This window comes from Prochlorococcus marinus str. MIT 9401, assembly GCF_000760095.1.
Lineage (GTDB): Bacteria > Cyanobacteriota > Cyanobacteriia > PCC-6307 > Cyanobiaceae > Prochlorococcus_A > Prochlorococcus_A marinus_I.
Genome location: NZ_JNAR01000006.1, coordinates 1 through 57671, shown reverse-complemented (window position 1 = coordinate 57671; position 57671 = coordinate 1). Strand labels below are relative to the sequence as shown.

The window sequence follows — 57671 nt, the reverse complement described above, 5'->3', positions numbered from 1 at the left end:
CTTTCATTTTCAATTTTGCTCAAAAAACTAATTAGTGTCTAGTAGTCGTTGTTACCAATTTTATAGTTGCATCCTAAAAATATATCTGTTAAATTAAAAAATTTTTTTTTTGGGAGTTTTAAAATTTCAAGATTATATTTATTTCAAAGGTTTTATCCCTTTCCATGATACGTGGTCTTTATGAAATTCGAAGGAACATGGGATAGTTATCAATCCTGCACTTAAAGATTCTCTAAAAAGATTGCCGTATAAGGGATCTGCATCATCTCCAGGTGCAAAAAAACAAGCATCTTTTCTCGTAATACAAAGTACCAAAACACTTTTACTTTCAGGAATTAATTCCTTTAATTCAATGAGGTGTTTTTGACCTCTTTTCGTTACTGTATCTGGGAATAGAGCTACATTTTCTTTAATCCAAGTCGTATTTTTAACCTCTATGTAAATGTTACGTTTATCAGGATTTGAAGATTTTGGGGTTAAAAAAAAGTCAATTCTGCTTTTTTTATCTTTTCCGTAGGGCACTTCAGATTTGATTGTCTCTATTTCACCTATTGTTTCTATTAAAAGATTTTTCTCAATAACCTTTTTGATTAACTTGTTTGCGAATAGAGTATTAATACCTACCCAAACTTCCTCATTTTTTGCATTAAGAACACATATCTGTTCCCAAGTAAAAGGTAATTTTCTTTTTAAAGAAGAAGAAACACTTATTCTTACTTTTGCTCCCTCACTCAAAAGTCCCTTCATTGGGCCCGTGTTAGCACAATGAGCAGTTACTACCTCTCCACTCTCTAATTCAATATCTGCGAGAAACCTTTTATACCTTTTAATTAAAACCCCTTCAATTAATGGATCAAAATCAATTAACCGATCATTCATAAATATGTCGTTGGTTAGAAATCAAATATAATTGAAACTTAAACTTATTGAAAAATTTAGACCATTCCAAATGCATTCATTTTTAAAAAATAATGTTTTTTCAATTTCGTTTGGTACTAGTCTAAGTAAATTAGCTGGATGTATAAGACAAATATTTATAGCTGCTGCTTTTGGGGTTGGTGTAACGTACGACGCGTTTAATTATGCATATATAATTCCTGGTTTTTTGCTAATAATCATTGGGGGTATTAATGGTCCCTTGCATAACGCAGTGGTTGCAGTTTTAACTCCGCTTAACAAAAAAAATGGAGGGATTATTTTAACTCAAGTAAGCATAAAACTCTCAATATTATTAATAATTTTAGCCATATTGATTTACTCAAATTCCAGTTTACTAATTGATTTATTGGCCCCGAATTTAAGTTATGAAGCAAAATCTATTGCCACTTACCAATTACAAATACTTACACCTTGCATCCCTTTATCCGGCTTCATAGGTTTAAGTTTTGGCGCCTTAAATTCCCAAAGAAAATTCTTTTTATCAAGTATAAGTCCTGCAATAACAAGCGTAACTATTATTTTTTTTATTTTATTTAGTTGGATTTTCAACCAAGAAAATACATCTTCTAATTTCTTTGCTTATACGGGATTACTGGCATTTGCAACTTTGACAGGAACTTTAATTCAGTTTGTTGTTCAAATTTGGGAAATAAAAAAAATTGGTCTCTTGAGATTAGAGTCAACCTTCAATTTATATAAAGATGAAGAGAGGAGAATTTTTAAACTAATTATTCCAGCATCTATCTCATCAGGTTTAAGTCAAATTAATGTTTTTATCGATATGTTTTTCGCTTCAAGTTTTCAAGGCGCAGCATCTGGACTAGCTTACGGAAACTTTCTTATACAAGCCCCCTTAGGCATATTATCTAACTCCTTGATTCTGCCATTACTTCCAAAATTTTCTAAATTAAGAAGCGAAAAAGACAAAAGAGGTCTCCAAAAAAAATTGATATCTGGGATAGAGTACTGTTTCTTAACAGCTATTTTTTTAACAGGATTTTTCATAACATTCAATAATCAAATCGTACAATTAGTTTTTCAAAGAGGATCTTTTGATTATTCAGCAACTTTAAAAGTAAAAAATATATTAATTGCTTATGCAGTTGGCATACCATTTTATCTTTATAGAGATTTATTAGTAAGAACTTACTATTCAATAGAAAAAACAAAATTCCCTTTTAAGTCTTCATTTGCAGGGATAATTTTTAATATTTTTTTTGATTGGTTTTTAATTGGTGCCCCAATTAAGAATTTTGGGAATCTTTCTCCATATAATTTCGGAGTTGTGGGAATAATCTTTTCTTCAGTAATAGTCAACCTTATAGTCTGTATTTTGCTTTCTTTTAATCTACGAAATGAAGATATCGATTTACCTAACTTGGATTTATTGAGGAAAATTAGCCTCATGTCATTAGCAGCATTTATAGACAGCACGCTTTGTTTTACTATCCTCCAAACTACTAATAACTTCAATTCAAATCTTTCAGAATTTTTAATATTAATATTTGGAACTCTAACTTTTTTTGTGATTTATTTTTTACTTACAAAATTATTTAAAGTAAATAAATTCAAAGTTTCAAAAAAAGAGATTTAGTTTTTAAAAAAAGCTTTCCAAAATCTCTTCTAATTCTAGAATTTGTGATTTAGTGATTAAATTAATCAGTGGAATACTATTAACACCATCACCTACTTTTACATTTATTGCTTTCAGACTTAATTTTGCAGCCTCCAATGGACTTTGATCTTTATTGCTGATACATTCAATAGCAAGATGCCTAGCTAGTCCAGCGTCTCCAAGATACAAATTCCACTTTTCTATTTTTATAAAAACCTTTTCGGAAATAACATTTTCTAGATCACTTATACTTATCTGAGAGTCCATAAATAGAAATTAATTTAAGTTGATTGTTTTGAAGTATCTTTAGGTTTTTTTATAATTACGAAAAGTAAATGGGAGACCAAAAGAACTGACCAGACAATTGCAAAATTACTAAAGTAGCTGATTTCATATTTAATCTCCTTTAAAAGCCACGTACCACTTACAATCGCAGTAAATATCATGCAGTGAATAACAAAATTTACTATTCGAGAAAAATGTTTATAGATAGGATCTTCTGAGTCACCATTTCCGTACCACTTTATAGGCATATTAATAATTAGATTGTTAATAATAGATATTTTACCCGAAATCTAGTTGACTAAGAGACCCTGAAACAGAGATATTACATAATTATGCGCCTGTAGCTCAGTGGATTAGAGCACCTGACTACGGATCAGGGTGTCGGGAGTTCGAATCTCTCCAGGCGCGTTTAAAATTCTGAAATATTCTTTTTATATTTTTCTAAAAAATATCGTCTATATTATGGTTATTACTTATCAAATTCAATGAATATCCTTCAAAATCTAAAAGATAGAGATCCAGTAATATCAAATTTTATTAACTCTGAAAAAAATAGGCAGGAAACTCATCTTGAGTTAATCGCAAGCGAAAATTTCGCATCAATTGCCGTTATGCAGGCTCAAGGTTCCGTACTTACAAATAAATATGCCGAGGGATTACCACAAAAAAGATATTACGGGGGATGTGAATTTGTTGATGAAATCGAAGAATTAGCTATTCAAAGAGCGAAAAAATTATTTAATGCAAATTGGGCTAATGTTCAACCCCATAGTGGAGCGCAAGCAAATGCTGCTGTTTTCCTAAGTCTACTTAAACCTGGCGACACAATCATGGGGATGGATTTATCTCATGGTGGACACCTAACTCATGGGTCTCCAGTAAATATGAGTGGTAAATGGTTCAATGCAGTTCACTATGGTGTAAATAAAGAAACTAGTGAATTAAATTTTGATGAGATAAGAGAGATAGCACTTGAAACAAAACCAAAATTAATCATATGTGGATATTCTGCTTATCCAAGAACAATCGATTTTGAGTCATTTAGAAATATTGCAGATGAAGTTGGTGCATTCTTAATGGCTGATATTGCACACATCGCCGGTCTTGTAGCAAGTAAACTTCACCCAAATCCGATACCATATTGTGATGTAGTAACCACAACTACTCATAAAACATTAAGAGGTCCTAGAGGCGGACTTATCTTGTGTAAAGATGCAGAATTTGGAAAGAAATTTGATAAATCTGTTTTCCCTGGAACTCAGGGTGGGCCCCTCGAACATATAATTGCAGCTAAAGCAGTTGCATTTGGAGAAGCCTTGCAGCCAGATTTCGTTAATTATTCCCAACAAGTAATAAAAAATGCAAAAGTTCTAGCTTCAACTTTAATAAATAGAGGTATTAATATCGTTAGTGGAGGCACTGATAATCATATTGTTTTACTCGATTTAAGAAGTATCAATATGACTGGTAAGATTGCTGATTTACTTGTAAGTGAAGTGAATATCACTGCAAATAAAAATACTGTTCCATTTGACCCTGAATCACCTTTTGTAACCAGCGGACTAAGGTTGGGAACTGCTGCTTTAACTACTAGAGGCTTTAATGAGGATGCTTTTGCTGAAGTTGGCGAAATTATTGCTGATAGATTACTTAACCCAGACGATTCACTGATTGAAAGTCAATGTAAAGAGAGAGTATTAACCTTATGTAATCGTTTTCCTCTTTATGAAGGCAAACTTGAAGCATCAATTAAATGAGTCCTAACTCCAAGGGAGTTGAAATTCTTTCTATCGGAACAGAGCTACTCTTAGGAAATATTATCAATACAAATGCTCAATGGATTTCTGAACAGTTATCTCAATTAGGCTTAAATCACTTTAGGCAATCAACTGTCGGTGATAATTGTGATCGAATTATAAAAGTAATTCAAGAAATATCGAAAAGAAGTAATCTTTTAATTACAACTGGTGGCTTGGGACCCACCCCAGATGACTTAACTACTGAAGCAATAGCCAAATCTTTTAATGTATCTCTTTTTGAAAGACCGCTTTTATGGGATGAAATTAAACAAAAACTTTCTAACTCAAAGCTCAAGGACGATTCCTCCAGCTTAAGGAAACAATGTTTCTTCCCAGAAAATGCTCAAATTATTAATAACCCTAGGGGCACGGCCCCAGGAATGATTTGGGAACCAGTAAAAGATTTTACTATCCTTACTTTCCCAGGAGTACCCAGTGAAATGAAAACTATGTGGGAAGAGACTGCGTATGATTTCATTAAAACCAAATTCTCAGATAATTATTCCTTTTTTTCAAATACTCTTAAATTTGCGGGTATTGGAGAATCAAACGTTGCTGAAAAAATTAATGATCTATTAAATCTTAAAAACCCTACCGTTGCTCCATACGCAAACTTAGGAGAGGTTAAACTCAGAATCACCGCGCGAGCTAAGAACGACCTAGAAGCAAAAAATATAATTAAACCTATTAAAGAAAAATTAAAAAAAGATTTTTCAAAATATATTTTTGGAGAGGATAACGATACTCTTCCTAGCGTTTTAATAAAAGAATTAACCAAGAGGAACGAAACTATTGTTTTTGCTGAATCCTGCACCGGAGGCCTTCTATCTTCATCACTAACCTCAATATCAGGCTCATCTCAAGTTTTTAAAGGTAGTATTGTTTCCTATAGTAATGAACTAAAAAATTCATTATTAAATATTTCTAAAGAAAAGCTTACAAAATATGGAGCTGTTTCTGAAGAAGTTTGTGAGGCCATGGCAATTAATGTAAAAGAGAAATTAAGAGCAGATTGGGCAATAGCAATTAGTGGAATAGCTGGTCCTAACGGAGGCAGTCAAGATAAACCGGTTGGACTTGTCTATATGTCAATTTCAGGACCGAATAATCATATAACTAATATAAAAAAACTATTTAACTCAACACGAAATCGAATAGAAATTCAAAGACTAAGTGTAAATGTGTGTTTGAACAGCCTCCGATTAATCCTATTATCGAATAGTAAGTAACTATTTTTACAAATTGAGTCAAGATACCCTATTTGATAAAGTTTGGGATTTACATAAGGTTTCAAGTCTTCCTGGAGGATCTGATCAAGTATTTATTGGTCTTCACCTTATCCATGAAGTAACGAGTCCTCAAGCATTTGGTGCTTTAAAGGACAAAAAATTAAAAGTAAAATTCCCTGATAGAACTGTTGCCACTGTTGATCATATTGTGCCAACAGATAATCAAAGCAGGCCCTTCAAAGATAATCTCGCTGAACAGATGATTGAAACACTTGAGAAGAATTGCTTAGAACATAAAATAAGATTTTTTAATATTGGTAGTGGTAATCAAGGAATAGTTCATGTAGTAGCACCGGAATTAGGCCTAACTCAGCCAGGAATGACAATTGCTTGCGGAGATTCTCATACTTCAACTCATGGAGCTTTTGGGTCAATTGCTTTTGGTATAGGTACAAGTCAAGTGAGAGATGTTCTTGCTACCCAAACCTTAGCCATGAACAAATTGAAAGTGAGGCAGATTTGGTGTGACAATAAATTATCTAAGGGTGTTTATGCTAAGGATTTAGTCCTTCATATAATTAATAAACTTGGTGTAAAGGCAGGAGTAGGTTTTGCATATGAATTCGCAGGACCTGCGATACATGAATTATCAATGGAAGAAAGGATGACGATATGCAATATGTCTATTGAAGGAGGAGCAAGATGCGGCTACATCAACCCTGATGAAAAGACCTTTAGTTACATTAAAGATAAATTATATGCTCCAAAAAATGAGCATTGGGATATAGCGCTTAGATGGTGGGAATCGTTAAAAAGCGATCAAAATTCAATTTATGATGACGTAATTAAATTAGATGCTTCTAAGGTAGAGCCAACTGTAACCTGGGGGATTACTCCCGGTCAAAGTATAAGCATTAATCAACAAATCCCTCTTTTAGATGAATTATCCCCAAATGATAAATTAGTTGCAGAAGAGGCTTATGAATATATGAGTTTCAAGCCTGGACAATTAATAAAAGATACTCCTGTAGACGTTTGTTTCATAGGTAGTTGCACAAATGGAAGAATCAGTGACTTAAGAGTTGCAGCTAAAGTATTAAAAGGCAAAAAAGTATCCAAGAATGTCAAAGCATTTGCAGTTCCCGGTTCAGAAAAAGTAGCCACTGAAGCAAAACAAGAAGGTCTTGATCAGATATTTAAGGATTCTGGATTTCAATGGAGAGAGCCTGGCTGCTCAATGTGTTTAGCAATGAATTCAGATAAGCTAATAGGTAATCAAGTTAGTGCTAGTTCTAGTAATAGAAATTTTAAGGGTAGGCAAGGATCTCCCAGTGGAAGAACACTGCTCATGAGTCCAGCAATGGTTGCTGCTGCTGCAATTAATGGCAAAGTCAGTGATGTTAGAGAATTTATTAACTGATGAAATCAGAGTTCACCCCACCAATCGGAAAAATTTCAAATATGAACGGGAAATGTATCTCCTTGATTGGTAACGACATTGATACAGATCGGATAATTCCAGCGCGTTTTTTGAAATGTGTTAACTTTGATTCATTGGGTGAATCTGTTTTTGAGGATGATAGAAAAACTTTAAAAGGAAATCATCCTTTTGATCTAGAGGAAAACAAATATGCCTCAATACTAGTTGTTAATAGCAATTTTGGATGTGGTTCCAGCAGAGAACATGCCCCCCAAGCCCTTATGAGATGGGGTATAAAAGCAATCATAGGCGAGAGTTTCGCTGACATTTTTTACAGTAACTGTATTGCTATAGGAATTCCATGTTTTACGCTACCTAAAAAATCCATAGAAGAAATACAAAACTATTGTGATAATCAATCTTTATTCTTAGAAATCGATCTTAAAAATTTATCAGCACAATCAAAAGATTTAAATTTCAATCTTGAGATCAAGGAAAGCTCAAGAAAAATGTTTTTATCTGGAGAATGGGATGCTACATCAACACTACTTGATAATAAAATTTTAATAGAAAATAAATTTAATCAATTACCCTATATAAAATTCAATACTAATATTTCATAGCTATTTAAATCCATAGAGACTAAAAGAAATACCTCCTGATTGATTATGAGGCTGATAAAAAATACCAAATTCATAGGATCTTTTTTTCCAATTAACAGAAATTTTAGAATCTATAAATTCTCCGTAATCATCTGAATTACCATCTAAGTTTAATGTTCCATTACTCTTAAGAATAATTGGTCCAAAAATTTGTTGATCAAAACCAATATTTAGGGTAAATTTGTCAGAAATTTGATCAAATTTAAATACACTTTCTCCGCTTTTAAATTTATAAAATGGGAAAATACTAATCCTTGTATAGTCAAAAGTTTTAGCTTTGAAATCCCCTAAAATTAACTCAGGACCTAAACCAAAGCCAATATATTCTTGATGTTTTCCATTATCATAAAAAGAATATAATGATGCAATTCTTGTATTTAGACTAAGTCCTTTATTAATTGGCTCATAGATATACTCATAGGAAGTATCAATAATTTTATTTTTCGGTTTATCAATACTTAATGGAGTGTTTTTATCCAAGGAGTAAAACAAATTACCTTTAAAACTATCAACTAAGTTTTTACTGCTCAACTGCTCTCCTTTCAAATGCGCTAGACCAAAAGAGAAAACTTCAGTATTAGTAGTGCCATTTACTTCCCAAGTATGTTTTTTTTCTAATTGCGAACCATACCCTAAATAAATTTCAGCTTCCCCTAATGAACCATTCCATACTCTATCTCGATAAACCCCGTAAAAACTTTTATCCCATTTAGCATTCAAAAAATTAATTTCTTTATTCAAAATAGATTTAAATCTAAGCGCATCAGAAAATTTATTTGTATCTAGAGAGTTTATTTGATTATCTATTTCAATATTCCAAGAATTTATTTTACCTTTTAATTTAGATTCAAAACCAAAATAATCAGACATATGAGTATCTCTTTTTACCTTTTCACTGGTTATTAAATCTCCTTTCTTTACGAAACTTTTTGTATGTCCCTTTAGTGAACGTTGAATGAAAAATTGTGGTTCAAAATCTATAATAAAATCATCTCCTAAATTCATAGATTTAAATTTTCTACCAATAAACAAACCATCTTTATCTAGATTGTCATAACTAATTGTCCAACTACTTTTTGAATCAAAATTTTGTCCTGATTTAGTTAACGCTCTATTGCCAAGCCAAAATGGGATGGAAACATTTTCATCTAAAACTAAATAATTCAAAGATGATCTAAATCTTAATTCTTTTTTCAAAGAGAAAGCTTCTAATGAATTAATAACTATTTTTACTTGTTTAAACTGTAGAAGATCATTAGAAAATATTGCCTTTTTACTTTTCCATTTATTTCCATCAATAATAATTTTTTTCGTAGAAAAAATCCAGTTATTTACTTTGTTTGGGGTATTTAAAACTTCTTTTTTTTGTAAATTTAGTAAGTGATTAATCTTTTCAATATCTGAGTCATTAAAATTTTTGGATATATCGGTAATTAAATTATCAGAATTAATAGTGCCTTTCACATCTAACAAATACCCTGTTTCATCTTTGAGATTGTACTCAAGTTGAGACATTTTAAAAATTTGGTCACCAAAAACCAAAGTTATATTTCCAAATGCGCTGATAATTTTTTGTGATTTATCGTATGTTAATTTGTCAGCCCTAAGAATTTTACCTTTATAAGAGACTGAGACATTTCTTTCTGCGAACAAAATATTATTTTCTTCTGATTGAATTTCCGATTCAATCACAAATTCCCCTTTATTATTAGATAAATTGGCTAATACTAATCGAACATCTGCATCTTGAAATTTTTGATTTGTAAAGTAGCCAAACTTATCTTTATTAATAGTAGAAATTACTTTTGAATTATTATTAGTAGATTTAGAAAAATTTGACCAATTTATATCAACATTAGAAGGATATCTTTTATCACTAAGTTTTGTAAAAACACCAGCTTCACTTGATGAACCTAAGTTAATTAAAAGAAAAAAATAAAGTATCGCTTTTTGAAAATCGCCTGAATTCAAAGTAGTGAAAATTTAGTAAAAATTAATCTTGTGGACTCTCTAAATCTTTTCTATTGGGAGTTCTAGTTGGATCACTCGCTAAGAAACCAAAGAGGAAGATCCCAACAAAGAAAAATACGATAGTGTAGACAGAGATTTTTAAAGCAAGCATGAGATAACGTGTGCTAACAGATTTATATCTTATTAAATTTATATTTAATTTATGGGAAAAGGTTTACTTTTTGTATTTTTGGAAAATTTTGAAATACTTTAATTTATAATTTTTTTAAGAGTTAATCATCATGATCATCCCAAGGATCTGTTAGCTTTGCAGCTTTTGGTCCAAATGCAGTCCAAAGCCCAAATCCGGTTAAAGCTAGAAGTAATGCCAGAATGGTAACTGCTATGGAAACTGCAGGATCAGGCGCGGATGATAAAGTTTGCATCAATTTTGCTAAGTTTGTAAACAATTTATGTATAAGTTCTTATACAATAGCGAAATAATATTCGATTTTGTGAATTCAACATGGGTCAAAAAACAGCGTTAGGAACTCTTTTAAAAGCAATTGGCAATTCAGGTCAAGGAAAAGTTGTGCCTGGTTGGGGAGCAGTTCCTGTGATGACAGTCATAGGGTTACTACTTCTTGTTTTTCTAGTTATTCTCCTACAAATTTATAACCAGTCATTACTATTACAAGGTTTCTCAGTAGATTGGAACGGAAACTAAATTTATAAAAACTTTCAAAGGGTTATCTTATTCATCTGAATACTGATATGTAGACTTCTTTTAGAGTTTTCGTATTAATTTACTTAGTTATAGTTTATATGAATATATATAATTCTCTATGAAAAGAGATTTAGTAATACATTATGAATGAAATATATCTAGTAGGGTTGGGTAATCCTGGTAAAAAATATTCTGAAAATAGGCATAATGTAGGTTTTTTGCTTCTTGAAAACCTCTCCTTGAAATATAATTCAAATTTTTTATTAAAGGAGAAACTTAAAAGTTACTATTCAGAATTCAAAATCGATAATTACACTTACAGATTATTTTTACCAAATACGTTCATGAATAATAGTGGTGATGCTGTCAGAGCAATAGTAGATTGGTACAAAATTACTTTAGATCAAATTTTTATAATTGTAGATGATAAAGATCTTCCCCTTGGAAAAATAAGATTTAGAAAAAAAGGAAGCTCAGGAGGACATAATGGGCTGAAAAGCATCATTGAAAAATTGCAAACTCAAAATTTTAATAGAATAAGAATTGGTATTGGATCCCCTTTATCATTTAATGGAAAAAATAAATTTAATACTATTTCACACGTACTAGGAAATATTTCTTTAGATGAGAAAACAATATTGGATAAAGTTTATCAGAGAGTAATAGAATCCCTCGAACAATTAAATACTAAAAAAGAAGAATTTATAATAAACGAATTAAATTCTTTTCATAAAAATCAAATTTAAAAATTGCGATCAAAACCAGAAACGACAGTCAATCTTAGTATTAAAGAATATAGCTTCTCAAAAAAGCACATTAAAGGGGTTGTAGAAGCTAGTCAATTTAGGTGGACTTTTACATGGTCTTTCAATAAAGGTTTATTATTAGTTGATCCTCCTTTGGGAAGAGCATTAATTGAAGATGCCTTATTAAGATTTTTATTAAAAAAAGATTATGCACTAGAGGCAGGTAATGAATATAAGTTCACTATTTCAGCCAAGTTTTAAAATCTAGATTTTGATTCAAAGTAAATTTCATATTGCAATAATCTTCTAGGATTATTAGTGCTGATATGGCATCAAGATTTTTATTAAGAATAAAAACCTCTCGAGGAATTAAAAACTTAAAACCACTTATAGGAAATAGTTCAAAATATCTTGCTTTAGCTCTAAAAGTAGTATTTTTTTCTTCGAAAATTATTATTTCTTTTTTAAAAAAATCCAGTTTTTCTCTTACCTCTTTACTGGTTGTACCATTACCAATAATAATTTTTGATATATCTTCAACAGTATTTAAATTTCTGACATAGTCTTCAACGATTTCACTTTTAAGAATAATTGCTTTATAAACTATTTTTTCACTTATTTCAGCTAAAACTAAACCACATTTACTTTTACCAGGATCGATAGATACTAATTTAAACATAGAAAACTATAATTTAATAATATTCAATGCAACTATTATTGGGTCTGCAGTTTTACTATCTTTTAAAGAAACAATCTCTAATCTATATTCATTATTTTGATTCAACTCCAACGAATCTCTAAGTTTTTTTATGAAGTCACCTCTTGTAGTAATTTCGTTGACAATTGAGCCCCTTAACTGAATTTTATCTCTGGTTTTTCTCATCAAAGTTTTTATTTTTGAATTGATATTTTTATAATCAAGATCTTTTTTTTCAAGAATTTCACTTGTGATAACTTCCCCTCTTTTTACAATGATTTTATTTTGCAGCAATTCTGGGTATACAAAAACAAAATTATCTCCTTTCAAAACATTAGTCGCTGATTTAATCAATAAGATCCAATTCCCGCCTTTTGATGTTATGCCTTCAATTTCAGAAATATCACTAGGTCTCCACAAAAGAATATTTTTTACCTCTTTTTTACTAGGGATTACAATTTTTTGAACAAATTTATCTGCACTTTTATAAATTTTCCCAAGATCTAATTTTATATTTGGATTAGAAGATAACTCTGCAATAAATAAAGTTTGGCCTCTTTTAAGAACTACATTTCCACTTCTAAAGTCTTTAATATCGCCTTTAAGTTTATTTAATTCCCTTTCCTTTTTATTAATCTTATTTTCAAGCTTTTGCCTTTCTTCTTGCAAAGGAACAAGCGCTTTTTTACTTTCATCCAATGTTTTTTGTAAAAAAGGAATATCTACAAAAAGTCTCTGCCTAAATTCTTCACTAACTAAAAGCAATAGTCCTATAGATGTTGCACTAATAAAGCCTCCAGTTATTATCGTTACTATTGTGGCTGTTTTCTTTGGTCTTAATTTTAAGATACTAAATCTTGCTTTACCAATCTTTGTGCCAAGTAAATCCCCAAATGGTGCAATTAATCCTCCAAGTAATATTAAGAAAATAATTAGAACCCAGGCCACACTATTACATATACTCAATACATCATAATGAATGATGAATCAATTAAATCTTTTTGCAAGAGCTATTGGGTCAAATACTGTAATCTTTTTTCTTTCAATAGTAAGAAGCCCAGAATCCTTTAAATCGCCCAACAATCTTGTAATCGTTACTCTTGTTGAACCAATAGCTTCAGCTATTGCTTGATGTGAAAGCCTCAAATCTATTGTGATTCCTTTTTCACTAGCCACTCCAAAGTCTCTACAAAGAACCATTAAAAAGCTTACTAAACGAGAAGACATATCTCTATGAGTCAAAGTTTCAATCATGGTTTCTGTTTGAAGAATCCTACTTGAAAGACCTTGCAACAATAATAAGCCAACTGATGCATCTTCTTCTATTGCTTTTAAGACAGAGTTGGCAGGTGCTGTTATCATTTCAACTCTTGTGAAAGCTATGGAATGATAAAAACGATCAGATCTATGACCAGTTAAAAGAGATAAAACACCAAAGAGACTATTCTCTCTCAAAAGAGCAACGGTTATTTCTTCACCTGACTCATAAACTCTTGATAACCTTACTGCTCCTCTCCTTATCAAATAGACCCTCTCTGCAGGATCTCCAGGGAAAAATATTGTTTTAGATCTCTCAACCATTTCTGTACTCGCGCCCTCTAAACCCTTAATGACTTCCATTAAGGTCCTATTTATTGGGAAACGTTCTCCAACGGAGTTAATTTTAGTTTGTCTGGACTGTTGCGCAGTAAAGCGGTTGAATCCCCGAGAAGAAGGTATCATAAATATCTTGATTATTAAAAAAATTTAAGAAGACGGCTTAAAATATCTTGTATCAACAGTAACAATTTCCAATACTTCTTAATTTATTCCCATGCTTCTTTCGTATAGTTTCAACTTTTTCAACACTTTTTTAAGTAAAATTACACTATATGCAGCGTAATTGAATTCTATTTATACTGCATATAGAAAAGAAATCTAAGATAATGCTAATTAGTTCAACTAATAGTTTTTCAGAAACAAATTATGACGTTGTCAATATTAGTACTGCTAACAAAATAAGTTCAAAAAAGTTTACACAAAATGGGCAAATTCAAATTTATCAATCTTCTTATCGAGGAAGTTATTCCCCTATTATTAGAGACTCTCTAAGAAATGCTGCTCTTGGAAGGAAAGTGCTTTTAGTGCAATTCATGAAAGGAGGAGTTAAACAAGGAATTTCTAATGCAGTAAAGCTTTGTGGTAATTTAACTTGGCTAAGATCATCAAATTCCTTTGATCAATATAATTCTGAAGAAATTGATAATGATGAAAATTTAAAAAAATCTATTCATGAATCTACATATGAATTGTGGAATTTTTGCAAAAAAGAATTACTTTCTGGTGAAAACGATCAGATCATACTTGATGAAATTTTTCTTGCTGTAGAGATGAAGATAATCGATAAAGATGATTTGATTTCAACACTTGAAAACCGATTTATATCAGGAGATGTAATCCTTACTGGTACAGATATTCCTAAAGATTTATTATTAATGGCTAACCAAATTACCGAACTCCGCTCATAAAACAATGCTTAAAAATGATCTCTGGATAAATCAAAAAGCATCTGAGGGAATGATAAACCCCTTCCAATCAAATTTGGTGAGACATCTCGATCCTAATAACCAAAAAAAGCCAGTTTTAAGTTATGGATGTTCATCTTATGGCTATGATTTAAGACTTTCATCAAAAGAATTCCTAATTTTTAGACATATACCAGGAACTGTAATGAATCCCAAAAAGTTTAATTCTAATAATTTAGAAAAAACTGCACTTCACCATGATGAAGATGGGGACTTTTTTATTCTTCCTGCTCACTCCTATGGTTTAGGTGTTGCTCTAGAAAAAATGAAAGTACCTGAAAATATAACTGTGATTTGCATAGGAAAAAGTACTTACGCCAGACTAGGAATAATAGTTAATACAACTCCTGCAGAAGCGGGTTGGGAAGGTCATTTAACATTAGAGTTTAGTAACAGTTCAGGCGCAGATTGCAGAATCTATGCAAATGAGGGTATATGTCAACTTCTCTTTTTTGAAGGTGATCCTTGCTCTACAACTTACGAAGACAGAAGAGGTAAATATCAAAATCAACCAGAAAGAGTGACTCTAGCAAAGATTTGAAATGAGTAAAGTTGAACTGATTTCACTAACTCCTGAAGCAGAAAAAACAATGGCTTACATTGCAAGAGTTAGCAATCCAAAAAATCAGAAAAATGAAGATTATTCAAAACTATTGAGTTATTGCATTAAAAATGAACATTGGAGTGTATTTGAACAATCATTTATGACATTACAAATAGAAACCAACAGAGGAATTGCAGCGCAAATACTAAGACATAGATCATTTACTTTCCAAGAATTTTCACAAAGATATGCAGATAGCACACAATTAGGGAATATTCCTTTACCCGAGTTAAGAAGACAAGATTTTAAAAATAGGCAAAATTCTATTCCTGATCTTCCTGATGAATTGAAACAAAGATTCAATACAAAAATTGCTTCACATTTTAAAGCTTCTTTAGAATTATATGAAGATTTACTTTCTGAAGGAATAGCTAAAGAATGTGCGAGATTCATATTGCCACTAGCAACTCCAACAAGAATATACATGTCTGGATCATGCAGATCATGGATACATTATATTAATTTAAGGACAGCTCATGGTACTCAGGTAGAACACAAGAGGATAGCTGAAAATTGCAAGTCTATTTTTAAAAAAAGTTTTCCGATAGTATCGAAGTCGCTAGATTGGTAAACTTCAACCATGACTGCGAGGACTAACATTATTATTTTTATTTTTTGTAATTACTGAAAACTCAGAATTAATAATTTCTTCATGAGTTTTTGTTTCTCTCTCTAGTTGATCAATATATTCTTTTATTTTTAATTCTTCTTGTTTTCCTACAAGAGTAGATACTAAATTACCTTTTCTATCAAAAAGATTTACTTGAGGAATCCCATTTACTTCAAATTTACGAATGTAATTATTCCATTTTTGATTATCAACATTCAAAAAAACAAAATTAACGTCTTTTTCGTATTCCTCTTTTAATGAGGATACTTTTGGCGCCATTTCTTTGCAAACTTCGCACCAGTCAGCATAAAATTCAAGAAAAGTAGGTTTATTGTTTTTAAAAGCTATTTCAGGATCAACAGATGATTCTCCAAAACTCTTAAGAAGATAAGTTCCTTGAAAAAAAACATTTCTAAACAAAATCAAACTAACAACCAAAACAGCAATTAAGAAAACTATTATTGCTCTTAAGTTTTTATTCAAAAGTGGTTCTAAATTCTCAGATTGCATTATTGATAATTACTGTATTAGTATATTTTAAATAAGTTAAACAAATAAAGGGAGGAGTAACCTTTTACCTTTTAATCAACTGATAAGATAAGCTTAAAATAATATGAAAATTATATTTATTTCTAAAATCTTATTATGCAATCAATCTTTGGAACTGATGGAATAAGAGGAAAATTTAATGAAGACATAACTGTTTCTTTAGCATATAAAGTTGGATATGCTCTAGGTTTGTTATTAGAAAATACTAATCCAATATTAATTGGAAGAGATACCAGGATTAGTGGAGATATTCTGCTTAAGGCAACAATAAAAGGTATTATTGCAAGTGGCAAAAAATTTATAAGTCTTGGAATCTGCCCCACCCCAGCAATCCCTTTTTTGATTAGAAAAGAAAAATTAAGTAGCGGGATAATGATCTCTGCTAGTCATAATCCGCCCGAATATAATGGAATAAAGATTTTTGATCATAATGGTCAAAAAATTGGCAAAACTTTTGAAAATAAAATTCAAAAATTAATTGAAGATTCAAATCACAATTTGTCAGATCCCTCAAAAGATATCTTTCTAAAAGACAATAAAGAGCTTATTGATATTTATTGGCAAAGCTTAACTAAAACAATGGGAGGGGTGGATTTAACTGGGATGAAAATAATATTAGACACATGCTATGGATCAGCGTCAACCTGCGCAAAACAAATTTTTCAGAATCTTGGCGCTGATGTTAGTGTTATCAATAACTCTAAGAATGGTTTAAAAATTAATATGAATTGCGGTTCTACTAACCTTGAACCATTAAAAAAAGCATTAAAAGAGAATCCTTCAGATATGGGATTTAGCTTCGATGGCGATGCTGATAGGGTAATCGGTGTAGATTCAATGGGCAATGTATTAGATGGAGATCATATACTTTTTTTATGGGGTAGGGAACTTATGGAGCAAAAGAATCTCACTAATAATTTACTAATATCTACTCAAATGGCTAATTTAGGTTTTGAAAAGGCCTGGAACAAAATTGGTGGGATTCTTTATAGAACTGATGTAGGAGATAAATACGTTCATGATGCAATTAAGGGAGAAAATGCTGATTTAGGGGGTGAACAATCAGGTCATATACTTTCAAAAATTAATAACTTTTCTGGAGATGGGATATTAACTGCTCTTCAGATTTCTAAATATTGCAAAACGAAAAATATTACTTTAAAAGACTGGCTTAAAAGTAGTTTCGAGCCTTTTCCACAGAAGCTAACCAACATTAATTTAAATTTTAATATTAATAAAATTAATTCCAAAGCTAAAGGGCTAATTGATCAAACTATTGAAAATTTGCAGGTTATGTATTCCGATAATTGCAGAATTTACATTAGGCCTAGCGGAACAGAACCCATAATGAGAGTACTGGTAGAGGCGAAACATCAGCACAAGGTTGATTCTTTATCTAGTGAAATAACAAACAAACTTATTTCAGAAATTAAAAAAATTGTGAATTAATTATCAATCACAATTTTTAATATAAATACTCTCAAAAATATCAAATTGATTAGAAATCACATACTTTTCCCTATTAGTCAAAAATTTTTTTGGATTAAAACTTTCTGAATAATTAAAATCTTTTTTTTCAATTTTTTTAAAATTAAAATTACTTAATATCGTATAATCCATATAATCGAATAATTCCTTTACATCAGTTTTAATAAAAATCAAAGTTCCTTCTTGCAATAATTTTGAAAGATTATTAATAAACTCTGGCTGAATTATACGCCTTTTATAATGCCTTTTTTTAAACCATGGATCTGGGAAATTAAAGGAAATACTTTTTACATTTTTAAAAATAAATTTACTTTGAACATTATCCACAATGTTATTAGCATTACCAAATACAAAATATAAATTTTTAAATGCTCTTTCTTGAGCCTTTACTTTTGCTGTCTTGACTAATCTCTCACGAATCTCGATTCCTAAATAATTCCAACTGGTATTAACTAAAGCTAATTCAAATAAAACCTCACCAGCAGCACAACCTACATCCAAATGGAGATTCAATTTAGAATCATCAAACATTTCAATTAAAGAGGGAATTCTCTCGATTTCATCAAAATTTCTACTAAGCGGATTAACGTGCTGTCTCATAAAAATATAAATTTATTTCTCAGCGATAATATAAACATGCATAATATTCATAACTATGACAATAGAAAGTTAAAAAGTAATAGTTTTATGTTTTATTATTATGTATGTAAAAAGAAAAAGTTTTGAACGTTTTTAATCAAATTTCTGTTTGGCTATCTTTTCAACTTTCAATAATTTTCCTGATTGGTATTCCTGCTACATTATTCTTATGGTCAATAAAAAAAAGAAATAAAGCGGTTAATAGGCTTCTATCTATCTATTGGAAAATATCCCTTTTATTTTTTATAAGCCTATTGCTATTAATTGGGAAGTATAATTATGCACTGATTATTACAAATATTTCCACATTATTAATGACAGTTTCAGTTTGGTTTTGGAATGATATTAATGATGAGCTAAAAGAATATGAATTTAATTACTCACTTATTACAACAACAAAAGTATGGAGATGGTCACTAACTTTTATATCTTTAAATTTCTTAATTCAAAGTTTACAAAACCTTAATTGCTTTTCTTTTATTAATTCTGCTGAATGTACAATTTGGATTCAACCTTCTTCAAATTTCTACATTATTTTAAAAAGTTTATTTAATTTTTTCTTCGGGGCCAACTTTACTCAGCCCATAGCTAAATTTTTAGGTTTATTTGCATTATTAATTTATTTTTTAGGTTTAATTCAGTGGTTAATAATAAAACTACCTAAAAATGGGAGAAACTCTTACTTTTCTGAAAATGGAAGTAAATGATTTACTTAATTATCTTAAAAGAATAAGCTTCAAAATACCTAAAAAGATAATTAAGGTAGAATGTTATCTTCCAAATAACATCATAGAGAACATTAAGAAATATTATTTTCAAAGGCTGTATTAGCTCTACCGCGCATCCTATTGAAATGGATTTAGAAACAAAAAAAGTTTTTAAATTTGAATAAATAGTCACAAAATTTAGGCTCTATTAGTCAAGCCCATCAGAAACCAAAAATAACTTTATAAAGGAAAATCAAAACTTACATTTCTCAGATCAAAAAACTGGCTCTAAGAAAATTCAAGATTAATAATATTTGAACATCTTTTGCATAGTTTTGTGTTTTGAATCCCACTAAAAGTTTCAATTTGATAATGCCAACATCTATCACATTTTTGACCAGGAGCTTTAAGAATTTGAATTTTTCCAAGTTCATTGCTTTCAATAACCATGGAATCCTCAACCAAATCTGATATGACTTGAAAATTTGAAACTATTAGCCAATCCCTAAATACATCCACATCACCATTACCAAATTTCTCGAGCCAAGCAAGAGAATCTTTTACCACTTTATCTACAGGTAAAAAATTCACTTCTGTTTCCAAAGCGGCACCAATTATTTGTTTATTTCTACATCCTTCTATGGCTTTATTAATTTCAACTCTCAAATTTCTTAAATTTGTAATGTGCCCATTAAGACTTTCATTCTTCCATGACTGTGGAAAGATTGGCCAACCTCTTTGAAATACTGATTTTTCTTTAGTTGAATATGGAATATTTTGCCAAATATCTTCAGCCATATGGCAAAGGACTGGAGAAATAATAACAGCTAAACTTTCAACAATTCTAGACATGACAAACTGACATGATCTCCTCCTAAATTGTGTTTTAGAACTAACGTATAACCTATCCTTTGCAATATCCAAATAAAAATTTGATAAATCTACAACGCAAAAACTTTGTAAAATCTGAAAAAATTTTGAAAATTCATAATTTTCATAAGCATTTGTTATTTGATCAGTAACTTCAACCAATCTGCCTAACATCCATTGATCTAAGATTGGCAATTGATCAATTTCAAAACTATCAATATTAGGGTCATAATCATGAATATTACCAAGAAGATATCTTGCAGTGTTCCGAACTTTTCTATAAACGTCTGATAGTTGCTTGAGTATATTTGAACCAATTGGAACATCTACAGAATAGTCGACAGAGCTTACCCATAGCCTTAACACATCAGCACCATAAGCAGGTTCATTTTTTTTATTATTCCCACCATTAATAATTACATTTGGATCAACAACATTTCCGAGAGATTTACTCATTTTTCTTCCATTTTCATCAAGTGCAAAACCATGAGTTAAAACTTTTTTATATGGAGGTTTATTATTAACTGCAACTGATGTAAGCAAAGAAGATTGGAACCATCCTCGATGTTGATCTGAACCTTCCAAATAAAGATCTGCAGGATATTTTAATTCACTTCTTTGTTGACACACTGCTGCCCAGCTAGATCCCGAATCGAACCAAACATCCATTGTATCTGTCCCTTTTTTCAATAAATCAGATTCTTTTGCATATTTTTCTGGCAATAAATTCTTAATATCCCAATCCCACCAAATATCAGCCCCGTGTTCATTAAAAAGTTTTTGAATATGATTAATTATCTCACTGTTTAGGAGAATTTCATTACCATTTTTTTTATAAAAAACTGGAATTGGAACCCCCCATGACCTTTGTCTAGAAATACACCAATCTCCTCTGCCAACGACCATGGAATAAATTCTTTTCTTGCCGGTTTCAGGCATCCATTCAACCTCTTCTATTGCCTTTAAAGCAGATGATCTGAAGCCATTTACAGATGCAAACCATTGTTCTGTTGCTCTAAAAATAGTTGGTTTTTTGGTTCTCCAATCATAAGGATATCTATGCTTATAATTTTCTTTTAGTAGAAGTGAATTATTTTCTTTTAAAAAGTCAATAACTAAATCATTTGCGTCTTTAAGTACGTTTGATCCTTTAAATTGACCTGAATATTGATTTAAGTCCCCTTTTTCATCAACAACGCAAGTTGTAGGTAGATCATATTTTTGCCCCACATTAAAATCATCTATTCCATGACCTGGTGCAGTATGAACAATTCCAGTTCCAGATTCTGTAGTAATGTAATCTCCCCCAATCACAATACTGCAATTTCTATTCTCGATAGGGTGTTTATATTCAATATTTTCCAATTCAGATCCCTTAACCTCTAACAGGCTATTTAAATCTCTATTAAATTTTTTACTTATTTCAGAAGATAATTCCTTTGCAAAAAGGTATATTCTTTTCTCTTCATCAATTGCAAAAACATAGTCTATTTTAGGATTGACTGCAACTGCCTCATTTGCAGGTATAGTCCAGGGTGTGGTAGTCCAAATAGTTATGAAAGAATTCCCCAGAAAAAAATCCTTTTTGTAATTTGGATTTTCTTGACAGAATTTCTGTAAAATTTCTTCAGATAGTTTAGTGATTTTTAAGGATACATAAATACTCTTTGAGTAATGTTCGTCTGGATATTCTAATTCTGCTTCTGCAAGAGCAGTCCTCGAACTTGGACTCCAATGAACAGGTTTAAGACCTCGATATATATAGCCATTTAAAAACATTTTCCCAAATACTCCAATCTGAGCAGATTCATAACTTTTCTTAAGAGTTAAATAAGGGTTATTCCAATCTCCCCATATGCCCCATCTTTTAAAACCCTCCATTTGATTGTTTATTTGTTTATATGCATAATCTGTTGCTTTTTTTCTTAGAGTTAGAATATCTAGATTCCTTCTCTCGTCTGATTTTAAATTTTGAAGTACTTTTAATTCAATAGGTAATCCGTGGCAGTCCCACCCTGGAACATAATGTACCCTAAATCCTTTCAAGGTTTTGTACTTATTTATTATGTCTTTTAAAACCTTATTAAGAGCGTGACCCATATGAAGATCTCCATTTGCATAAGGTGGGCCATCATGTAATGTAAATGTTTTGCCTTTGTTCTTTGAGCCCAACTCGAAATCGATACTATTATTTGCCCAAAAATTCTGAATCTCAGGTTCTCTTACAATTGAGTTAGCACGCATCGAAAAGTCAGTTTTCAGTAAATTTAAAGTTTCTTTATAAGAAAATTCTGATTTTTGCTCTTTGTTATTTTGAGATTTCATATAACGATATAAAAAATATTTTTGATTAAAAGAATTTTTAAATAAATCTAATTTATTATATTCTTTCTCAATTGACCTGTAGTTTTTTTTGCATGTTTCAAATAACCAATTGATTTGGTTTCAAGCTTTTATATTATCATTTTTTTCATTTCTTACCCATTTTTTTGTGGTAGTGGTTAATTTATTGTTCCCAATATTAAAAAAATTTAGGGTTTTCGTAAATGTACCAACTCCTAGATTAATAGCCTCTAATATTTTCGAAAGATTTTTCTTTAATTCCAAAAAGGTGGTTAATTTTTTCTTTTCGTTATCTGTCAACTGATACCATCTTGATAAGAAAAGCTCTAAAAGATATAAAAAAACAAGGCCTGTTAGTAAAAATAAAATTACAAAAAATGATCCATCTAATGTTTTAAATTTAATAATCAATACTAAACCTATTGATAAATTCAAAAAAGCTTTTATTAAATCTTTAGGTCGGCCAAGCTCAAGATACATTATCGGAACGAATAAAAATATAGTTCCAATCGATACATAAAAAAATCCTAAATAGTAAATGAAGTTATTCATTAAAGTAGGTAATTAATTAAATTATAAGAAGTTGATATTGATAAAAAAACGTTCTATTTAAATTCCCTTAAGTGCGGTCGGGGAGACTTGAACTCCCACACCCGAAGATACGAGTACCTAAAACTCGCGCGTCTACCAATTCCGCCACGACCGCTCAAATAAAATAATAAATGAAAGATGTTTATTTTAAAAACTTTTTAACTCAAGATGATTATTTTGACACATAAAATTAGATTAAATATCTACTAAAAAAATTTTTTACATTTAAAAATGCAAACACCTTAAAATATTAGTTATATTATTTAAAGAATATAAGGAACGATTTCAAACTTAACCATTAAAAATACAACGAAAAATACTAATTCTTCAAAAACATTTAATTGGCAAAAAGAGATTAAAAATTACGTAGATCCGCCAAGTTTTTGGAATCCAACATTAGGTTTATTTTTTGGCGGTTATTTTCTTGCATTTCTTAGTATATGGCAATGGTATAGAGGTGTTTGGCCTTTACCTTTACTTGTAGCCACTGCTTTTTTAGCATTACATATTGAAGGTACTGTTATTCATGATGCCTGTCATAAAGCTGCTCATCCAGTTCCTTGGATAAATCAAGCAATGGGCCATGGCTCAGCTATTCTATTGGGGTTTAGCTTCCCAGTTTTTACGAGAGTTCATTTACAACATCATATTCACGTAAATCACCCCAAAAATGATCCAGATCATATAGTCAGTACTTTTGGTCCAATTTGGCTAATTGCTCCAAGATTTTTTTATCATGAGGTGTTTTTCTTTCAAAGAAAACTCTGGCGAAGATATGAATTACTACAATGGGGAATCGAAAGATCCATATTCCTGACAATTATCTTGGCAGGTTTGAAATTTGACTTTATGAATTTAATTTATAATTTATGGTTCGGCCCAGCATTAATGGTAGGAGTCACTTTAGGAATATTTTTTGATTATTTACCCCATAGACCATTTCGATCAAGAAATAAATGGATAAATTCTCGAGTTTATCCGAGCAAATTTATGAATTTATTAATAATGGGACAAAATTACCATCTCATTCATCATCTATGGCCTTCGATTCCTTGGTTTGAATACAAAATTGCTTATGAAAAAACTAAGCCCTTATTGGATAAAAAAGGCTCCCCTCAAAGGGTTGGGATATTTGAAAGTAAAGAAGACATTTTTAACTTTATTTATGACTTATTAATAGGTGTAAGGAGTCATAGCAAAAAGAGGGGGAAAATAAGAAAAATCATAAATTTATATCCAGGCTTTAAGATAAAAAAATTTTTATTAAAGCTAGTCAACAAAACATTTATTGGAAGCAACTAACTTACTCATTCATTAATAATTTTTGGTACTTTAAAATATTTATCTTCTCTCGATGGACCCAATTCTAAAAGTTCTTCGTTACAATCAGAATTTTTCTTTTCGTCTTTTCTAAATACATTTACAACCTCTATAGCTCTCGTTGTACAGGGGACATCATCTGTATCAATTTTTTCAAGTTGTTTTATATAATCCAATATCTTTTCTAATTGTTGTGCATGATTATTAATTTCATTCTCGTTAAGTTCTAATCTCGCTAAATGAGCAACTTTTTTTACTTCCTCTTTAGTTATTTGTGTCATACATTTAATATCTTTCTTATTAAATAATAGTTTATTAAGAACAACTTATTTACATATCCTTTGAATTTCAAATAATTTTAAAAAATAATCACATCTTTTTGAAAATCAATATCAATTAATAGCCTTAATTATTTTTCTCAGCTAAATATGTTATTAGATAGATATTGAAAAATAGAAGAAGAATTCTTTCCAAAAAATTTTTTTTATCGGCACTCTAAACTTGTTGCTCCTGATTTAATAGGCTGTTACCTCATAAAAAAAAATAATGAGATAGATCAAGTTAAAGGGGTCATTGTTGAAACTGAAGCTTATTCACAGGAAGAAGAGGCCTGTCATGGCTACCGCAAAATGACTGAATCAAACAAATCATTATTTGGCAAACCTGGCACATTTTATATTTACAAATCTTATGGCATTCATCATTGTTTAAACATAGTTACTGATAAAGAAAATTTTGCGAGTGGTGTTTTGATAAGATCAGTTTTTATCTCAAATAATGATGAAAGATTAGCTTCTGGACCTGGCCTAGTAACAAAAACATTCAGTATTGACATTTCATTTAACTCACTTGAAGTTCTTAATAACAAATCTTTATGGATTTCTCCACGAGACTCAACTCTAGAAGAAAAAGATCTTATTCAAACTACGAGAATTGGCATATCAAAGGCAAAAAATATAAAATGGCGTTGGTATCTCAAAAATAGTAGGAGTGTAAGTAAAAGATTAAAAGGTGACAGAACACCTAAATTTCAATAATCATTTATCTTTTTAAGCGTAATGCAAATTTGGCCTCATAAACATATCCACACACTCGCTAATTTTTCAATTAAAGATTATGAGTCAGTATTTGAATTAGCTAATAGATTTGATGTATTAAAGAATGCAGGAACAAAAAAGATACCGGCCTTACAAGGGACTTTGGTAACGTCTTTATTTTTTGAAGCTAGTACAAGAACAAAAAATAGTTTTGAGCTTGCAGCAAAAAGACTTTCTGCTGATGTCCAAACGTTTGCGCCATCCTCCAGCTCTTTAACAAAAGGCGAAACAATAATTGATACAGCCATAACTTATTCTGCTATGGGGGCAGATACATTAGTTATCAGACATTCATCAAGTTACATAACCTTTGAGATCGCAAAAAAACTTGATGCAATAAATGCCAAGACTTCAGTTCTTAATGCAGGAGATGGATTACATAGTCACCCCAGCCAGGGATTGCTTGACATCTATACATTGATAAAATTCTTTTCCCAAAAAACACTAAATCCAGAGGTTTTAAATTCCAAAAAAATTTTAATAATTGGCGACGTTAATCATTCAAGGGTTGCTAGGTCAAATCTTTGGGCTTTGAGTGCATTCGGCGCCGATATAATCTTATGTGGTCCTAAGACATTAATACCTGATGAATTTATCAATTTTTTAAAAACCCCCGCGCCAAATCAAACAGAAGATCCCGTTAAATCAAGAGGTTCTATAGCAATTTCTAGATCATTGGAAGAATCAATAAAAATTGCAGATGCGATTATTGTTTTAAGACTTCAGAAAGAGAGAATGATGGAAAATTTACTAAGTAGCATTGATTCATATAGTTTGGATTATGGCTTAACCCCAGAGAAATTATCTTTAAATAAAAAAGAAATTCCAATTCTTCATCCCGGTCCCATTAACAGAGATATTGAAATTAGCAGCAAAGTGGTAGATCAATATCCTAATTGCTTAATTAATAATCAAGTTGCAAATGGTATCCCTATAAGAATGGCTTTGCTTTATCTATTACAGAAACACAACAAGTAAATTTATAGCAACTTAAGACTTTCTGTAAAGAAACCATAAAATAATCCTAATCTTAAAGAATCTAATAAAAGTACTAAAAATTTCTTTTTCCTTTCAAATCTAAAATTTCTTCTCAATACTATTAAAAACTCAATAAAAACTACTGATAAGAAAGCAGCAACAGGATCCATGAGTTCTACAACGGCACTTACCATGCCAAGAGAACTTCCAACAAAATAACCAATTAAAAGTGTAATTAAGGATGTTGAGTATCTTCTCCATGGATTACTAGCCCAAATACTCAATGTTTGAATATTTTCTACAATCTTTAGTTGAAATTTTGTCTTTTGAGGTCTTAAAACCATTTTGCCTACAACTAAGCAGCTTCAGAATTTGATTGAATTTTAGTATTTCCTTCCACTAATTCAAGTAACGCCTCAAGCTGAGCCATTATTCCTCTTAATTCTCCTGGTTCAGGGAACAGTCCATCTTCTTTTATGCTTATATGCAGTTCTCTTAGTTCTTGCCTTAAATAGCGGATGTGACTTGTGACTTGCTCTCTTTTGGTTTGCGACATGATTTAAATTTGCACTTTAATATCTTAAGAAAGAATATTTTGATAGAGAGAGTTTAGATATTTATGAGTGAAAATGAAGATAAATTACTAAATAAAAATTTCATAACATAATGTAATTAAACAAATTTTTATTCTTAAAGATATATACATAACACTTTAATTTTTATAATAATAACCCAAGGCTTTATTATAAAAATATATTGGCTTTACTCAATATGAAATTTGTTTCTGAAAATAAAATAAGTGAGGAATTAGTAAATTCTTTTGATGAAGAAATGACCTTTGAGCTAGCTAAAAGGTTAGAGGAAGATAATTATAATAGTCCATTTGATGGTTTAAAAGACTGGCACTTACTTAGAGCTCTTGCAATCAATAGACCTGAATTAACAACTAATTATATCCATCTCCTTGATCAGGAACCTTTCGATGAAAACTAAAAGTAAAGACTCTAAAATAAAGGTTCTTATACTAATTACTGGTAGTATCGCAGCTGTAAGAATTCCATTATTGGTTAGTCAATTAGCAAAAGAAAATTATGAAATAAAGTGCGTTTTATCTGAAAATGCCGAAAAATTAATAAAACCTCTTTCTCTTTCTATCTTGAGTAGAAACCCTTGCGTTATAGAAAGTGATCAATGGTCAAATAGTCAATCAAAACCTCTACACATAGAACTAAGCGATTGGGCTGATATTTTAATCATTGCACCTTTAACAGCAACAACATTAGCAAAATGGGTAACTGGAAATGCAGAGGGATTGATCCCAAGCATTTTAATAGCAAATATAAAGCCAATTATTGTTGCACCAGCAATGAATACACAAATGTGGCTAAATAAAGCAGTTCAAAAAAATTATGAGAATTTACAGAATTATGAAAATGTTTTATCTTTGCAACCTAGTGAAGGCCTTCTAGCATGTGATGCCGTTGGCATCGGTAAGATACCTCCAAACGATCTTATTCAATTAGCTCTCGAATTTATAATCTCACACAATAAAAATCCTTTTCGCAAAGATTTACTTAATAAAGAAATTTTAATAACTGGAGGGTGCACCACAGAAAAAATTGACGCGGCAAGACACATTACTAATAAAAGTTCCGGAGCTATGGGCTTACTTCTCTCTCAAGTAGCAAGGTTCCGGGGAGCACAAGTAAAATATATCCATGGTCCTTTGAAAATCAATAAAAATCTTACTGATGGAATAAAAAGATATGAAATTGAAACAAGTATTGATTTAATTAAAGTACTTAATAATGAGATAACAAATTGTGATTATTTTTTCATGAATGCTGCAGTATCTGATTTTAAGTTAGCTTGTGATACATCAGCTAAAATTCCTAAAAATAAAATTAATGCTTATTTGAATAAAAACTTTGAGCTAGTACCTGATATTTTACAAACAATTAGTGAATCAAAAAAAGATAACCAAATTTTTGTAGGCTTTTGCGCTTTTACAGGATCTATTAAAGAGGCAAGAATAACAATTAGAGAAAAGATTATCCAGAAAGGTTGTGATTATCTTTTCGCAAATCCAATTGATCTTAAAGACCAAGGATTTGGCTTTTTGGCACAAAATGAAGGTTGGCTATTCGATACAAAAAATATGGAACACTACATTAAAAAAACATCAAAAATTGATTTAGCGAATAAATTAATAACTCAAATTATTGCAGAAAAACAATAAAACAAATTTCTATTTGTATTTTTTTTGTAATCTTAATCATTAAAAATAATGTGATAGCTTACAATAATTCAAGTTTTTTAAAATCTAAAAAGCTACGGGTTGTTTCGAGGATTTAAAAGTGCTATCTTTTATGGTCCTTTCCCTTGTAATATCCGTACTGAACTTATTAGATGACCTTTAATCTATCGTCACAGAACTTTACTGCAACTTTAATTATGAGAATTCGTTCTTTCTTAGCTTTTGTTATCTCAATTTGTATAACATTTGCTTTCGTACCTGTTAAAACATTTGCTTTTTCTGAAAGAGGAAATGCACAATTCACTGATGTTGTTAACACAGGAAAAGCTAATGATTGCCCTACATTAGATTCATCTCTTGTCGGATCAATATCTCTAGGGAATGGAGATAGCCTTAAAGGAATATGCATGCATCCAACAGAAGTTTATGTAAAAGTGCCAGGGACAAAACGAAAAGCTGCAGAATTTGTTTCTACAAAAATTATTAGTCCAAGAAATAACACTACAGTGACAGAAGTTTATGGAGATATAGATTCAGGAACTTTCACCGAAAAAGGTGGTATTGATTTTCAACTTATTACTGTATTAACTCCTGGTGGTTTAGAAGTGCCATTTGCATTCTCAGCAAAAGACCTGACAGCTGATTTACCTTCATCTATTGAGCCAGGCACTGAGGTTAGTGGTTCAACATTTACACCTAACTACAGAACTGGTGATTTTCTAGATCCTAAGGCAAGAGCTAAAAATACTGGTGTTGAATATGCTCAAGGTTTAGTTGCATTAGGAGGAGATGATGAAGAACTTGCAAAAGAGAATATTAAAGTTGATGTAAACGGTACTGGCGTTATTACTCTTTCAATCAACAATGTAGATTCTGATACAGACGAATTTGCAGGTACTTTTGAAGCTATCCAACCTTCAGATACAGATATGGGTTCAAAAGATCCACTTGATGTAAAAATAATTGGGGAGCTTTACGGAAGAAAGGCATAAATCCTACTCAAGAGAAAAAGGGGGTTGACCCCCTCTTTTTTTTTCAAAATTTTTCTTTATCAATTTAAAAAATGGAATTACAACAAAAAACTAAAACAGATAATAATGGACTAATACCGCCTTATGGGGGGGAACTAAAAAATTTAATTATTAAAGATAAAAACCTTAGAAATAAGCTTATCTCCCAAGCTACTTATGAGTTTGAGTGTAGCGAGAGAAATGCATGCGATGTAGAACTTTTGATGGTAGGAGCTTTTTCCCCATTGGAAGGTTTTATGGATGAAAATAACTACAATTCCGTAATTAAAAATAATAGAGATACAAACGGGTTGCTTTTTGGTTTGCCTATCGTGTTTGATTCAAATAATGAAAAAGTAAAAGATGGAGAGACAATATTGCTTACCTATAAAAAACAAAAAATAGCAGTTTTAGAAGTTAGCTCTAAATGGGAGCCTGATAAATCCTTAGAAGCTGAACTTTGTTATGGTACTAATTCTTTAGATCATCCTGCTGTCAAGATGATTTTTAACGAGAGAGGGAGATTTTATATAGGAGGAAGAGTTTTTGGTTTCGAACTGCCAATTAGAGAATTCCCCTGCAAAACCCCAGAAGAAGTTAGATCTACACTGCCATCAAATCATGATGTAGTTGCATTTCAATGCAGAAATCCAATTCATAGAGCACATTATGAATTATTTACTAATGCCTTACTTTCAGATAATGTCTCCTCTAATTCAGTTGTTTTAGTTCATCCAACTTGTGGGCCAACTCAACAAGATGATATCCCTGGGAAAGTTAGATATTTGACCTATAAAGAATTAGAAGAGGAAATATCTGATGAAAGAATTAAATGGGCTTTTTTACCTTATTCAATGCATATGGCAGGGCCAAGAGAAGCTCTTCAACACATGATAATAAGAAGAAATTATGGCTGCACCCATTTTATAATTGGTAGAGATATGGCTGGTTGTAAGTCATCATCAACTGGTGAAGATTTTTATGGCCCATATGATGCCCAGAATTTTGCGAATAAGTGTGCAGATGAATTGATGATGCAAACTGTTCCTTCAAAAAATTTAGTTTATACGAAGGAAAAAGGATACATAACAGCTGAAGAAGCTAAAGAATTTAATTATGAAATTATGAAACTTAGTGGTACTGAATTTAGAAAGAAATTGAGGAATGGTGAGCCAATTCCTGAATGGTTTGCGTTCAAAAGTGTAGTAGATGTTCTAAGACGCTCTTAATATTGTTTTATTATTAGTATTATAGATTTACTATAGATTTTTTATCGTGAACAAACGTTGGAGAAACGTAGGACTCTACGTACTAGCTGTGATTACTGTGATTTTCATTGGTACTTCAGTTTTTGATAAACCTAGTACTGAAAGTTCTACAAAGATCTTGAGATATAGTGATTTTATAGAGGCAGTCCAAGATAAAGAAATCAGTAGAGTTCTAATATCTCCAGATAATGCCACAGCTCAAGTTATTGAAAATGATGGGAGTAGGTCTGAGGTCAACTTAGCCCCTGACAAAGATTTATTAAAAATACTGACTGAGAATAATGTAGATATAGCTGTAACACCCACAAAACTAGCCAATCCATGGCAACAGGCTGTAAGTAGCTTGATTTTTCCGGTACTTTTGATTGGAGGCCTATTTTTTCTTTTCAGAAGATCCCAAAATGGAAATGCTGGAGGTGGCAACCCTGCCATGAGTTTTGGCAAGAGCAAAGCTAGACTGCAAATGGAACCATCTACACAAGTAACTTTTTCAGATGTTGCTGGTGTTGAAGGTGCTAAATTAGAATTAACTGAAGTTGTAGACTTTCTTAAAAGTCCAGATAGATTTACTGCAGTCGGTGCAAAAATTCCAAAGGGAGTACTTCTTGTTGGACCTCCTGGTACAGGAAAAACATTACTTGCAAAAGCAGTGGCTGGAGAAGCGGGGGTACCTTTTTTCTCAATATCTGGTTCAGAATTTGTAGAAATGTTTGTAGGAGTTGGAGCTAGCAGAGTTAGAGATCTTTTTGAACAAGCTAAAAAGAATGCTCCTTGTATTGTTTTCATTGACGAAATAGATGCAGTTGGAAGACAAAGAGGTGCTGGTATGGGCGGAGGAAATGATGAAAGAGAACAAACATTAAATCAACTCTTGACCGAAATGGATGGTTTCGAAGGTAATTCAGGAATAATAATAGTTGCTGCCACCAACAGACCAGACGTTTTAGATTCAGCTTTAATGCGCCCTGGTAGATTTGATAGACAAGTAACAGTAGATAGACCAGATTACGCTGGAAGATTACAAATATTAAATGTTCATGCGAAAGATAAAACTCTCTCAAAAGATGTTGATTTAGATAAAGTTGCAAGAAGGACTCCAGGATTTACTGGTGCAGATTTAGCTAATCTTTTAAATGAAGCAGCAATATTAGCAGCTAGAAAAGATCTAGATAAAGTAAGTAACGATGAAGTCGGTGATGCCATTGAAAGAGTTATGGCAGGTCCAGAAAAGAAAGATAGAGTTATCAGTGATAAGAAAAAAGAATTAGTTGCTTATCATGAAGCTGGTCATGCACTTGTTGGAGCATTAATGCCTGATTATGATCCCGTAGCAAAAGTTTCAATAATTCCTAGAGGTCAAGCTGGAGGTTTAACCTTCTTTACCCCAAGTGAAGAAAGAATGGAGTCTGGTCTCTACTCTCGTTCTTACCTTCAGAATCAAATGGCTGTAGCTCTTGGTGGAAGAGTCGCTGAAGAAATAGTTTATGGCGAAGAAGAGGTAACAACCGGAGCTTCAAATGATTTACAACAAGTTGCCAATGTAGCAAGACAAATGATCACGAAATTTGGTATGAGTGACAAAATAGGTCCAGTCGCTCTAGGTCAATCTCAAGGTGGAATGTTTCTTGGAAGAGATATGAGTTCTACAAGAGACTTCTCTGAAGACACTGCCGCAACAATTGATGTAGAGGTTTCAGAACTCGTTGATGTTGCCTACAAGAGAGCCACAAAAGTTTTATCAGATAATAGATCTGTTCTCGACGAAATGGCTCAAATGCTAATTGAGAGAGAAACTATAGACACTGAAGATATCCAAGATTTGCTCAACCGATCAGAAGTTGTAGTAGCGAATTATATCTAGTTTCAAATTTAATTAATGAATATTAAAAAAGATTCTTTTTCTGATTTACTGCTGGAAGAATCTTTTTTTTTACTCATAAAACCGGAAGATAATATTTACTCAAATACTTCTATAAGAAATTCACTTTTTGAAGAATTAAGAAGCTTAGTAAAACTAGGATTAAAAAATATTGAAATAAGTTGGTCCAACAACGAAAAATGGTTTGATTTTGTATCCGAAATCAAACTCAATTTTCCAAGAATTAATCTAGGCTCTGCCTCCATAGTTAATAAGCAATCATTAGAGGATTCTTTTAAAATTGGATTAAATTTTTCGATGATGAAATTCTGGGATAAAGATCTTTTCAGTTATGCGCAGTCAAAAAATTATTTATTAATTCCTGGGATAAAAAATTTAAATGATCTTGAGGAAGCGATAAATTATAATTGCAACATTATCAAAATTTATCCTATAAGAAGTAAAGCTAGTTCCATAGATATACTCAACTTTGAAAATATTAATTTCATTGCTGCTGGAGGCCTATCAATCAATGATGTAAATACTTATAAATCTTTAGGATATAAAGCAATCGTGATTGGAGATAAAGGTATTATTAAACAAAAATTTGATCCGAAAATATATGAATGGCTCCGAAATAATTAAATCAAAGATAAATATAATTTATTCAACAAAACTACTACTTATTTATTAAGTCACATTGGGCATGATTTAGAAGCAAATGATCAGCAAGTACTAAAGCTACCATAGCATCAACCATGGGAACTGCTCTTGGGAGAACGCATGGATCGTGTCTCCCTTTTGCTTTCATAAGTACTTCTTTACCTTCAGCATTTACTGTTTTCTGTTCTTTCCCGATGGTTGCTGTAGGTTTAAAAGCTATCTTCATCTCGATATTTTCACCATTACTTATTCCGCCCTGTATACCTCCTGAATTGTTTGATGTTGTTTTTAACTTACGAATATCATCAGACTTGATGAAGGCATCATTATGTTCGCTTCCTTTTAAATAAGTTCCAGAGAAACCTGAACCTATTTCAAAGCCCTTCGTGGCAGGCAAAGACATCAAAGCCTTTGCTAAATCAGCTTCTAATTTATCAAAAACAGGCATTCCAAGACCAGAAGGAACATTTCTTACTAGACATTCAATAACACCGCCGCAAGAGTCTCCATGACGCTTTAATTCCTTAATTCTCTCGATCATTTCTTTTGATACCTTTTCATCTGGACATCTAACAATATTAGAATCTATTTTTTGGAGAGAAATCTTCTCTTTATTTATATCAGAATCAATATCATGTATACGCTTTACCCAAGATAGTATTTCAGTATTACAGAAGGTTTTTAATAATTGTTTTGCTACAGCACCAGCAGCTACTCTCCCAATTGTTTCTCTAGCAGAGGCTCTTCCACCGCCAGAACTTGCCTGAATACCATATTTCAGATGATATGTACCATCTGCATGAGAAGGTCTAAATACCTGCTCCAAATTATTATAATCTCCTGGTCTTTGATCCTTATTTCTTACCAACATTGCTATTGGAGTTCCAAGTGTTAACCCTTCCTTTATCCCACTTAATATTTCAATTTTATCTTCTTCATTTCTAGGGGTTGTAATGTCACTTTGGCCAGGTCTGCGCCTATCTAATTCATTTTGTATCAGATGTATATCTATTTTTAACTTAGGTGGACATCCATCAAGGATAACTCCTACTGCACCACCATGTGATTCTCCAAAAGTACTAACACGAAAAATTTTTCCAAAACTACTACTCATAGAAATATCAAATGTTTTATCTATATATAAACATTATATGAAGCCAATTGAAAATTAAACAAAAAAAAGCCCCCTAAAGGGGGGCTTGTAAATTTAAGAACTTTAAGCTTAACCGATAGCTGGAGCTGAAAGAGCTACTGTTGTAGACTCAGCTGCTGCTAGATCAAGTGGGAAGTTGTGAGCGTTACGCTCGTGCATTACTTCCATACCTAGGTTTGCTCTGTTAAGAACGTCACCCCATGTAGGAACAATCTTACCGTTTGCATCAACAACTGACTGGTTGAAGTTGAAACCGTTAAGGTTGAATGCCATTGTGCAGATACCCATTGAAGTTAACCATACACAAACAACTGGGAATACAGCTAGGAAGAAGTGAAGACTTCTGCTGTTGTTGAAACTTGCATATTGGAAGATCAAACGACCGAAGTAGCCATGTGCTGCAACGATGTTGTATGTTTCTTCTTCTTGTCCGAACTTGTAACCATAGTTCTGAGATTCTGTCTCAGTTGTTTCTCTGATTAGAGATGAAGTAACAAGTGAACCGTGCATAGCTGAGAATAAAGATCCTCCGAACATACCAGCAACACCAGCCATATGGAATGGGTGCATAAGAATGTTGTGCTCTGCCTGGAAAACAAACATGAAGTTGAATGTTCCAGAGATACCTAAAGGCATTCCGTCAGAGAATGAACCTTGACCGAATGGATATACAAGGAATACTGCGAAAGCTGCTGAAACTGGTGCAGAGTATGCAACACAGATCCAAGGACGCATACCTAGACGGTATGAAAGCTCCCACTGTCTTCCCATGTATGCTGAGATACCAATTAGGAAGTGGAAAATTACAAGCTGGTAAGGACCACCGTTGTATAACCACTCATCTACAGTTGCTGCTTCCCAAATTGGGTAGAAGTGTAGACCAATAGCGTTAGATGAAGGAACAACTGCACCTGAGATGATGTTGTTACCATATAGGAATGAACCAGCAACTGGCTCTCTAATTCCGTCGATGTCTACTGGTGGTGCTGCGATGAATGCAACGATGAAGCAAGCCGCTGCTGTAAGAAGGCATGGAATCATTAAGACGCCGAACCAACCAACATAAATTCTGTTGTTAGTTGATGTTACCCACTCACAAAACTGTGGCCAACCTTTTAACAGCGAAGAACGCTGCTGCTGAATAGTTGTCATGAGTTCGTAAAGTATGTCTCTAAAGTGAGACGTGTAAATAAAAACGGAAAATAAATTCCGCTTCGAAGATTTTAGACCAAAATCGCTAAAAATGTGTAAATATTTTTTCTTTAAGTAAACTTATTTTTTGGAAAACAGGAGAAAAGAACTTCCATGTCTTAAGATTTTCTTTGTTATTGAGGATTCAACTTGGTAATAATCGAATGGCTCCTTAACGGAAAAAGATCTAGAGAGGTAGTTTCCTTAAGAGAGGCTAAGCATAGAAGACTGCAATTAGAGGCTTTTGGAGCTGTTATTTATTGGAGTGAAAGAATTTAGGTTTTTAAGATTTAAAAATTAGAAAAAAAATTAAAATTGTTAAATATTAAATAAACTTATCTATAAAATAAAAAATCCTTATTAGTTTTCAACGATTTATTGTTCCGTTTTCTTGATTTAAAAACTTTCAAACTCTTGAACCCATTGTTTGTTGGAACAAACCACTTCTTTTTTTGTGTAGCTCATGGCAATTTTTTTTTCTTTATAAGCAACTTCTCCAATAAAAACAGGCCAAATCAATTGGTCCCGTTCATATTTGTGGATTATTCCTTGGCTATCAAGAAATAATGGATCTCCTTTTTTAATCATTTTCCAATCTTGGTTTATTCTCTCAGGATGAATTATGCCATCAATATCTCCCTTTTCATCTCTTGGATAATCTATACTCCCTTGATGAACGTGAACCACTAATTCCTTTGGAAGTTCTATAAGTTTATTTTTTAATTTATCTATCTCTTCCCTTAGGGAGCTAATTATTAGGGAGAATCTATTTATAATGTTTTGATCATAAAAATTTTGTGCGACAGCTCCTATTTCAATAACTAAACCACATGGCCAAGCTTCTACAAGAAAACCTGTTTGGGATTTATCTTTTTCGTGTAAATAAATAGGCAATCCAAATTTGTTCTGCAGTAATGCAGCTAAACAAAAATCTTTGGATCTCCTCCCATACATAACAATGCTTGTTCCCATATTTGCAGTAGTAGTGTGCAAATCAATTGCAATTTGACAGGGTTTAGATCCGTCAATTCCAAATTCATCTACTAAAAAATTGGCTCTATTAGTTTCATAAAAGCTGTTCTTGTATTGATCAAAATTCTCACTTTCTTTAAAAGATCTATTTAAATCTACATCTATATATCTGCAACCTTTTTCATAGGCAGCAGGATTACCTATGATGTACTCATACTCAATATCATTATTTAAACTATTTTCCTTGCTATTAATAAATTGCTTAACAGCCCAAACAGGATTAATTTCATTTCCATGAGTGCCTGAAACGATAAGTATTCTTTGAACGGTCATTTTTTCTTTAAAAATAAAATTTTATGCAAAATAAATACCTCATAAATGCCTCTAGAAAATTCTGGTTTTGGTTTTGGACCCAATTAATGAATGGCTTCGCGCCATCAGATTTACATGGTAATTATAAAAGGCCTAAAGGTATAACTATTAATAGTGAATACGACATTAATAATGAGAATGGACAAATTTATTTATTAGTAGGTCATTCTTGTCCATGGTGTCAAAGAACTTTGCTCGTACACGAAATAAAACATTTATCTAAAAAAGTTAAAGTTATTTTTTTAAAAGCAGACGTTGAGCATGGAGAATGGATTTTCAATGCCAAGATTAAGGGATGTATGAGACTTTCTGACCTCTACAAAAAAGCTAATAAAAAGATAATTTTTAGAGCGACATTACCTCTCTTAGTTAGTTTTGCAAAAGATAAAGTAAATATTTTGTCTAATGAAAGTTCCCAGATAATCAAACTACTCAATTCAATAAAAATTCAACCAAAGTATCAGGTAATAAATATTAAAGACTGTAATCAAAAATTTTTAGATTTAATTAATAACAGCATTAATGATGGCGTATATAAATGTGGTTTTGCCAGAAACCAGTTAGCATATGAAAAAGCTAGTGAAAATCTTTTCGCAGCTATAAATGAAGTTGAAAACTTACTACAGAAAAACAAAGGGGACTGGATCTTTGGAAAAGAGTTAACCTACGCAGATATTTACCTTTTTCCAACGCTTATAAGATGGGAATTGATATATAGCAAACTTTTCAAATGTACTGAACAAGAACTATCAAGTTTCAAAAAGATTATTGAATGGAGATTAAAATTCTTTAACTTATCTAACGTAAAAAGGACATGCTTCGACAATGAATGGAAAAAAGATTACTACAAAGCTTTATTCCCTTTAAACCCAAATCAATTAATCCCCGTTTTATCATCTTTAGAGGAAATAATGAGATTAGAGTCTTAAAAATACATAAATCAATTTCGAAAAAAAAATGATGTTGTAATGAACACTTATTTAATTCATAGATAATGCAATTTCATTAGAAATTAACTATGTTATGTATGTCTACTAAAGTACGAAAAGCTTAAAATGAAATCCATTGACGAACACATCCAAAAAGATCAATCGGAAATCGAATCTGCAAAAGCAGAGGGCAATCTTCCAAAGGTCAGACATTTAACTGATGAGCTTAAAGAACTCGAAGAATATAAGGATCATCATCCAGAGGATAAACATGACCCTAATGCTTTGGAACTATTCTGCGACGCCAATCCGGATGAACCAGAATGTCTAGTTTATGATGATTAAGTTTTCTTTTGATAGATAATGCATAATAAAAAAAGGGCTCTAGTAGCCCTTTTTTTATTTGTTAAATTCTATTAGTAATCTCTATTAAAGTCGGATGGACTTCCTGTAAGGGAACATACAACCGACTCCTCATTTTTCATTTCCTTAACTTCTACAATTGGTCTTCCCATTTTCTTCAAAACCTCAATATCTTGAATGGTTTGACATCTAGCTATTATTTTTCCTTGTTGATCAAAGCAAGTATAGAAATTCATATTGTGTTTAGAGGAGTATCTTATTTATGACTAATTTTCAAAATTAAATCAAGTGTTTTTTTTTACAAAACAATTTTTAATTTAAGTTAGATCCTTTTCCATACTTCAGAAAGCAATGAAGATAAACCTTTTTTTAAAGATGAAGAAATAACTAAAACTTTCTTTTTAGATAAATCTTCTAACTTTTTTGAAATTATTTTCAAATAATCATCATCTACCAGTTCCATTTTATTCAAAACTATTATCCTCTCTTTATCTAAAAGACCTTTCCCATATTTTTTTAATTCCTGCTCAATTATCTCAAAATCATTTAAAGGATTATCTGCAATAGCATCAATTAAGTGAACAAGTATCTTCGTTCTTTGGATGTGCCTTAAAAAATCATGCCCTAAACCCACTCCATCAGCTGCCCCTGATATTAATCCAGGAATGTCCGCAAAAAGGCAACCGTTCCCATCAATTTTTCTTACTACACCTAAGTTAGGTATTAGAGTTGTGAAAGGATAATTTGCAATTTTTGGACGAGCAGATGATACAACGGAAATCAAAGTACTTTTCCCAGCATTTGGAAGTCCTATAATCCCAACCTCTGCAAGAAGTTTTAGTTCTAATTGAACCTCCCATATCTCACCATCTTTACCTTCAGTGAATGATTCTGGGGCTCTATTTTGGTTACTTAAATAGTAAGCATTACCATGTCCACCTTTTCCTCCAATGGCAATAATTAAACTTTGTTTATCTTTAGTTAAGTCTCCTAAAATAATGCCGGTTTTAATATCCCTAATTTCTGTCCCACATGGAACTTTAAGGATTGTATCCTCACCTGAAGCACCTGATCTCTTGTTAGGACCTCCTTTGAATCCATCTTGAGCAATTATTTCACGTTTGAATTTGAAATCTAATAATGTTTGAAGATTATTATCAGCCATCAAAATAACTGAACCCCCTCTGCCACCATTTCCCCCGGAAGGTCCTCCAGCAGGAACGAATTTTTCTCTTCTAAATGAAACTATTCCATTTCCACCTTTTCCAGCTTTAAGAATAATGTTTGCTTGATCAATAAATTGCACTTAATTAAGCTTATTAAATTTTTTTCTAAGTATTTTTAATTTTATTTTATCCACGCAATACTGCAACCAGGTCCACCTTCGTTGTTGGCTGCATCTTCAATCTTATCAACATAATTTATACCTGATAACCAATTTCTTATTCCTTTTTTTAATTTCCCTGTGCCAATTCCATGAACAATCCATAGCGGTCCATGAAATTTTCTAATTTTCTCCTCAATAATTATTTCGGCTTCATGAACTCTTAGTCCTCTTACGTCAATTGTATTTTTACTCGTTCTAACTTTAGAAAAAGAAAAATCTTCTCTAGTAGAATTGACCTCAATTTTTGACATCTTAAAATTAGGCTTTTCTCCATTAATACCTTCAAAGTCATTTACAGATAATGTACTTCTAAATGAACCACATTTAATTTCATAAAAACCATCTTTTTTATCTAAATCTATAATTTGTCCCGTACTATTTAGACTTTTAATTTTTACAAAATCACCTACCTGAGGGTTCCACGATATTGACTTTTCAGGTTTTTTTTGGGTTAAATGTTCCTTTTCAATTTCCTTTAATCTTTTTCCAATAATTCTCGTATCCTCTCCATTTACATTTTTATCTCTTAATTTTTTAATCAAATCTATCACCTCTTTTTTAGCGGATACAATATGTTTTGATAATTTAGACCTTTCAATTTCCTGGATTTTTTCAGCATTTATTTTTTGATATTCATAATTTCTCTTCAGTTCATCATGTAATATTTCAGTCCTTGCAATCAATTCTGCAGCAGCTTCTGCAGAATTTTGTTGTTTAATCTTCTCTTCCTCAAGTCCTTTGATAATACTGTTAATATTGTCAACTTCTTTTGGCTTTAGATAATTTGCAGCTTCATTGAGTATGCTTTCATCGAGACCAATTCTCTTTGAAATTGACAAAGCATTACTTCTCCCAGGAATACCCCAGTTGAGTATATATTTTGGCTTCAAAGAATCCTCATCAAAGGCAACTGATACGTTTTCAAATCTTGAGTCGTTATATTTTAAAGCCTTAATATCTCCATAATGTGTAGTTGCAAAAGTGATATCAGATTTATTTGCAAATTCTTTTAATAAAGCCATCGCAAGAGCACTTCCTTCAAGAGGATCTGTGCCAGATCCAATCTCATCTAGCAAAACGACCGACAATCCTTTCTTATAATCAAGTGAATCTAATATTTCTTTTATGCGGGATATGTGCCCACTGAAGGTAGATAAATTTTCTTCTAATGATTGATTATCTCCTATATCCACATATATATTTGGACAAAAAGGGATAATAGGATTATTAGTTGAAGGTATCAATAATCCTGCTCTAGCCATAAGTAAAGACAAGCCCAAACCTTTTAAAGCTGCTGTTTTACCTCCAGTATTTGGACCTGTAATAGCTACAACTTTAATATTCCTATTTATATAAAAATCGACAGCTACTGGTGAAGGGGCTCCTTTTTTCTTATGTTCCCAAATCAATAACGGATGAGAAAAACCAATTAAAGAAATAATAGGACTTTTCTCAAAAGTAGGAGTTTTGCCTCCAATCCATTTCGAATATCTTGAACGAGTTAGGGCATTTTCTAATCTCAATAAAATGGATGCCATTTCAATAAGATTTTCTGAATTATCACTAACAACCTGGGACCATTTCTTAAGTAATTTAAATTCTTCTGCTGTGATCCTAGCCTCTAAAGAAGCAATCTTATTACCTTTAGTTACTACACTTTCAGGCTCAAAATATACTGTATTTCCTGAAGATGAAGAGTCATGAATTATTCCTTTAAATTTATCTACATAATTAACTTTTACTGCTAAAACAGGCCTTCCATATCGATCTCCAATAGTAGTATCTTGCAAATAAGCTAAATTCTTTTGAATAAATTTTTCAACTAATATTTTTCTTTCAAGTTTCTTAGATAAAAATTCTTTTCTAAGAATAGATAGTGCATTACTAGCATTGTCTGAAATCCTTCCATTGGATTCAATGCCTTTTTTAAAAATCGTTTCGATATTCTGATGGTCAATTAAATTTTTTGTGAATGATGAAATATAAGGCCTTTGTTCAAAATCTAATAAGATTTTTTTTAAATTTCTTGCTGCAGCAATTGTTTTCGCTATCTCTAACAATTCAGAAGATGAAATTACACCTCCCTTCGAACAAATTTCAATATTTCTACTAATATCAAAAACACCAGAAAAACTGATTGATTTATCTAAATTTTTTTCTAACTCATTAATTTCAACAGTTTCATTCAAGAGTCTTTTAGATGCTTCGTATTCTGAGGGTATAACAAAACTTAAAATTGATCGTTTACCCATTTCCGTTGAGGCGAAGGAAGATAAATGGGTTTTTAATGAATCCCACTCTAAAAGGTTTATAGATTCTTCTTCTAAGGTGTTATCTGAATATGATTTTTTAGAATAACTTTTCTCTTGCATACAAAAAAAGAATCAAGTATTCGATTGAATACCCTCAGGAGGAACATAAAGCATCTCAAGCCAGTTTCCTTCAGTATCCTTCATATAAAAAGATGCTGTTCCATCTCTATGCTCATGTAAAGGACCAACTTTTACACCAGAATTTTTTAAATCATTTTGAATATTTTCTACTTCTTTTTTATTTTCAAAATGAAAAGCAAAGTGAGGTCCCGCAGCTTTGTAGCTAGGGCCTAACAAGGCAAGTCCATCTTTACCTTTACCTGCCTCTAAATAAGACCAATCTTTATCATCCCAAACCAATTTCATACCCAGCTTAATATAAAAAGATCTCGCCCTTTCGAGATCCTCTACTCTAAGTGCAATGTGACCAATCCTATTTACTCCTTGTGAAAACTTCAAAACAAATCAATTAATTTATTATTTATCTAAGAATAAACCAAATTTTTGTTAATAATGAGTTTTTAAGTATCCTGCAACCATTGAGATGCATCACAAGCATGATAAGTGAGTATTAATTTTGCTCCTGCTCTTTTAAAACTAAGCAATGTCTCTAAAACAATATCTTTTTCGTTAATCCAGTTCTTCATAGCAGCAGACTTTACCATGGAATACTCCCCACTAACGTTGTATGCAGCTATGGGCTTATTTGAAAATGTGCTTAGTCTATAAACAATATCCAAATATGAGATTCCTGGTTTTACCATCAAAATATCAGCTCCTTCATACTGATCCAATGCAGATTCAATTAAAGCCTCTTTTGAATTGGCAGGGTCCATTTGATATGTAGACTTATTGTCTGGAATTACTTTCTTACTATTTTCTCTAGGAGCCGAATCTAAAGCAGTTCTAAACGGACCATAATAAGCAGATGAATATTTAGCTGTATAACTAATAATACCTACATCACTAAATCCTTCACTATCAAGAGCAGTTCTAATTGCTCCAACTCTCCCATCCATCATGTCACTTGGGCCAATAAAATCTGCTCCAGCTCTAGCTTGAGTTAAAGCTTGTTTTTTTAAAATTTCGATTGTTTCATCGTTCAATATTTTGCCAGTTTCATCAACTAATCCATCATGACCATCACAAGAGTATGGGTCCAAGGCAACATCTGTCATTATTGCCATTTCTGGAATCTCTTTTTTTAATATTCGAATAGCTTCAGGTATTAAACCATCTTCATTAAAACATTCTGCTCCATCTTCAGTCTTTAAGCTATCGTCAATTTTTGGGAAAAGAACCACACACCTTATTCCCAATTCCCATGCCCTAGTAACCTCCTTTATTAAGCCATTAATATCCCATCTATAAGTTCCGGGCATTGCTGAAATGTCCTCTTTAAAATCTTTTTCATGAATAAATAATGGATATATAAAGTCCGATGCCGTTAGATGGTTTTCTCTAACCATTTCTCTAATTGCCTCATTTCTTCTTAATCTCCTTGGACGAATAATCGAATTCATTTGAATATTATTTAAATTGAAAAATATTTATCTAATACATTAATCGCTTGCCTCGCACAAAAATTAATCAGAGACTACTTTTGTTCAGGAAAATTAACTAAAATTTATTTAATAAGAGCAAAAAAAGTTACAAAAATATTTTGCACAATCTTCATTTTTCACAAATTTACATCATTTAGAGATAATATCTTTTAGTTAAGTATTTATTTTGAGGAAAGCATCTTTGAACATAATTAATGGATTTCATCTGAAAAATGTAAGAGGCGATATTCTAGGAGGCATCACAGCCGCAGTAGTGGCTTTACCTCTCGCTCTTGCTTTTGGAAATGCTGCGTTAGGACCTGGCGGAGCAATTTATGGACTTTATGGAGCAGTAGTAGTTGGTTTTTTAGCCGCATTATTCGGCGGAACACCTGCTCAAGTTAGTGGACCTACCGGTCCCATGAGTGTAACTGTTGCAGGTGTAGTAGCAGGCTTGGCCGCAGTGGGGGTTCCAAGAGATCTTTCTGCAGGACAAATTTTACCTTTAGTTATGGCAGCGGTAGTCATTGGCGGCTTACTGCAAATATTATTCGGGATTCTAAAACTAGGTAAATACATTACTTTAGTTCCATATTCTGTTGTTTCAGGATTTATGTCTGGTATTGGAGTAATAATCATTGCGCTTCAGATTGGTCCATTACTTGGAATTAGCACTCGAGGTGGAGTAGTCGAATCTTTAACTACTGTATTTTCAAATTTCCAGCCCAATGGTGCTGCTATTGGAGTTGCAATAATGACACTAGGTATAGTATTCCTTACTCCTAGAAAAATAAGTCAGTGGGTACCTTCTCCTCTCTTGGCACTATTGATAGTTACTCCAATATCAATATTAATTTTTGGAGATGGAGCAATTGATAGAATTGGAGAAATTCCAAGGGGAGTTCCATCTTTAAATTTCCCAAGTTTTAATCAATATTTCCCAATTATTTTCAAAGCAGGATTAGTCCTAGCAGTACTTGGCGCAATTGACTCCTTACTGACATCTCTAGTAGCAGATAATATCTCTCAAACAAAACATGATTCTGATAGAGAACTTATTGGTCAAGGGATAGGAAATGCAGTTGCAGGTCTGTTTTCAGGTTTACCTGGAGCAGGAGCAACAATGAGAACAGTCATAAATGTTAAATCTGGAGGATCAACTCCTATCTCTGGTATGGTTCACTCAGTTGTGTTGTTGATAGTTTTAGTTGGTGCGGGACCTTTAGCTGAGCAAATACCAACTGCGTTACTAGCAGGAATCCTTATAAAAGTAGGTTTAGATATTATTGATTGGGGATTTTTAAGGAGGGCTCACAAATTATCTTTAAAAACTTCAGTAGTAATGTATGGCGTACTTTTGATGACAGTTTTTTGGGATTTAATTTGGGCAGTTTTAGTAGGTGTATTTATAGCAAATATGCTCACTATCGATTCAATAACTGAAACTCAACTAGAAGGTATGGATGAGGATAATCCTTTATCAAAAGATGATCAAGCTAAAAATGCATTACCTGCTGATGAAAAAGCACTACTAGATAGATGTTCAGGAGAAGTAATGCTATTTAGACTTAAAGGACCACTTAGTTTTGGAGCAGCTAAAGGTATATCTGAGAGAATGATGCTTGTAAGAAACTACAAAGTTTTGATATTAGATATCACTGATGTTCCAAGACTTGGAGTGACCGCGACTCTGGCAATAGAAGATATGATGCAAGAAGCAAAAAATAATTCCAGAAAAGCATTTGTTGCAGGTGCTAATGAAAAAGTAAAAGATAGATTAGCTAGGTTTGGAGTTGAAGGGATTATTGAAACAAGAAAAGAAGCTTTAGAAACTGCTCTAAATGAAATAGCCTAATAATTTATGGAAATAAGCCCAATTCTGCAAAATGTATTAGCCCCGCCAGTTCTTTTCTTTTTGATTGGAGCAATATCAGTACTCTTTAAATCTGATTTAGAGATACCAGCTCCATTACCTAAACTCTTCTCCTTATACCTACTCCTAGCTATTGGTTTTAAAGGAGGTATAGAGATACAGAAAAGTGGTTTTACAGATCAAGTATTGCCTACTTTAAGTGCTGCAATTCTGATGTCACTAATTATCCCGCTGATTGGATTTTTAATTTTAAGATTTAAGTTTGATGTCTTTAATTCAGCCGCGATAGCAGCAGCATACGGTTCAATTAGTGCTGTTACATTTATCTCTGCAGAAAGTTTTTTAGAAAGTCAAAAAATAGCTTTTGATGGATTTATGGTTGGCGCTTTAGCTTTAATGGAGTCTCCTGCAATAATCGTTGGATTATTACTTGTGAAATTTGCAGCTCCAAAAAATAGACCAAAATCAAGAAAAATGCATCTAAGCGCAATATTACACGAATCACTTTTGAATGGATCAGTTTATTTATTGCTCTCAAGCTTGATTGTAGGATTTCTCACTGCTGCCAGTAATCCCTCAGGTATTGAAAAAATGGAGCCTTTTACTGGACAATTATTCTATGGAGCAGAATGCTTCTTCTTGTTAGATATGGGAATAGTTGCTGCTCAAAGATTGCCGAGACTGAAAAATGCAGGTTCGTTCTTGATTGGATTCGCCATTTTTATGCCTTTATTTAACGCATTTATTGGTGTTTTCGTTGCAAGATTTTTATCTTTAGGACCTGGCAACGCACTTTTATTTGTGGTTTTATGTGCAAGCGCGTCTTATTTAGCAGTTCCTGCAGCAATGAGGATGACAGTTCCAGAAGCTAAATCTAGTTATTATATTTCAACTACACTAGGTCTAACTTTCCCATTCAATATAGTTCTTGGCATTCCCATATATATGAGTTTAGTAAATACTATTATCCCACTATCACCTTTATAAAAATGAAAAGATTAGATTTGATATTTAGTGAAAGAGAACTAGATGCAATCATTAAAACATTAGAAAAAGCTAATGTTCCTGGATATACAGTTATGAAACACGCTACAGGCAGAGGACCTGAAAGAGTTGTTACGGAAGATATGGAATTTACAGGATTAGGAGCGAATGCTCATGTAATTGTTTTTTGCGAGCAAGAATTAATAGATAAAATGAGAGATAATATCAGGGACGATTTGAGCTATTACGGAGGAGTCGCTTATATTTCTGAAGCAACACCCCTTTAGATCAAAAAAGAAATATTTTATTTAAGAATGAATCCAATCCACTCTAATATTTTTTCTACTATTTAAATATCTATCAATTGACATTGCAGCAATACATCCGTCAGAAGCTGCAACTACGGCTTGCTTAAATGGTGTGTTTCTTATATCTCCAATAGCCCATACTCCATCAGAATTTGTAGACATAAAGTCATCCACAATAACTCCTCCGTCTTCTTTTAAAGCAATTTGATCCCCTAAAAAATCAGTAATAGGCTTCGAACCACTCATGTAGACAAACACTCCATCTAAATTTAAATTGATAGGATTTTCCTCTTGCTTATTTTTTACAACGACCCCATTAACACCCATATCATCTCCCAATATTTCTAATAATCTTGTTCTACTCCAATGTTTTATATTTGAATTATCCATCAATTCCATAGCTTCTTCGTTATCTGATTTAGGATCACTTGATGTAATCCAATGCACGGTTGATGCGAATTTAGTTAGAACAGTTGCCTCTTCAATTGCCTCCTTGTTTACTCCAACAACGGCAACCTCTCTATTTTTATAAAAAGCCCCATCACATGTAGCACAATAACTTACTCCTTTACCAAGAAAATCCGCTTCTCCCTTAAATGATGCAGGCCTACCCATGGCTCCACTTGCAAGTACAAGTGCTTTAGCTTTAAAAGTGCCTTCGGGCGTGTAAACCATTTTCCATTCTCCACTAGCGTCTATTCCAAACACTTGCGCTCTTCTATAATCTGTACCATATTGCACAGCCTGTTCTCTCATTAGGGTAAGTAATTTTTCTCCACTTATATCAACAGGAACCCCTGGATAATTAGCTATTTGATGAGTTATTGCTAAGGCGCCAACAGATGGATTTTTATCTAAAATTACTGTCTTTAAATTTGAACGAGATGTATAAAGTGCGCAAGTACATCCGGCGGGGCCTCCTCCGATAATAACTACATCTGACTCAATGATTTCCAATTTTTAAAAACTCCTTTTGTAGTTAATTAGATGAGTTCTTGGTTAGAAGATATTTTTAAAGTAAATACCTCAACCTTTATATAAATATAAGTTAAAAGAAAAAAGAGAAAAAAGCTTAATATAGAAACAAACTTACATAGGAAAAACATAAAAAATTAATTATCAAAATGATCGGTTACGTGAAACGTTCTGTATTGATCTATTATTAAATCATATCGAAAAATCAATTGCCGTTGAAACATTATATTTTTCATGACCAACTCTGATTACCTTTTAAAAGCTGCCATTAAGAAAGTAACCGAAAAATTAAACGAAATATTGGTTGAAAAAATTGAAGAAGCAACACATATTGCTCAGGATGCTCCTGAAATTCTCAAAAAAGAATTTGATAATTTAAAAGAATCCATAATCGAAGAAGCATCAAGACTAGAAAAAGCAGAGAATATTGAAGAAAATGAGTCTACAAATACTTATCAAGATCCCAAAATAAAAAAAGCTTTAAATGAAATTGAAGGTATCAATAAGCAAATTGATCTCTTTAATAAAACTATAAATAATCAAATTAAATGAGTTATCACGTTCTGCATTATCGTTTAAAAAAATTGAAGAGGTTCTTTCTTATTTGGATAACTCTGATTTCGCTTTTATTAAATTTATGGATAGATAATATTAGATTTACAATTTTTAAAACTAAGAGCGACCAAAAAAGTAGGGTCCAAATTAAAAGAGCTAGGTGGTTTACTAATCAATTAATAAAGCTTGGTTCAGCATTTATTAAAATTGGACAATTATTATCAGCGAGACCTGATTTAATTCCTAATACCTGGATACAGGAATTGTCTAAATTGCAGGATCAAGTACCTAATTTTTCATTTGCACAAGTTGAAGAGACTATAAGAAATGAAATAGGGTCTAAGTTTAATGAAATAGATCAAATAATATGCGATCCGGTTGGATCAGCATCACTAGCTCAGGTTCATAGAGCGACTTTAAAAGATGGTAAGAAAGTAGTTTTTAAAGTTCAAAGACCCAATTTAAAAGAATTGTTTATTATCGATTTGGGCATAATGCAGCAAATAGCAGGATTATTGCAGAAAAATAAGAATTGGAGTCGAGGTAGAAACTGGGTTGAGATTGCTAAAGAGTGTAGGAAAGTTCTTATGAAAGAACTTGATTTTAATTGCGAAGCGCAATATGCAGCAAGATTTAGGCAGCAATTTCTTGATGATGAAAATGTTAAAGTTCCTGAAGTAATTTGGGATATGAGCAGTGAAAAAGTGCTTTGCTTAAGTTATGTAGAAGGGACAAAAATAAGCGATTTAGAAAAATTAAAATCACAAGAAATTGATTTATCTAAAATTGCAGAGATAGGTGCAATCAGCTACTTAAAACAATTAGTAAATTACGGGTTTTTTCATGCAGATCCTCATCCAGGGAATCTAGCAGTTTCAAGTGAAGGTAAATTGATTTTTTATGATTTTGGAATGATGGGGAACATCTCAAATAACCTTCAAACAAGATTAGGGGGGATGGTTAAGGCTGCTGCTCTTAGAGACGCCTCATCACTTGTTAGTCAATTACAACTAGCTGGGCTAATTTCAAAAGATATTGATGTAGGACCAGTAAGAAGATTAGTCAGATTGATGCTTAAAGAAGCCTTAACTCCGCCATTTAGTCCTAATATTATTGAAAAATTATCTGGAGATTTATACGAACTGGTTTATGAAACGCCATTTCAACTGCCAGTAGATTTAATCTTTGTGATGAGAGCTTTATCAACTTTTGAAGGAGTTGGTAGAATGCTTGATCCAGGGTTTAACCTTGTATCAGTTACCAAGCCTTATTTAATAGAACTTATGACTTCAAATAATCAAACTCCCAACGATTTAATTAACCAATTTGGAAGGCAAGTAGGTGAACTAGGATCGAAAGCTGTTGGAATTCCCAAAAGAATAGATGAAAGTTTAGAAAGATTAGAACAGGGCGATTTACAATTGCAAATAAGAATGGGAGAGTCTGATAGGCAATTCAAAAAAATGTTTACTGCGCAAAAAACTTTAGGTCATTCAATTCTCATAGGAAGCTTATCAATTGCATCTGCTTTACTTGTAACCAATAAACAAAATAATTTTGCATTGTTGCCACTTTTTTTTGCACTACCAATAAGTATTGATTGGATAAAGTGCCAATTAAGTATGAGAAAAGGCTCACGTTTAGAAAAACTTAAGCGCTAAAAAAACTATATATTTTTTGGACCTAAACCTAGAGCTCCAGCGAATCTTGCTTGATTTCCTAGTTCCTCCTCAATTTTTAAAAGCCTATTATATTTTGCAATCCTTTCACTTCTGCTCAAAGAGCCAGTCTTGATCTGACCCGATCTTGTGGCGACAGATAAATCTGCGATTGTTGTATCTTCAGTCTCACCACTTCTATGACTTATAACACTTGTGAAACCAGACATTTTAGCTAACTCAATAGCTTCCAAAGTTTCAGTTAATGTTCCAATTTGATTTACCTTTATTAGGATTGAATTGGCAGATTTTTCTATAATCCCTTTCCGTAATCTTTCTGTATTAGTAACGAATAAATCATCACCTACAAGCTGAACTTTATTCCCTAATTCTTTGTTTAATTCTGACCAACCCTCCCAATCATCCTCAGCTAAACCGTCCTCTATTGAAACTATGGGATAATTAGAAACTAATCTTGAAAGATATGAAATCATTTCAGAACTATTTAAACTTTTACCTTCATATTTATAAATACCATCACTATAAAATTCAGTACTAGCAGCATCTAAAGCTAAAGATACCTGCTCACCAGGCTTAAATCCTGCTTTTTGAATTGCTTCTAATAATAAGTCCCCTGCTTCTTCGCTTGATGACAAATTCGGGGCAAATCCACCCTCATCGCCTACAGCGGTAGATAGACCTTTTTGATCAAGTAATGATTTTAATGAGTGAAAAATTTCAGTACCCATTCTTAATGATTCACTGAAATTATTAACTCCATGTGGAACAAGCATAAATTCCTGAAAATCAAGACTATTTGGTGCATGTGCACCACCATTTATTACATTCATCAATGGGACTGGAAGAAGATTGGATAATGGATCTCCAAGATATCTATATAGGGGAATGTCTAAAGCATTTGCTGATGCTCTAGCAGTGGCAAGACTTACTGCAAGGATTGAATTTGCTCCAAGGTTAGACTTATTAGGAGTTCCATCAATTTCAATCATTAATTTATCTACTGCAGTTTGATCTAAAGATGACAAACCACATAAAGCCGGCGATATGGTTTCATGAATTTTATTAACAGCATTCAAAACGCCTTTCCCCATATATTTCGAACCACCATCTCTTAATTCATGAGCCTCATGAGCACCAGTGCTAGCTCCGCTGGGAACAATTGCTCTACCACTTGCACCACATTCCAAAAATACTTCTGCCTCTACAGTTGGATTACCTCTTGAATCAAGAACTTGCCTTGATTCAATGGTATCAATAAGAAAATCAATAGTTTCTTTCACAATTTAATTATTACTATTTAAATCCTATAAATAGCTGAACTATTTGGCTAATATCTGAAATATATATGTTAACCAATTATAATTTTTAATTTCAAAACAACTTAAATATTAGTTAACCCTTTTATTAATTCCAAAGTTCCTGTAACCCCTCACACAAACATATTTTTTAAATTCATCTTACAATTTAAAAATTATTGGATGATTATTAATGCAGAAACTATTTAGAATATTAATTAGTAATCAACTATAGTTTTTATAGTTTTATGAGAGAAACACTTACATCCAGTCCTGAATTATTTAGCGATATAAGTTGGAATCTTCTTTTATTAGGGGAAGAAACAGCAAAAAAATGGGATCATAGCGAATTTAATATTGAACACATAATTCATACATTGTTCACATCAAGTGAATTCTTTGCTTTCATTGAAAAATTATCAATCGACCAAGATACAGTTTTAGATATAACAGAAGATTTTTTAGAAGAAACTCCAATAAATGAGTCGGATATTTTTACTATCGGAGAAGATTTAGAAATTTTATTAGATAATGCAAATCAGATTAAAATCCAATGGGGTTCTAGATTCATAGAAATCCCTCATTTACTTATTGCTCTTGGAAGAGATTTAAGAATTGGAAATTATGTTTTTGAAGAAAGCAACCTTTCGATGGAAAAATTAGAAGAAGAATTAAAGTTTTTCCCAAATATTAATCTATCAAAAGATTCTTTAAATTATGAGAACGTACTTGAAATAAATAATCAATCTAATTTTGAATCAAATAAAGAGACTTTAGTTAAAGAAGATAAATTTAAAGAAGCTATTGTTCCATTACCCAAAAGTAAACTTGAAATTAAAACCAAAAAACAAGCTGGGAAAGATGAAAATGCACTTTTAATTTATGGAAAAGATTTAACAGAATCAGCTAAAAAAGGCTTAATGGATCCCGTTTTAGGAAGAGAAAATGAGATCAATAATTTAATGAGGGTACTCTGCAGAAGGAACAAAAATAATCCTATACTTATCGGCAATCCTGGAGTTGGTAAAACCTCAATTGCAAAATTACTTGCTCAATTAATTGTAGACAAAAAAGTTCCTGATTCTTTAAAGGATTTTAAAATTATTTCGCTTGACTTAGGTACTTTAGTTTCTGGGACAAAATTTAGAGGCCAACTAGAAGAAAGGCTAAGCTTAATAATGCAGGAATTAAAAAATCCACGCCAAGGAACGATTCTATTTATTGATGAAATTCATTCAATATTAAGTTCTGACAGATCTTCTACCGACATTAGCAATATCTTAAAACCTTTACTGGCTGAAGGAGAACTTAGATGTATCGGTACAACAACACCTGAGAAATTTCGCGAAACTATTGAAAAAGATCAAGCATTAAATAATTGCTTTCAAAAGATAACAGTTAATGAACCTTCAGTAGAATTAAGCGCAAAAATACTGAAAGGTATCAAAAAGAAATATGAATCACATCATGGCATAAAAATTTCTGAAGAAGCTGTAAACTATTCTGCAAAGTTGGCCGACAGATACATCAGCGATAAATGTCTTCCTGATAAAGCAATTGATTTAATTGATGAAGCAGCTGCAGAGCTAAAAATTGAGTCTAATAAAAAGCCACAAATAATTATCCAGCAAGAAAACAAACTTCTTACTATTAATGAAAAACTGAATAATTTGCAAGGAGAAAATATCGAAGCTCAAGAAAAACTGTTACATATGAGGCAACAATCAGAGGCAAAATTGAACGTTCTTTTGGACAATTGGAACAATTTGCGGGAGGAAATGGAGCAATTATCCATTTTAATGAAAGAAGAAGATAGGCTAACAAAACAAATTAAAGATAAATCAAATCGCGAAATTGAAAATGATCTGGATTATTTAGAAAACCTTGAAGAAGAGTTAAATGAAATAGAGAATGAAATACAAAAAGTTGAAGACAACTTCAATAAAATAAAGAAAAATAGAAATTTCCCTTTTAAATATCAAGTTGAACCTGATGATATTGCTGATGTTATCTCAAAAATTACAGGTATTCCAATTTCTAAAGTAGTGTCAAATGAACGTAAGAAATTAGTCAATCTAGAAATAGAGCTAAGTGAAAAAGTTATTGGACAAGAAAAAGCTATAGAAGCTGTCTCTGCCGCAATTAGAAGAGCTCGCGTTGGCATGAAAAGTCCTAAAAGACCTGTAGGATCTTTTTTATTTATGGGTCCTACAGGTGTTGGCAAAACAGAATTAGCAAAATCTCTTGCAACAGCTTTATTTGATGAAGAAGACGCACTTTTAAGATTAGATATGAGTGAATATATGGAGAAAAATGCCGTAGCAAGACTTTTGGGAGCTCCTCCAGGTTATGTTGGTTATGAAGAGGGAGGTCAATTAACTGAAGCTGTAAGACGTAAACCCTACTCAGTAATACTTCTTGATGAGATAGAAAAAGCACATTCAGAAGTTTTTAATATCCTTTTACAAGTCTTAGACGAAGGAAGATTAACAGACTCTCAAGGAAGGACCGTAGACTTCAAAAATACTGTAATCATTATGACAAGCAACCTAGCTGGTAAATCTATACTGGAGTATTCACAAAAGATTGTAGGTGAGGGAAAGTCAGAAGAAGACCAACAAACCTTAGATGATTCAATTAATAATACATTGTCTTCAATTTTTAGACCTGAATTTTTAAATAGAATTGACGAAGTAGTAAAGTTTAATCCATTGTCTATTGATGAACTTCAAAAAATAATAATTTTACAAACAGAAGATTTAAAAAACTTATTACTTGAACAGAAAATAAATATCGTTATAGACAAAAAAGTTATTAATAAAATTGCAAACGATTCTTACGAACCTGAATATGGTGCTAGGCCCCTTAGCAGAGAACTTAGAAGACAAATAGAAAATCCCTTGGCTGCAAAACTTTTAGAAGATAACTTCAAAAATAAAAAAAATATAACAATTAAACTTAACTCTGCTAAAAAAGATGAGATCGTTTTCAAACCTAGCTGAGGAGTAAATCAATAAGCTAAAATAAATACTAAAGCATAAAGCTTAATTTCTAAAAAATTTTGTGACAAGTCCCACTACTAATAAAGAACCTCTGAAAAAGGATTCTCCTGAAGTTGAAGAGCCTAAAAAAAAGAATAATTTTTTTAGATCTACCTACGATGAGCTTAAACTTGTCGTGTGGCCTAACAAACAACAGCTTTTTAGCGAATCAGTAGCAGTTATAATTATGGTGTCGTTTTCTGCTGCAGCCATTGCTTCTGTTAGCAGATTCTATGGATGGGCAGCCTCACAAATTTTTGGTTGAATTATCTCCCAAATATCCATTAATAAAGATTTTAATTAAGCTTCCAGAAAAATGAGTAATGAATTAACTACAAGCCTTGCTTCTTCAAAAGCAAATACAAGCATCGCAAGATGGTATGCAGTTCAAGTAGCATCAAGCTGTGAAAAAAAAGTAAAAGCGACTCTGGAGCAGAGGTCAGTAACTTTAGGTGTCAATAATCGAATCATTGAAATTGAAATTCCTCAAACTCCAGGAATTAAATTAAAAAAAGATGGAAGCAGACAAACTACTGAAGAAAAAGTTTTCCCGGGTTATGTCCTCGTAAGAATGATTTTGGATGAAGATACAATGATGGCTGTTAAAAGTACTCCAAATGTAATTAACTTTGTCGGTGCTGAAGACGGTAGAGGCAGCGGAAGATCTCGAGGTCATATCAAACCTCGACCATTATCAAGACAAGAAGTTAATAGAATCTTTAAGCGCGCATCAGAGAAAAAAGCTGTAATTAAGTTAGATATTGAAGAAAAAGATAGAATCATTGTAACTAGCGGTCCGTTCAAGGATTTCCAAGGAGAAGTTATAGAAGTTTCTGGAGAAAGAAATAAATTAAAAGCATTACTTTCAATATTTGGGCGCGAGACTCCTGTAGAATTAGAATTCTCCCAAATCAATAAACAAAATTAATTTCTAATTGTTCTTGTTTATCGAGTAAAATTATGATTTTCTACTTCAGCTTAAATTCTCTAATCTAATGGCAAAAAAAATTGTTGCAGTTATCAAGCTTGCTCTACAAGCAGGCAAAGCAAATCCTGCTCCTCCTGTAGGGCCAGCTTTAGGACAGCATGGTGTCAATATCATGGCATTTTGCAAAGAATATAATGCAAGGACACAAGATAAAGCAGGTTTTGTAATTCCAGTTGAGATTTCTGTTTTTGAAGATAGAAGCTTTACTTTTATCACAAAAACACCTCCTGCTTCCGTCTTAATAACAAAAGCAGCTGGTATAGAGAAAGGATCAGGTGAATCCGCAAAAGGCTCTGTTGGGAATATAAGTAAAGCTCAATTAGAAGAGATAGCCAAAACTAAGCTTCCTGATCTAAACTGTTCTAGTGTTGAATCTGCAATGAAAGTAATTGAGGGTACTGCTCGTAATATGGGCGTCTCTATTACTGATTGAGTTCCTTACAAAATTTCTCACTATTTAGGGGAGGTTAGTTAATAACCGTTTGCACCCAATATTATTATGAAAAAACTATCCAAAAGAATGGCGGCTCTATCAACAAAGATAGAAGATCGCATTTACGCACCACTTGAAGCTCTTAGTATTATCAAGGAAAACGCTAATGCAAAATTTGATGAAACTATCGAAGCACATATTCGTTTAGGTATTGATCCAAAATATACTGATCAACAATTAAGGACCACTGTTGCATTACCACATGGTACTGGCCAAAGCATCAAAATCGCAGTAATCACAAGCGGTGAGAATGTATCGAAAGCAAAGACTGCTGGTGCAGATTTATTTGGCGAAGAAGATCTTGTGGAAAGCATCAACAAAGGAAATATGGAGTTTGATCTACTTATTGCAACTCCAGATATGATGCCAAAGGTTGCAAAATTAGGAAGAGTTTTAGGACCTAGAGGTTTAATGCCTAATCCTAAAGCTGGAACAGTAACTAATGATATTGCTAATGCAATAAAAGAATTCAAAGCTGGTAAGCTCGAATTTAGAGCAGATAAGGCTGGAATCGTTCATGTACGCTTTGGAAAAGCAAGTTTCACAAAAGAGGCTTTATTTGACAACTTGAAAACCTTACAAGAGTCAATTGATAAAAATAAACCAAGTGGAGCCAAGGGAAAGTATTGGAAAACTTTTTATGTAACTTCAACAATGGGGCCTTCGGTTCAAGTAGATATAAATGCTGTACAAGATTACCAACCTGAAGGTTAACTCTTTGTAGTATAATTTATATTGCAATAATACGGCCAAAGAAAGTAGGTTGATTTAGTTTTTCTAAATTTTTAATTCCTACCGAGGACTCGTCTTAAATTATTTCTTTTTGGATCTAATAAAAGCGGCCTCTTTATAAGAACTTTGCCGCATTTCCTGCTCTCCCTAAATTACGATCCAAAAAACATCAATGGGCCGAACACTAGAGAATAAGCAACAAATCGTTACTGAGATTAAATCTCTATTAAACGACTCGGAAATGGCTGTAGTTCTTGACTATAAAGGTTTAACTATCAAAGAAATGTCAGATTTGCGATCCAGATTGCAAACAACTAACGGCATTTGCAAAGTTACTAAAAATTCATTAATGCGCAAAGCTATTGATGGAGATAGTAATTGGAACGATCTTGAATCTTTACTGAACGGAACTAATGCTTTTGTCTTAATTAAAGAAGATGTTGGTGGTGCTGTAAAAGCTATCCAATCTTTTCAAAAAGACACCAAAAAATCCGAAACCAAAGGAGCTTTATTTGAAGGCAGACTTCTAAGCGATTCTGAAATAAAAGAAATTGCAAGTCTTCCATCTAAAGAAGTATTAATGGCAAAAATTGCTGGTGCTCTTAATGGCGTTGCAACAAAAATTGCGATTTCAATTAATGAAGTACCTTCTGGACTTGCTAGATCACTTAAGCAACATTCTGAAAAATCAGAATCCTAAATTCAAAACCTAATTAACTTTTAAGAAAATGTCCGCAAAAACTGAAGAAATTCTTGAATCATTAAAATCTCTATCACTTTTAGAAGCATCTGAGCTTGTAAAGCAAATTGAAGAGGCTTTTGGTGTATCTGCTGCAGCTTCTGCAGGTGTAGTAATGGCAGCTCCAGGAGCAGCTGGCGGTGAGGCAGATGGTGGCGCTGCTGAAGAAAAAACTGAATTTGATGTAGTTCTCGAAAGCTTTGATGCAGCTGCAAAGATTAAAGTCCTTAAAGTTGTAAGAAATGCAACTGGTCTAGGTCTTGGCGATGCAAAAGCACTTGTTGAATCAGCACCAAAAACA

The 57671-nt window shown here is 32.2% G+C and carries 63 protein-coding genes and 2 tRNA genes; 38 read left to right on the top strand and 27 right to left on the bottom strand.

Going from position 1 to position 57671, the window contains the following annotated elements; genetic code table 11:
* Window positions 1-138: 138 nt before the first annotated feature.
* Window positions 139-879, bottom strand: coding sequence for a DNA/RNA nuclease SfsA (gene sfsA / locus EV01_RS06450; RefSeq protein WP_032517383.1), 741 nt, complete (start codon window positions 877-879; stop codon window positions 139-141).
* Window positions 880-949: 70 nt separating this feature from the next.
* On the opposite strand from sfsA, the gene murJ reads away from it, so the two are divergent.
* Window positions 950-2533, top strand: coding sequence for a murein biosynthesis integral membrane protein MurJ (gene murJ / locus EV01_RS06455; RefSeq protein WP_032517608.1), 1584 nt, complete (start codon window positions 950-952; stop codon window positions 2531-2533).
* 3 nt (window positions 2534-2536) lie between these two features.
* Here murJ and EV01_RS06460 read toward each other — a convergent pair whose 3' ends face one another.
* Window positions 2537-2821: a DUF3181 family protein gene (locus tag EV01_RS06460; RefSeq protein WP_032517382.1), complete on the bottom strand. Its 285-nt coding sequence runs from the start codon at window positions 2819-2821 to the stop codon at window positions 2537-2539.
* Between the two features lie 14 nt (window positions 2822-2835).
* Window positions 2836-3087, bottom strand: coding sequence for a hypothetical protein (locus EV01_RS0108815; RefSeq protein WP_032517381.1), 252 nt, complete (start codon window positions 3085-3087; stop codon window positions 2836-2838).
* An 86-nt stretch (window positions 3088-3173) separates the two neighbouring features.
* On the opposite strand from EV01_RS0108815, the gene EV01_RS06465 reads away from it, so the two are divergent.
* The 5 genes from EV01_RS06465 to leuD all read left to right on the top strand — a co-directional run bounded on the left by EV01_RS06465 (window position 3174) and on the right by leuD (window position 7910).
* A tRNA-Arg gene (locus EV01_RS06465) sits at window positions 3174-3247 on the top strand.
* A 77-nt stretch (window positions 3248-3324) separates the two neighbouring features.
* The gene (gene glyA, locus EV01_RS06470) at window positions 3325-4596 is read left to right on the top strand and encodes a serine hydroxymethyltransferase (protein ID WP_032517379.1); all 1272 of its coding nucleotides are present in this window, start codon (window positions 3325-3327) and stop codon (window positions 4594-4596) included.
* Window positions 4593-5867 carry a competence/damage-inducible protein A gene (locus EV01_RS06475; protein ID WP_032517377.1) on the top strand — a complete coding sequence of 425 codons (1275 nt, stop codon included), beginning with the start codon at window positions 4593-4595 and terminating at the stop codon, window positions 5865-5867. The genes glyA and EV01_RS06475 overlap by 4 nt, the downstream gene beginning before the upstream one ends.
* A gap of 13 nt (window positions 5868-5880) precedes the next feature.
* A complete protein-coding gene (gene leuC, locus EV01_RS06480) occupies window positions 5881-7287 on the top strand; it encodes a 3-isopropylmalate dehydratase large subunit (protein WP_032517375.1) in 1407 nt (468 codons plus the stop codon).
* The gene (gene leuD / locus EV01_RS06485; protein WP_032517374.1) at window positions 7287-7910 is read left to right on the top strand and encodes a 3-isopropylmalate dehydratase small subunit; all 624 of its coding nucleotides are present in this window, start codon (window positions 7287-7289) and stop codon (window positions 7908-7910) included. Before leuC ends, leuD begins: the two co-directional genes overlap by 1 nt.
* Here leuD and EV01_RS06490 read toward each other — a convergent pair whose 3' ends face one another.
* From EV01_RS06490 to psbN, 3 genes are all read right to left on the bottom strand, one after another.
* On the bottom strand, window positions 7911-9920 hold the full coding sequence (locus EV01_RS06490) for a DUF3769 domain-containing protein (RefSeq protein WP_032517373.1): 2010 nt from the start codon (window positions 9918-9920) through the stop codon (window positions 7911-7913).
* Between the two features lie 22 nt (window positions 9921-9942).
* Window positions 9943-10071, bottom strand: a complete 129-nt coding sequence (locus EV01_RS09325; RefSeq protein ID WP_002805124.1) for a photosystem II reaction center protein I — start codon at window positions 10069-10071, stop codon at window positions 9943-9945.
* 121 nt (window positions 10072-10192) lie between these two features.
* Window positions 10193-10345 (bottom strand): photosystem II reaction center protein PsbN, encoded by a 153-nt coding sequence (gene psbN / locus EV01_RS06495; protein WP_011817745.1) that lies wholly within the window; start codon window positions 10343-10345, stop codon window positions 10193-10195.
* A gap of 80 nt (window positions 10346-10425) precedes the next feature.
* Here psbN and psbH point away from each other — a divergent pair, with 80 nt between their 5' ends.
* From psbH to EV01_RS06510, 3 genes are all read left to right on the top strand, one after another.
* A complete protein-coding gene (gene psbH / locus EV01_RS06500; RefSeq protein ID WP_032517372.1) occupies window positions 10426-10626 on the top strand; it encodes a photosystem II reaction center phosphoprotein PsbH in 201 nt (66 codons plus the stop codon).
* 143 nt (window positions 10627-10769) lie between these two features.
* Window positions 10770-11372, top strand: coding sequence for an aminoacyl-tRNA hydrolase (gene pth, locus EV01_RS06505; RefSeq protein ID WP_032517371.1), 603 nt, complete (start codon window positions 10770-10772; stop codon window positions 11370-11372).
* A gap of 3 nt (window positions 11373-11375) precedes the next feature.
* Complete coding sequence (locus tag EV01_RS06510) at window positions 11376-11633, top strand: DUF3146 family protein (RefSeq protein ID WP_032517370.1); 258 nt, start codon at window positions 11376-11378, stop codon at window positions 11631-11633.
* Here EV01_RS06510 and EV01_RS06515 read toward each other — a convergent pair.
* From EV01_RS06515 to ntcA, 3 genes are read right to left on the bottom strand one after another with little or no spacing between them, the layout of a single operon-like run.
* Entirely contained in the window at window positions 11614-12051 is a 438-nt protein-coding gene (locus EV01_RS06515) for a hypothetical protein (protein ID WP_032517369.1), read from the bottom strand. The two genes, EV01_RS06510 and EV01_RS06515, sit on opposite strands and share 20 nt — an antisense overlap.
* 6 nt (window positions 12052-12057) lie before the next feature.
* Window positions 12058-13017, bottom strand: coding sequence for a DUF3084 domain-containing protein (locus EV01_RS06520; protein WP_032518535.1), 960 nt, complete (start codon window positions 13015-13017; stop codon window positions 12058-12060).
* 39 nt (window positions 13018-13056) lie between these two features.
* Window positions 13057-13791, bottom strand: coding sequence for a global nitrogen regulator NtcA (gene ntcA, locus EV01_RS06525; RefSeq protein WP_032517366.1), 735 nt, complete (start codon window positions 13789-13791; stop codon window positions 13057-13059).
* Between the two features lie 203 nt (window positions 13792-13994).
* On the opposite strand from ntcA, the gene EV01_RS06530 reads away from it, so the two are divergent.
* The 3 genes from EV01_RS06530 to thyX are packed head-to-tail and all read left to right on the top strand — an operon-like array spanning window position 13995 to window position 15808.
* A complete protein-coding gene (locus EV01_RS06530) occupies window positions 13995-14576 on the top strand; it encodes a cob(I)yrinic acid a,c-diamide adenosyltransferase (RefSeq protein ID WP_032517365.1) in 582 nt (193 codons plus the stop codon).
* 4 nt (window positions 14577-14580) lie between these two features.
* A complete protein-coding gene (gene dcd / locus EV01_RS06535; RefSeq protein WP_032517364.1) occupies window positions 14581-15174 on the top strand; it encodes a dCTP deaminase in 594 nt (197 codons plus the stop codon).
* Window position 15175: 1 nt separating this feature from the next.
* Window positions 15176-15808 (top strand): FAD-dependent thymidylate synthase, encoded by a 633-nt coding sequence (thyX, locus tag EV01_RS06540; RefSeq protein WP_032517363.1) that lies wholly within the window; start codon window positions 15176-15178, stop codon window positions 15806-15808.
* A 3-nt stretch (window positions 15809-15811) separates the two neighbouring features.
* Here thyX and EV01_RS06545 read toward each other — a convergent pair whose 3' ends face one another.
* Window positions 15812-16357 (bottom strand): thioredoxin domain-containing protein, encoded by a 546-nt coding sequence (locus EV01_RS06545; protein ID WP_032517362.1) that lies wholly within the window; start codon window positions 16355-16357, stop codon window positions 15812-15814.
* 135 nt (window positions 16358-16492) lie between these two features.
* Between EV01_RS06545 and glmM the strand changes: the two genes are divergently transcribed.
* Complete coding sequence (gene glmM, locus EV01_RS06550; protein ID WP_032517361.1) at window positions 16493-17845, top strand: phosphoglucosamine mutase; 1353 nt, start codon at window positions 16493-16495, stop codon at window positions 17843-17845.
* A 3-nt stretch (window positions 17846-17848) separates the two neighbouring features.
* On the opposite strand, the gene trmB is transcribed toward glmM, so the two are convergent.
* On the bottom strand, window positions 17849-18484 hold the full coding sequence (trmB, locus tag EV01_RS06555; protein WP_032517360.1) for a tRNA (guanosine(46)-N7)-methyltransferase TrmB: 636 nt from the start codon (window positions 18482-18484) through the stop codon (window positions 17849-17851).
* Window positions 18485-18606: 122 nt separating this feature from the next.
* Here trmB and EV01_RS0108810 point away from each other — a divergent pair, with 122 nt between their 5' ends.
* Window positions 18607-19230, top strand: a complete 624-nt coding sequence (locus EV01_RS0108810; RefSeq protein ID WP_032517359.1) for a DUF3177 family protein — start codon at window positions 18607-18609, stop codon at window positions 19228-19230.
* Window positions 19231-19518: 288 nt separating this feature from the next.
* Here the strand turns inward: EV01_RS0108810 and ileS are convergent, their stop codons facing one another.
* The 3 genes from ileS to EV01_RS06570 form a co-directional block, all read right to left on the bottom strand.
* Complete coding sequence (gene ileS / locus EV01_RS06560; RefSeq protein ID WP_032517358.1) at window positions 19519-22425, bottom strand: isoleucine--tRNA ligase; 2907 nt, start codon at window positions 22423-22425, stop codon at window positions 19519-19521.
* A 120-nt stretch (window positions 22426-22545) separates the two neighbouring features.
* Window positions 22546-22995, bottom strand: a complete 450-nt coding sequence (locus EV01_RS06565; RefSeq protein WP_032518534.1) for a hypothetical protein — start codon at window positions 22993-22995, stop codon at window positions 22546-22548.
* 72 nt (window positions 22996-23067) lie between these two features.
* A tRNA-Leu gene (locus tag EV01_RS06570) sits at window positions 23068-23149 on the bottom strand.
* A gap of 182 nt (window positions 23150-23331) precedes the next feature.
* On the opposite strand from EV01_RS06570, the gene EV01_RS06575 reads away from it, so the two are divergent.
* Complete coding sequence (locus tag EV01_RS06575) at window positions 23332-24336, top strand: fatty acid desaturase (protein ID WP_080725738.1); 1005 nt, start codon at window positions 23332-23334, stop codon at window positions 24334-24336.
* Between the two features lie 5 nt (window positions 24337-24341).
* Here EV01_RS06575 and gatC read toward each other — a convergent pair whose 3' ends face one another.
* Window positions 24342-24635: an Asp-tRNA(Asn)/Glu-tRNA(Gln) amidotransferase subunit GatC gene (gatC, locus tag EV01_RS06580; protein WP_032517355.1), complete on the bottom strand. Its 294-nt coding sequence runs from the start codon at window positions 24633-24635 to the stop codon at window positions 24342-24344.
* A 171-nt stretch (window positions 24636-24806) separates the two neighbouring features.
* Between gatC and EV01_RS06585 the strand changes: the two genes are divergently transcribed.
* Both EV01_RS06585 and EV01_RS06590 read left to right on the top strand, forming a co-directional pair.
* Window positions 24807-25391 carry a DNA-3-methyladenine glycosylase gene (locus tag EV01_RS06585; protein WP_072013462.1) on the top strand — a complete coding sequence of 195 codons (585 nt, stop codon included), beginning with the start codon at window positions 24807-24809 and terminating at the stop codon, window positions 25389-25391.
* Window positions 25392-25412: 21 nt separating this feature from the next.
* Entirely contained in the window at window positions 25413-26429 is a 1017-nt protein-coding gene (locus tag EV01_RS06590; RefSeq protein WP_032517351.1) for an aspartate carbamoyltransferase catalytic subunit, read from the top strand.
* A 2-nt stretch (window positions 26430-26431) separates the two neighbouring features.
* Here the strand turns inward: EV01_RS06590 and EV01_RS06595 are convergent, their stop codons facing one another.
* Both EV01_RS06595 and EV01_RS06600 read right to left on the bottom strand, forming a co-directional pair.
* Window positions 26432-26773 (bottom strand): DUF565 domain-containing protein, encoded by a 342-nt coding sequence (locus EV01_RS06595; protein WP_032517350.1) that lies wholly within the window; start codon window positions 26771-26773, stop codon window positions 26432-26434.
* Window positions 26774-26784: 11 nt separating this feature from the next.
* A complete protein-coding gene (locus EV01_RS06600; protein ID WP_032517349.1) occupies window positions 26785-26985 on the bottom strand; it encodes a hypothetical protein in 201 nt (66 codons plus the stop codon).
* A gap of 215 nt (window positions 26986-27200) precedes the next feature.
* Between EV01_RS06600 and isiD the strand changes: the two genes are divergently transcribed.
* The 6 genes from isiD to EV01_RS06630 all read left to right on the top strand — a co-directional run bounded on the left by isiD (window position 27201) and on the right by EV01_RS06630 (window position 33467).
* Window positions 27201-27422 (top strand): protein IsiD, encoded by a 222-nt coding sequence (gene isiD, locus EV01_RS06605; RefSeq protein ID WP_032517348.1) that lies wholly within the window; start codon window positions 27201-27203, stop codon window positions 27420-27422.
* A complete protein-coding gene (gene coaBC / locus EV01_RS06610) occupies window positions 27412-28668 on the top strand; it encodes a bifunctional phosphopantothenoylcysteine decarboxylase/phosphopantothenate--cysteine ligase CoaBC (RefSeq protein ID WP_032517347.1) in 1257 nt (418 codons plus the stop codon). The genes isiD and coaBC overlap by 11 nt, the downstream gene beginning before the upstream one ends.
* 215 nt (window positions 28669-28883) lie before the next feature.
* Window positions 28884-29678, top strand: coding sequence for a photosystem II manganese-stabilizing polypeptide (locus EV01_RS06615; protein ID WP_025890347.1), 795 nt, complete (start codon window positions 28884-28886; stop codon window positions 29676-29678).
* Window positions 29679-29749: 71 nt separating this feature from the next.
* Window positions 29750-30925, top strand: coding sequence for a sulfate adenylyltransferase (gene sat / locus EV01_RS06620; protein ID WP_032517346.1), 1176 nt, complete (start codon window positions 29750-29752; stop codon window positions 30923-30925).
* Between the two features lie 46 nt (window positions 30926-30971).
* A complete protein-coding gene (ftsH, locus tag EV01_RS06625; protein ID WP_032517345.1) occupies window positions 30972-32825 on the top strand; it encodes an ATP-dependent zinc metalloprotease FtsH in 1854 nt (617 codons plus the stop codon).
* Between the two features lie 15 nt (window positions 32826-32840).
* On the top strand, window positions 32841-33467 hold the full coding sequence (locus EV01_RS06630) for a bifunctional 4-hydroxy-2-oxoglutarate aldolase/2-dehydro-3-deoxy-phosphogluconate aldolase (protein WP_032517344.1): 627 nt from the start codon (window positions 32841-32843) through the stop codon (window positions 33465-33467).
* A 34-nt stretch (window positions 33468-33501) separates the two neighbouring features.
* Here EV01_RS06630 and aroC read toward each other — a convergent pair whose 3' ends face one another.
* Window positions 33502-34599, bottom strand: a complete 1098-nt coding sequence (gene aroC / locus EV01_RS06635) for a chorismate synthase (RefSeq protein WP_032517343.1) — start codon at window positions 34597-34599, stop codon at window positions 33502-33504.
* A gap of 108 nt (window positions 34600-34707) precedes the next feature.
* Window positions 34708-35790, bottom strand: a complete 1083-nt coding sequence (gene psbA, locus EV01_RS06640; RefSeq protein WP_002805533.1) for a photosystem II q(b) protein — start codon at window positions 35788-35790, stop codon at window positions 34708-34710.
* A gap of 189 nt (window positions 35791-35979) precedes the next feature.
* Between psbA and EV01_RS10010 the strand changes: the two genes are divergently transcribed.
* Window positions 35980-36108: a hypothetical protein gene (locus tag EV01_RS10010; protein ID WP_257008958.1), complete on the top strand. Its 129-nt coding sequence runs from the start codon at window positions 35980-35982 to the stop codon at window positions 36106-36108.
* Between the two features lie 117 nt (window positions 36109-36225).
* Here the strand turns inward: EV01_RS10010 and EV01_RS06645 are convergent, their stop codons facing one another.
* Window positions 36226-37134, bottom strand: a complete 909-nt coding sequence (locus EV01_RS06645) for an aspartoacylase (RefSeq protein WP_032517342.1) — start codon at window positions 37132-37134, stop codon at window positions 36226-36228.
* Window positions 37135-37157: 23 nt separating this feature from the next.
* On the opposite strand from EV01_RS06645, the gene EV01_RS06650 reads away from it, so the two are divergent.
* Together EV01_RS06650 and EV01_RS06655 are read left to right on the top strand one after the other, a co-directional pair.
* The gene (locus EV01_RS06650) at window positions 37158-38102 is read left to right on the top strand and encodes a glutathione S-transferase family protein (RefSeq protein WP_032517341.1); all 945 of its coding nucleotides are present in this window, start codon (window positions 37158-37160) and stop codon (window positions 38100-38102) included.
* A 126-nt stretch (window positions 38103-38228) separates the two neighbouring features.
* Complete coding sequence (locus EV01_RS06655) at window positions 38229-38447, top strand: Calvin cycle protein CP12 (RefSeq protein WP_032517340.1); 219 nt, start codon at window positions 38229-38231, stop codon at window positions 38445-38447.
* 71 nt (window positions 38448-38518) lie between these two features.
* Here EV01_RS06655 and EV01_RS06660 read toward each other — a convergent pair whose 3' ends face one another.
* From EV01_RS06660 to hemB, 5 genes are all read right to left on the bottom strand, one after another.
* Window positions 38519-38701, bottom strand: a complete 183-nt coding sequence (locus EV01_RS06660) for a hypothetical protein (protein WP_011817712.1) — start codon at window positions 38699-38701, stop codon at window positions 38519-38521.
* Window positions 38702-38787: 86 nt separating this feature from the next.
* Window positions 38788-39771 (bottom strand): GTPase ObgE, encoded by a 984-nt coding sequence (gene obgE / locus EV01_RS06665; RefSeq protein ID WP_032517339.1) that lies wholly within the window; start codon window positions 39769-39771, stop codon window positions 38788-38790.
* 41 nt (window positions 39772-39812) lie between these two features.
* Window positions 39813-42224 carry an endonuclease MutS2 gene (locus EV01_RS06670; RefSeq protein ID WP_032517337.1) on the bottom strand — a complete coding sequence of 804 codons (2412 nt, stop codon included), beginning with the start codon at window positions 42222-42224 and terminating at the stop codon, window positions 39813-39815.
* A gap of 12 nt (window positions 42225-42236) precedes the next feature.
* Window positions 42237-42623 carry a VOC family protein gene (locus EV01_RS0108805; protein WP_032517336.1) on the bottom strand — a complete coding sequence of 129 codons (387 nt, stop codon included), beginning with the start codon at window positions 42621-42623 and terminating at the stop codon, window positions 42237-42239.
* Window positions 42624-42685: 62 nt separating this feature from the next.
* The gene (hemB, locus tag EV01_RS06675; RefSeq protein ID WP_032517335.1) at window positions 42686-43687 is read right to left on the bottom strand and encodes a porphobilinogen synthase; all 1002 of its coding nucleotides are present in this window, start codon (window positions 43685-43687) and stop codon (window positions 42686-42688) included.
* A gap of 223 nt (window positions 43688-43910) precedes the next feature.
* On the opposite strand from hemB, the gene EV01_RS06680 reads away from it, so the two are divergent.
* The 3 genes from EV01_RS06680 to EV01_RS06690 are packed head-to-tail and all read left to right on the top strand — an operon-like array spanning window position 43911 to window position 46852.
* Window positions 43911-45563 carry a SulP family inorganic anion transporter gene (locus EV01_RS06680; protein WP_032517607.1) on the top strand — a complete coding sequence of 551 codons (1653 nt, stop codon included), beginning with the start codon at window positions 43911-43913 and terminating at the stop codon, window positions 45561-45563.
* A 6-nt stretch (window positions 45564-45569) separates the two neighbouring features.
* On the top strand, window positions 45570-46568 hold the full coding sequence (locus tag EV01_RS06685; RefSeq protein WP_032517334.1) for a sodium-dependent bicarbonate transport family permease: 999 nt from the start codon (window positions 45570-45572) through the stop codon (window positions 46566-46568).
* 2 nt (window positions 46569-46570) lie between these two features.
* Window positions 46571-46852 carry a P-II family nitrogen regulator gene (locus EV01_RS06690; protein ID WP_002805886.1) on the top strand — a complete coding sequence of 94 codons (282 nt, stop codon included), beginning with the start codon at window positions 46571-46573 and terminating at the stop codon, window positions 46850-46852.
* Between the two features lie 21 nt (window positions 46853-46873).
* Here EV01_RS06690 and EV01_RS06695 read toward each other — a convergent pair whose 3' ends face one another.
* On the bottom strand, window positions 46874-47830 hold the full coding sequence (locus EV01_RS06695; protein ID WP_025913212.1) for an NAD(P)/FAD-dependent oxidoreductase: 957 nt from the start codon (window positions 47828-47830) through the stop codon (window positions 46874-46876).
* A gap of 252 nt (window positions 47831-48082) precedes the next feature.
* Between EV01_RS06695 and EV01_RS06700 the strand changes: the two genes are divergently transcribed.
* Window positions 48083-48400 (top strand): hypothetical protein, encoded by a 318-nt coding sequence (locus tag EV01_RS06700; protein WP_032517333.1) that lies wholly within the window; start codon window positions 48083-48085, stop codon window positions 48398-48400.
* Window positions 48397-50064 (top strand): ABC1 kinase family protein, encoded by a 1668-nt coding sequence (locus EV01_RS06705; RefSeq protein ID WP_032517332.1) that lies wholly within the window; start codon window positions 48397-48399, stop codon window positions 50062-50064. The genes EV01_RS06700 and EV01_RS06705 overlap by 4 nt, the downstream gene beginning before the upstream one ends.
* 5 nt (window positions 50065-50069) lie before the next feature.
* On the opposite strand, the gene eno is transcribed toward EV01_RS06705, so the two are convergent.
* Entirely contained in the window at window positions 50070-51362 is a 1293-nt protein-coding gene (eno, locus tag EV01_RS06710; RefSeq protein ID WP_032518533.1) for a phosphopyruvate hydratase, read from the bottom strand.
* A 263-nt stretch (window positions 51363-51625) separates the two neighbouring features.
* Here eno and EV01_RS06715 point away from each other — a divergent pair, with 263 nt between their 5' ends.
* The 7 genes from EV01_RS06715 to rplL form a co-directional block, all read left to right on the top strand.
* Entirely contained in the window at window positions 51626-54379 is a 2754-nt protein-coding gene (locus tag EV01_RS06715) for an ATP-dependent Clp protease ATP-binding subunit (protein WP_032517323.1), read from the top strand.
* Between the two features lie 61 nt (window positions 54380-54440).
* Complete coding sequence (gene secE / locus EV01_RS06720) at window positions 54441-54683, top strand: preprotein translocase subunit SecE (protein ID WP_011817698.1); 243 nt, start codon at window positions 54441-54443, stop codon at window positions 54681-54683.
* A 51-nt stretch (window positions 54684-54734) separates the two neighbouring features.
* Window positions 54735-55346 carry a transcription termination/antitermination protein NusG gene (nusG, locus tag EV01_RS06725; protein ID WP_032517322.1) on the top strand — a complete coding sequence of 204 codons (612 nt, stop codon included), beginning with the start codon at window positions 54735-54737 and terminating at the stop codon, window positions 55344-55346.
* A gap of 67 nt (window positions 55347-55413) precedes the next feature.
* Entirely contained in the window at window positions 55414-55839 is a 426-nt protein-coding gene (gene rplK, locus EV01_RS06730; protein ID WP_002805232.1) for a 50S ribosomal protein L11, read from the top strand.
* Between the two features lie 66 nt (window positions 55840-55905).
* On the top strand, window positions 55906-56613 hold the full coding sequence (rplA, locus tag EV01_RS06735; protein WP_032517321.1) for a 50S ribosomal protein L1: 708 nt from the start codon (window positions 55906-55908) through the stop codon (window positions 56611-56613).
* A 190-nt stretch (window positions 56614-56803) separates the two neighbouring features.
* Complete coding sequence (gene rplJ, locus EV01_RS06740) at window positions 56804-57331, top strand: 50S ribosomal protein L10 (RefSeq protein ID WP_032517320.1); 528 nt, start codon at window positions 56804-56806, stop codon at window positions 57329-57331.
* A 28-nt stretch (window positions 57332-57359) separates the two neighbouring features.
* Window positions 57360-57671 (top strand): 50S ribosomal protein L7/L12 (rplL, locus tag EV01_RS0108800; RefSeq protein WP_032523278.1); only part of this gene is annotated, 312 nt, incomplete at its 3' end.

Bases quoted from the DNA above. Each gene is read 5' to 3' on its own strand.
- sfsA (WP_032517383.1), bottom strand. From the start codon at position 879: ATGAATGATCGGTTAATTGATTTTGATCCATTAATTGAAGGGGTTTTA.
- murJ (WP_032517608.1), top strand. From the start codon at position 950: ATGCATTCATTTTTAAAAAATAATGTTTTTTCAATTTCGTTTGGTACT.
- EV01_RS06460 (WP_032517382.1), bottom strand. From the start codon at position 2,821: ATGGACTCTCAGATAAGTATAAGTGATCTAGAAAATGTTATTTCCGAA.
- EV01_RS0108815 (WP_032517381.1), bottom strand. From the start codon at position 3,087: ATGCCTATAAAGTGGTACGGAAATGGTGACTCAGAAGATCCTATCTAT.
- glyA (WP_032517379.1), top strand. From the start codon at position 3,325: ATGAATATCCTTCAAAATCTAAAAGATAGAGATCCAGTAATATCAAAT.
- EV01_RS06475 (WP_032517377.1), top strand. From the start codon at position 4,593: ATGAGTCCTAACTCCAAGGGAGTTGAAATTCTTTCTATCGGAACAGAG.
- leuD (WP_032517374.1), top strand. From the start codon at position 7,287: ATGAAATCAGAGTTCACCCCACCAATCGGAAAAATTTCAAATATGAAC.
- EV01_RS09325 (WP_002805124.1), bottom strand. From the start codon at position 10,071: ATGCTTGCTTTAAAAATCTCTGTCTACACTATCGTATTTTTCTTTGTT.
- psbN (WP_011817745.1), bottom strand. From the start codon at position 10,345: ATGCAAACTTTATCATCCGCGCCTGATCCTGCAGTTTCCATAGCAGTT.
- psbH (WP_032517372.1), top strand. From the start codon at position 10,426: ATGGGTCAAAAAACAGCGTTAGGAACTCTTTTAAAAGCAATTGGCAAT.
- pth (WP_032517371.1), top strand. From the start codon at position 10,770: ATGAATGAAATATATCTAGTAGGGTTGGGTAATCCTGGTAAAAAATAT.
- EV01_RS06515 (WP_032517369.1), bottom strand. From the start codon at position 12,051: ATGTTTAAATTAGTATCTATCGATCCTGGTAAAAGTAAATGTGGTTTA.
- ntcA (WP_032517366.1), bottom strand. From the start codon at position 13,791: ATGATACCTTCTTCTCGGGGATTCAACCGCTTTACTGCGCAACAGTCC.
- EV01_RS06530 (WP_032517365.1), top strand. From the start codon at position 13,995: ATGCTAATTAGTTCAACTAATAGTTTTTCAGAAACAAATTATGACGTT.
- dcd (WP_032517364.1), top strand. From the start codon at position 14,581: ATGCTTAAAAATGATCTCTGGATAAATCAAAAAGCATCTGAGGGAATG.
- thyX (WP_032517363.1), top strand. From the start codon at position 15,176: ATGAGTAAAGTTGAACTGATTTCACTAACTCCTGAAGCAGAAAAAACA.
- EV01_RS06545 (WP_032517362.1), bottom strand. From the start codon at position 16,357: ATGCAATCTGAGAATTTAGAACCACTTTTGAATAAAAACTTAAGAGCA.
- glmM (WP_032517361.1), top strand. From the start codon at position 16,493: ATGCAATCAATCTTTGGAACTGATGGAATAAGAGGAAAATTTAATGAA.
- trmB (WP_032517360.1), bottom strand. From the start codon at position 18,484: ATGAGACAGCACGTTAATCCGCTTAGTAGAAATTTTGATGAAATCGAG.
- ileS (WP_032517358.1), bottom strand. From the start codon at position 22,425: ATGAAATCTCAAAATAACAAAGAGCAAAAATCAGAATTTTCTTATAAA.
- EV01_RS06565 (WP_032518534.1), bottom strand. From the start codon at position 22,995: ATGAATAACTTCATTTACTATTTAGGATTTTTTTATGTATCGATTGGA.
- gatC (WP_032517355.1), bottom strand. From the start codon at position 24,635: ATGACACAAATAACTAAAGAGGAAGTAAAAAAAGTTGCTCATTTAGCG.
- EV01_RS06590 (WP_032517351.1), top strand. From the start codon at position 25,413: ATGCAAATTTGGCCTCATAAACATATCCACACACTCGCTAATTTTTCA.
- EV01_RS06595 (WP_032517350.1), bottom strand. From the start codon at position 26,773: ATGGTTTTAAGACCTCAAAAGACAAAATTTCAACTAAAGATTGTAGAA.
- EV01_RS06600 (WP_032517349.1), bottom strand. From the start codon at position 26,985: ATGTCGCAAACCAAAAGAGAGCAAGTCACAAGTCACATCCGCTATTTA.
- isiD (WP_032517348.1), top strand. From the start codon at position 27,201: ATGAAATTTGTTTCTGAAAATAAAATAAGTGAGGAATTAGTAAATTCT.
- coaBC (WP_032517347.1), top strand. From the start codon at position 27,412: ATGAAAACTAAAAGTAAAGACTCTAAAATAAAGGTTCTTATACTAATT.
- EV01_RS06615 (WP_025890347.1), top strand. From the start codon at position 28,884: ATGAGAATTCGTTCTTTCTTAGCTTTTGTTATCTCAATTTGTATAACA.
- sat (WP_032517346.1), top strand. From the start codon at position 29,750: ATGGAATTACAACAAAAAACTAAAACAGATAATAATGGACTAATACCG.
- EV01_RS06630 (WP_032517344.1), top strand. From the start codon at position 32,841: ATGAATATTAAAAAAGATTCTTTTTCTGATTTACTGCTGGAAGAATCT.
- aroC (WP_032517343.1), bottom strand. From the start codon at position 34,599: ATGAGTAGTAGTTTTGGAAAAATTTTTCGTGTTAGTACTTTTGGAGAA.
- psbA (WP_002805533.1), bottom strand. From the start codon at position 35,790: ATGACAACTATTCAGCAGCAGCGTTCTTCGCTGTTAAAAGGTTGGCCA.
- EV01_RS06645 (WP_032517342.1), bottom strand. From the start codon at position 37,134: ATGACCGTTCAAAGAATACTTATCGTTTCAGGCACTCATGGAAATGAA.
- EV01_RS06650 (WP_032517341.1), top strand. From the start codon at position 37,158: ATGCAAAATAAATACCTCATAAATGCCTCTAGAAAATTCTGGTTTTGG.
- EV01_RS06655 (WP_032517340.1), top strand. From the start codon at position 38,229: ATGAAATCCATTGACGAACACATCCAAAAAGATCAATCGGAAATCGAA.
- EV01_RS06660 (WP_011817712.1), bottom strand. From the start codon at position 38,701: ATGAATTTCTATACTTGCTTTGATCAACAAGGAAAAATAATAGCTAGA.
- EV01_RS06670 (WP_032517337.1), bottom strand. From the start codon at position 42,224: ATGCAAGAGAAAAGTTATTCTAAAAAATCATATTCAGATAACACCTTA.
- hemB (WP_032517335.1), bottom strand. From the start codon at position 43,687: ATGAATTCGATTATTCGTCCAAGGAGATTAAGAAGAAATGAGGCAATT.
- EV01_RS06685 (WP_032517334.1), top strand. From the start codon at position 45,570: ATGGAAATAAGCCCAATTCTGCAAAATGTATTAGCCCCGCCAGTTCTT.
- EV01_RS06690 (WP_002805886.1), top strand. From the start codon at position 46,571: ATGAAAAGATTAGATTTGATATTTAGTGAAAGAGAACTAGATGCAATC.
- EV01_RS06700 (WP_032517333.1), top strand. From the start codon at position 48,083: ATGACCAACTCTGATTACCTTTTAAAAGCTGCCATTAAGAAAGTAACC.
- EV01_RS06705 (WP_032517332.1), top strand. From the start codon at position 48,397: ATGAGTTATCACGTTCTGCATTATCGTTTAAAAAAATTGAAGAGGTTC.
- EV01_RS06715 (WP_032517323.1), top strand. From the start codon at position 51,626: ATGAGAGAAACACTTACATCCAGTCCTGAATTATTTAGCGATATAAGT.
- nusG (WP_032517322.1), top strand. From the start codon at position 54,735: ATGAGTAATGAATTAACTACAAGCCTTGCTTCTTCAAAAGCAAATACA.
- rplK (WP_002805232.1), top strand. From the start codon at position 55,414: ATGGCAAAAAAAATTGTTGCAGTTATCAAGCTTGCTCTACAAGCAGGC.
- rplA (WP_032517321.1), top strand. From the start codon at position 55,906: ATGAAAAAACTATCCAAAAGAATGGCGGCTCTATCAACAAAGATAGAA.
- rplJ (WP_032517320.1), top strand. From the start codon at position 56,804: ATGGGCCGAACACTAGAGAATAAGCAACAAATCGTTACTGAGATTAAA.